This is a genomic window from Rhizobium sp. CF142 (assembly GCF_000281145.1).
Lineage (GTDB): Bacteria > Pseudomonadota > Alphaproteobacteria > Rhizobiales > Rhizobiaceae > Rhizobium.
In genome coordinates this window covers 1-41973 of record NZ_AJWE01000133.1, presented here as the reverse complement: position 1 = coordinate 41973, position 41973 = coordinate 1, and the positions used below count along the sequence as shown (strand labels likewise).

Genomic DNA, 41973 nt, shown 5'->3' with positions numbered 1-41973 from the left:
GACGCAATCGTTGCTGCCGAGCCGGAACCGGTTGAATACGTTCGCGTCTGCGACGCCTACGGCACCGGCTACTTCTATATCCCGGGCACGGAAACCTGCCTGAAGATCGAAGGTTACATCCGTTTCCAGGTTAACGTTGGCTCGAACGTCGGCGGTGACAACGACTCTGACTGGGATGCAGTTACCCGTGGTCAGGTTCAGTTCACCGCCAAGAGCGACACCGAGTACGGTCCGCTCACCGGCGTGATCGTTCTCCAGGCCAATGCCGACAACGCAACGAACCAGGACACGATCCTCGACTCCGCTTACCTTGACGTCGCTGGCTTCCGCGCTGGTCTCTTCTACTCCTGGTGGGACGATGGTCTCTCCGGCGAAACCGACGACATCGGTTCTGTCGTAACGCTGCATAACTCGATCCGTTATCAGTACGAAACCGGTACCTTCTACGCTGGTCTCAGCGTCGACGAACTGGAAGATGGCGTCTATCAGGGTGACGTGGATCCGGTCACCGGCCTCCTCGTTCCGAACGATGGCCCGAACAATGTCGGCGTTGCCTTCGGCATCGGCGGCACGGCTGGTGCCTTCAGCTACCAGGTTACCGGCGGCTGGGACTTCGACAACGAAGACGGCGCAATCCGCGCAATGGGTACGGTTGAAGTTGGTCCGGGCACGCTCGGCCTCGCTGCTGTCTACTCCAGCGGCCCGAACTCCTACTACTCGACGGCTGAATGGGCAGTTGCTGCCGAATACGCCATCAAGGCCACGGACAAGCTGAAGATCACTCCTGGTGTTCAGTACTACGGCAACTACATCGGCGGTGCCAGCGCGTTCGACACCGTTCCGGATGACTTCGACGGTACCGGCGACGCCTGGAAGGTCGGTCTGACGGTTGATTACCAGATCGTCGACAACTTCTACGCCAAGGCTTCTATCCAGTACCTGGATCCGGAAGATAGCGACGACTTCACGACGGGTTACTTCCGTCTGCAGCGTTCGTTCTAATCTGAACATTGAAGACCCCGGGATCGCATCCTGGGGTTTTTCATCACAGGCTTCTGCTTTGGTGACCTCCAATTCAGAAGAAGGAGGTCGGTTCGGTTCCCTGCCGGATCGGCCTCACCCATCGATACAGAATTCCACTCCTGTAGATGGTTCTCGCTCGCCCTCAGCCGAGGGCGAGCCTTTTCCTTGACGGGAACGTCCAACGGACGAGATCTTTGTCGGCGGCTGAAGACCTGAAGTCTCAGTCGCCGATTTCCTTTGAGAAAAAATTGCAGCCGGTAGGCGCAACAGTGTCTGGTCGCCGGTCAGAATCCCGGCCGCTTCCATACTCCGCGGCGAGATCGCCGCGCGCTCAGACTATATTCAGTGGTATCAACTGACGCAGTCTCGGATCCCGCAGATAAAGGCCGCCCCAGGTGGCAGCCCCGATAAGCAAGCTTACGATCTGGGGCGGCGTAAAAAATTCGCCCAGACGGAAGTGCGTGCAAATGGCGCCGCCGAGAAAACCGGTCACCAGTATCGCACCAAGGAAAGCTGTTTTCGGAACAGCATAAAGGATCGCGCAGATCGCGATAATCATGCCAAGCACCGGGGCGAGGTTGACGGGGAAACCGGTTGCTTCCATTTCCGCCTGTATGAAATCAGGTGCAAAAAGGTTGGTGGCCGCATCAGCAAGAAGCAAAACTACAACCAGTGCTGACAGAATTCGCCCAATCCAGATCGACATTATCGCTGCCTCTTCAATTGCCGGTCACAACCTGCCTTATGGAGTGGTCTGGATGTTGTCAATTCGGCAGCAACCTCGCAATCAGGGATTTGGTCCTCAGCGTTCGATCACGTCTACAGTTCCAAACGTTACGTTGATGATTGCCGCCTACGCAGTCGGTGCCATCCGTGGCAACTATTTCTCTCTCGCCGAAGCAAAGACGACGCTGGCATCGCTGACGATTTCCACATGCGAATAGGCTGCCTTTGCAGCGGCTGCACCATCTGCCCGCATGATCGCAGTCACAATCATGTCGTGCTCATCATAGGATTTGGCAAGCCGACCCGGCAGCCGGAACTGCGCGCGGCGGAAAGGCGCAAGCCGGGCCCGGCTCTGGGTTACCAGCTCATAGATGTGCTCATTATGCGCACCGCGATAGAGCCGCGTGTGGAACTCGGTATTGTGAACAGCATAATCCTCTTCCGCACCCTGATGCACGAGGCGAGCAGAAGCGCGATGGTCGATTTCCAGCATGCGCCGCTCGTCAACCGTCATCCGCTCGGCGGCTAGACGCGCGCAGACTCCTTCCAACTCCGCCATCGCCTCAAACATCGAGTGCAGATAGGTTTCGGTCACGTTGGTGACGACGGCGCTGCGGTTCGGCTCGCGATCGACGAGCCCCATGGCGCCGAGTTCGCGAAGCGCCTCGCGCACCGGCGTGCGCGACACTTCGAAACGGGCCGCCAGCGAGATTTCGTCAAGCTTGTCGCCAGGCAGCATCCGCCCGGTCACGATCATATCAGCAATTGCCCGCACCATCTGCTCGACGGTCGTTCCTGCTCGGATGATCTCTCTGCGCCTGACCTGCTTCAAGGAATGATTCTGTCCGTTAAATGCATGCATACACATGCATCGTTGGTGCCGCAAAGTCAAATATAGCAACAAACCATTGTTTTAACAAAGAAAAACAACAGATTGTGTGCGGATATACACGAGGTAAAAAAATCTGATGCTGAAATTAGCTGATTTTATAGACTCTGCATAGTTTTTGATCTTGTATGACTAAAAATTGCATACACTTTTTACGGTGCCTTGTGATCCTCCGAAGACATCCAATGAATTCAATAGAATAAAATCTGGCATGGTCATTGCATACACTTTCCCGTAACCAATTGAACCGGCGAAACCGCCGCAAGGGGAGCATTCCGATGACCAAACTCCTTTCCATGAACCGCCGCCATTTCCTTCAAGTATCTGCAGCCACCGCCCTGGTCGGCGCAGCCCCCGGTCTCCTTTCCTCGCGCGCTCTTGCGCAGACGGCCCTGACCGTCGGCTTCATCTATGTCGGCCCGAAGGACGACTATGGCTACAACCAGGCACATGCCGAAGGTGCCGCGGTCGTCAAGGCACTGCCGGGAATCACCGTCGTCGAAGAAGAGAATGTGCCCGAGACTGTTGACGTCCAGAAGACGATGGAATCGATGATCAATCTCGATGGCGCGACCCTGCTCTTCCCGACCTCCTTCGGCTATTTCGACCCGCATATGCTGGCGATGGCCGCTAAGTACCCGGATATCCAGTTCCGCCATTGCGGCGGCCTCTGGCAGGAAGGCAAGAACCCGGCCAATACCGGCTCCTATTTCGGCTACATCTTCCAGGGCCAGTATCTGAACGGCATCGCCGCCGGCCACGCGACGAAGAGCAAGAAGATCGGCTTTGTTGCCGCCAAGCCTATCCCGCAGGTTCTGCAGAACATCAACGCTTTCCTGCTCGGCGCCCGCACCGTCGATCCGACCATCACCTGCCAGGTGATCTTCACCGGGGAGTGGTCGCTCGCCGTCAAGGAAGCAGAAGCCACCAATGCACTGATCGATCAGGGCGCCGATGTTATCACCTGCCACGTCGACAGCCCGAAGGTCGTCGTCGAGACCGCTGCCGGCCGCAGTGCCTTCGTCTGCGGCTATCACGCCAACCAGAGCCCGCTTGCCCCCGAAAAGTACCTCACCGGTGCGGAATGGGCCTGGGGCAATGTCTATAGCGATTTCGTCAAGAAGGCTCAGGCCGGCGAAAAGCTCGGCAATTTCGTACGCGGCGGCCTGAAGGACGGTTTCGTCAAGATGAGCGCGCTCGGACCCGGCGTTTCCGAGGCAGGCCGTAAGGCCTTCGAAGCGACCCACGCCGAGATGATGAAGGGCGGTTTCTCGGTCTTCAAGGGTCCGCTGAAGGACAATAAGGGCAATTCCGTCGTGACCGCCGACAAGAGCTATGCCGAAGACGCGATCGAGCTCGAGAGCATGAACTATCTGGTCGAGGGTGTCGTCGGGTCCACGGCGTAAGCCGAAAAGGGAGAAGCGCCATGACTGTCCAGGCCAATGATCCCGCAATATCAGTCGCTTCCGAAAAACCGGCGTCGTTGCGTCCCATTCTCGAATGGATCGCACGACACGCCGAACCTGTCGTCATCGGCCTTGCGGCCATCCTGATCGGTCTTGCGCTCTTCTCCCTGTTCATCCTGGCGATTGGAAAATCGCCAGCGATGCTTTTCCAGCTCATGTATACCGGCGGCTTCGGCAGCTGGTTTTCGGTGCAAAACAGCTTAAGCCGTGCCGCACCCCTTCTCCTGACGGCACTCTGCGTCGCCCTGCCCGCCCGTCTCGGCCTCGTCATCATCGGCGGGGAAGGGGCGGTCGTGCTGGGCGGCGTTGCTGCCGCGGCCATGGCCATGCCGCTTGCCGGTTCAGCGCCTGTATTCCTGACCCTCATTCTCATGGGCATTGCCGCCATGGTGGTCGGCGGGATCTGGATCGGCCTAGCCGGTTTCCTGCGCCACTATCGCGGGGTCAACGAGACAATCTCCTCGCTGCTTCTTTCCTACATCGCTATCGCCCTGATGAACCAGTTCGTCGAAGGGACGCTACGTGATCCCGCCAGCCTCAACAAGCCTTCCACCAAGCCGCTGCCGGCAGAATACATGCTCGGCAACATTCCTGGCATGGACGTGCATTGGGGCCTCGTCATCGGCATCGTCGCCTGCATCCTCTCTTGGATCTTGATCGAAGTGACGAGCTACGGTTTTGCGGCCCGCATCGCCGGCGGCAATGTGCGCGCCGCGCAGATCCAGGGTCTTCCAGTCGGCAGGCTGATCGTCGGCTTCACGGCAATCGCCGGCAGTTTTGCGGGGCTTGCCGGCATGGTGGAAGTCGCCGCGGTGCAAGGCAGTGCTAATGCCTCACTTGCCGCGGGCTACGGCTATACCGGTATCCTCGTCGCCTTCCTCGCTCGTCACTATCCACTGGCAATCATCCCGGTCGCGATCCTGCTCGGCGGCATCGATGCTTCCGGCGGCCTCATCCAGCGCCGCATGGGCCTGCCTGATGCCACCGTTCTGGTGCTGCAGGGCACGCTCTTCATCGTCATCCTCTTCTGCGAGACCTTTTACGGCCGCTTCAAGATCTTCAATCCCGACCTCTGGAAAAGGAGCCTCTGATGGAAGAGACAGGCATCGGAATATGGGGCGTGCCTCTCGGCATCCTCGCAGGCGCAATCCGCGTTTCCACGCCCTTCATCTTCGTCAGCCTCGGCGAGACGATCACCGAGCGCTCCGGCCGCATCAATCTCGGGCTTGAAGGCACGCTGGTCTTCGGTGCGATGACAGCTTATGCCGTCGCGGTCATGACCAATTCACCGTGGCTCGGGGTACTCGCGGCAATGGCGACGGGCGCCGTCTTCGGTCTCGTCCATGGCTGGATCTGCAAATGGCCGAAGGTCAACGATATCGCCATCGGTATCGCCATGATGCAGTTCGGGCTCGGCCTTGCCTTCTTCCTCGGCAAACCTTTCATCCAGCCGGCAGCGCCGCATCTGCCGGCAATTCCACTGGGTTTCTGGTCCAGCATGCCTCAGATCCAGGCAGCGCTGAACATCAATGTGCTCTTCCTGCTCGGCGCGGCACTCGCCTTCATACTCTGGTGGGCCTTCAAGAATACCCGCGTCGGCCTGATCCTGCGCGTCGTCGGCGACAGCACCGATGCGGCGCGTGCCATGGGTATCAATCCGGATCGTGTGCGCCTGCTCGCAACGGCCGTCGGCGGTTCGCTGGCGGCAATCGGCGGCGCCTATCTGTCGCTCTATTATCCGGGCTCCTGGAACGAGGGCATTTCTTCCGGCCAGGGCCTGATGGCTGTGGCGCTCGTCATCTTCGCCCGCTGGAACCCGATCGGCTGCTTCCTCGCCGCCCTGCTGTTTGGCGGCGCCGGCGCGCTAGGCCCGGCACTGCAATCGGTCGGCGTCACACAGGGTTACTACCTTTTTTATGCCGCTCCTTATGTGCTGACCCTGGTCATCATGATCGCGACATCCTCACCGACACGTTCGCTCGCCGGCGCACCCGGCGCGCTTTCCCTGACGAAATGAGCCCGAGAGAAATAAGCACGAAAGGAGCCAAGCCATGAACGGTCTCGGCGGATTGAACAAATCGGAGCATGGTGTCGGTATCGGTCTCGTCCAGCTGCAGCTTCCGGTCACCGTGACAAGGGAAGACCTTGCGCGCCAGACGCAGGTCATCGTCGATCTCGTCGGCAAGGCGCGGCGCAATCAGCCGGGCATGGATCTGGTCGTCTTTCCGGAATATGCCCTGCATGGCCTGTCGATGGATATCAATCCGGAGATCATGTGCACGCTCGACGGGTCGGAGGTCGCAGCCTTCAAAAAGGCTTGCAAGGAGAATGCGATCTGGGGCTGCTTCTCGATCATGGAGCTGAACCCCGAGGGCATGCCCTATAATTCCGGCATCGTCATCGACGACAAGGGCGAGCTGAAGCTCTATTACCGCAAGATGCACCCCTGGGTGCCTGTCGAACCGTGGGAGCCCGGCAATTTCGGCATTCCCGTCATCGACGGGCCGAAGGGCGCAAAGCTCGCGCTCATTATCTGCCATGACGGCATGTTCCCGGAGATGGCGCGTGAATGCGCTTATAAGGGCGCGGAAATCATGATCCGCACGGCCGGCTACACGGCACCGATCCGCGAAAGCTGGAAATTCACCAACCAGTCGAACGCCTTCTGCAATCTCATGGTCACGGCGAGCGTCTGCATGTGCGGCTCTGACGGCACCTTCGACTCGATGGGCGAAGGCATGATCTGCAATTTCGACGGCTCGATCATCGCCCATGGCACCTCCGGGCGCGTCAACGAAATCATCACCGCCGAAGTCCGCCCCGATCTCGTGCGCGAAGCCCGCCTCGGCTGGGGCGTCGAAAACAACATCTACCAGTTCGGTCATCGCGGCTATGTGGCTGTGGCCGGCGGCGCTGATGATGCGCCCTATTCCTACATGCACGACCTCATCGCCGGCAAATACCGCCTTCCTTGGGAAGATCAGGTGAAGGTCACGGATGGCACATCCTGCGGCTTCGACAAGCCGGTACGCCGCTACGGCGAAACATTCAAACTCGCGGGTGAATAGGAGAAGAAGACGATGGACGCCATGGTCGAAACCAAAGGACATTATATCGACGCCGATCCCTATGCCTGGCCCTATAATGGCGCCCTGCGGCCGGACAATACCGCGCTCATCATCATCGACATGCAGACAGATTTCTGCGGCAAGGGCGGCTATGTCGATCACATGGGCTACGACCTCTCGCTGGTGCAGGCGCCGATCGAGCCGATCAAGAAGGTCCTGGCCGCCATGCGGGCCAAGGGCTACCACATCATCCACACCCGCGAAGGCCATCGCCCTGATCTTGCCGACCTGCCGGCCAACAAGCTCTGGCGCTCACAGCGCATCGGCGCCGGTATCGGCGATCCGGGCCCGTGCGGGCGCATCCTGACCCGCGGCGAACCCGGCTGGGACATCATTCCGGAACTCTACCCCATCGAAGGCGAGACGATCATCGACAAGCCCGGCAAGGGCTCCTTCTGTGCCACCGACCTGGAGCTAATCCTCAACCAGAAGCGCATCGAGAATATCATCCTGACCGGCATCACCACCGACGTCTGCGTTTCCACCACCATGCGCGAGGCAAACGACCGCGGCTATGAATGCCTGCTTCTGGAAGATTGCTGCGGCGCGACCGACTACGGCAATCATCTTGCCGCGATCAAGATGGTGAAGATGCAGGGCGGCGTCTTCGGCTCCGTCTCCAATTCTGAAACGCTTGTGAGCCAACTGCCATGAGTACGGTCCGCGACACCCCCCTCCCGCAAGCGGGTAAAGCCGTCGGCATCGACACGATCGACATGACGATGCGCTTCGGCAGTTTTACCGCGCTCGACCACGTATCGATCAAGGTACCTTCGGGCAGCTTTCACGCGCTGCTCGGCGAGAACGGCGCCGGCAAATCGACGCTCGTCAAATGCATCATGGGTTTCTACCACGCCACATCGGGCGCGCTTTCCGTCGATGGCCGCGAAGTGGCGATCGCCTCACCGAAGGACGCCGCGACCTATGGGCTCGGCATGGTCTACCAGCACTTCACGCTGGTCCCCTCGCTGACGGGTGCCGAAAACCTTGTCATCAACCGCGCCGAAGTGCCTGCCATCATTAACTGGGCGAAGGAGCGCAAGGATCTCGCTGCCTTCATGGAGCGCATGCCCTTCAAGATCCCGCTCGACCGGCCGGTGAGTGAACTTGCCGCCGGCGAAAAGCAGAAGCTTGAGATCGTCAAGCAGCTTTACCTCGGCCGCTCCTTCCTGGTTCTCGATGAGCCGACCTCGGTGCTGACGCCTGCCGAGGCAGACGAGATGCTCGGCCTCGTGCGCGCCATGACCGAGCGCGGCGAACTGACCGTGCTGATGATCTCCCACAAATTCCACGAGGTCACAAAATTTGCCGATGCCGTCTCCATCCTGCGGCGCGGTAAGCTGGTCGGCACCGGCAAGGTGGGCGAACTCTCCACCGCCGACATGGCGGCGATGATGATCGGCGACGTCAAACTGGCCGAACTCGACACCCGCGTTCCGATTTCCGAAAGCGCGAAACCCGTGCTGACGGTCGAGCAGGTCAAGGCGCCGGACCGTTCAGGTCTCAAGACCATCGAGATCGACAATCTCACTGTTCGCTCCGGCGAGATCGTCGGTATTGCCGGCATATCGGGCAATGGCCAAAAGGAACTGACGGAAATCCTCGCCGGCCAACGACCGACGGATACCGGCCGCGTCAGTGTCAAAGGCGAGACCTATGGCGCGACGCGCCCGGAAACCCGCAAGAACAATGTCCGCTTCATCCCCGAGGAGCCCCTGCAAAATGCCTGCGCCCCGCGCATGACGGTCAGCGAAAACCTCGCCTTCCGCACCTTCGATCTGAGGGCCGACGGCAAAGATGCAATCTGGCTGAACAAGGGCAAGATGAAGAAGCGCGCCACGGATCTGATTTCCGATTTCAAGGTGAAGACGGCCTCCTCCTCCTCACCGATCGCGGCGCTTTCGGGCGGCAATGTGCAGCGTGCCGTGCTCGCCCGCGAACTGACGGGCGAGGTCGATCTGCTGATCGTCTCCAACCCCTGTTTCGGCCTCGATTTCTCGGCCGTCGCCGAGATCCGTGCCCGCATCATGAAGGCCCGCAATTCCGGTACGGCCGTACTGCTGCTTTCCGAAGACCTTGATGAGCTGCTCGAAATGTCCGACCGCATCATGGTGATTTCCGAAGGCAAGCTGGTTTACGAGACACCGGCACGCTCAGCCGATATCGGCGTCATCGGCGCACATATGGCAGGACATCACTGATGGCGGAGATCAAGGCAGAACCCTTCGACTTCCCGGCGAAACATGACCAACTGGCCCTCATCGTCATCGACATGCAGCGTGATTTCGCCGAGCCTGGCGGCTTTGGCGCCAGCCTTGGCAATGATGTCAGCCGCATTACCAGGATCGTGCCCGACGTCAAACGCCTCATCCAGGGCTTCCGCAATGCCGGCCTGCCGGTGATCCACACGATGGAATGTCACAGGTCCGACCTCTCGGACCTGCCGCCGGCAAAACGCGACCGCGGCAACCCGACGCTCCGGATCGGTGATGAAGGCCCAATGGGCCGCATCCTCATCTCGGGAGAACCCGGCACGGCGATCCTGCCGGAACTTGCGCCGCTCAAGGGCGAAGTGGTCATCGAAAAGCCTGGCAAGGGTGCCTTCTACGCCACCGAGCTCGGCGATGTTCTGCAGCGGAGGGGCATCAAGCAGCTCGTCTTTGCCGGCGTCACAACCGAAGTCTGCGTCCAGACGACCATGCGCGAGGCGAACGACCGCGGCTACGAATGCCTGCTCGCCGAGGAGGCGACGGAAAGCTACTTTCCCGAATTCAAGGCGGCCGCCATCGCCATGATCCGCGCCCAGGGCGCGATCGTCGGCTGGACGGCGCATGTCGACGACATCCTGGAGAGCATCGCCCATGCCTGAGACCACCCGCGAACTCTTGACTTCAGACGGCTGGAAGACACTTGAATTCGGCCCTTTCCGCGATGAAGTGACGATCCATTGGATCCGTCCTTTCGACGGCGACCAGCCGGGCGTAGCGCTGTTGAAATATGAAGCCGGCGCCAGCGTTCCCCGTCATCGGCATGAAGGACTGGAAACCATCCTCGTCCTCGACGGTGTGCAATCGGACGAAGCGGGCGACTACGGCCGCGGCAGCTATATCGTCAATGCGCCGGGCACCGAACATTCTGTCTGGAGTGATACCGGCTGCGTGGTGCTGATCCAATGGGACAGGCCGGTGAAAATACTGGGAGAGGAAGCAGCGTAAATTCGACAGTACCTGCTTCGTCAACCCAACGACTGAGCGAGGCTGGCTGACCGGCTAGCCTCGTGTTCAGGACTTCCTCAGGCCGATTGGACGGCCTTGATACGGTCGAGGCCACCGACGACGGAGGCGAAATCGTCCCAGACGCCTTGAGCGCCCTTCTGCCATTCATCGAAGGCTTCCGGCTTCAACAGCTTGCCGCCGTTCTTCAACGAAACTTCGACTGATGCAGCCTCGTCATCGACGATGAGCTGATTGAAGTGGGCTGCGCCTTCCGTGGATGCCTGCTGGAAAACGGCCTTCTGCTCTTCGTTCAAACCGCCCCAGAAGGTCGAAGAATAATAGATGATGCCCGACGCCCAGATGTGGCCGGTCTCGGTCATGTAGGGCACGACCTCATAGAGCTTGAAGCCGGCATAGGCTGATTTGGTGAGGTCCATGGCGTCGGCGACGCCCGTTGCCAGTGCATTATAGGTCTCGGTGATCGGAATACCGATCGGCGTCGTGCCGAAGGCGCTCCAGAGCTTGGTGTGTAGCGGGCTGTGGATGACGCGGATACGCTTGCCCTTCAGCTGTTCCGGGCGCGTCACCGGTTCCTTGGTCAGCAGATGACGGGCGCCATAATTGATGAAATCGCCGACGACGAAATTCTGCGCCTGCAGCTTGCCTTTAAGCTCAGTGCCGATATCGCCGCTGACGGTGCGGCGTACATGCTCGGCATCGCGGAACAGGAAGGGAAGATCGAGGATCTGCAGTTCCGGCGCCCAGCCGGAGAGCGAAGAGACCGTCGACAGGCTGGCATGGATGGAGCCGAGGCGAACGCCTTCTGCCACTTCCTTTTCACCACCGAGTGCACCGTTTTTGACGATGTTGAACTTGAACTGGCCCGGCAGCTTGGCTTCGACCAGCTCGCTGATCTTTACCCAGATTTTCGTCTCCGGCTTATCGTCGCCGAGCAGCGAGGCGATCGTGATCGTCGTCGTGCGGGCCGCCGCCGTGCGAACGAAGGCCGGGGCGGCAAGGGCAGTGCCGGCGATCGCAGCGGTCTTCAGGAAATTGCGTCGGTTGAAGTTGTCCATGAATAAGGTCCTGTCGGTTAGAAGATGATCGCCCATGCGCAAAGGATTGCGAGGGAAACGAGAAGAGCAAGCAGATAGGGAACGACCGCCTTGAAGAGGGCGGAAGCTGGAATGCGGGTCACGCCGCTGACGACGAAGATCAGCATGCCGAGTGGCGGCGTCAGTCCGTGGATCATCAGGTTGACGACGATGATGACGCCGAAATGAATGGGATCGATGCCAGCGGCGACGGCGGCAGGCAGCAGGATCGGTCCAAAGAGCAGGATCGCAGCGCCGATATCGAGAACGAGGCCAACGACCAGCAGAATGATGTTGGACAGCAGGATGACAGCGAGCGCACTGCCGCCGAGCACCGTCGTCAGGTGTGAGATCAGACCTGAGACATCATCGACAGCAAGCAGGAAGGCAAAGGGGCCGGCTGTGCCGATCAGAAGGCCGATAGCGGCGGCCTCGACCGCCGCCTGGCGGAATGCGGCGTAAAGCGAGAGGACGCCAAGCCGCGCGCCGATGCCGAGCAGGAAGGTGTAGAAGGCGGCAAGGGCCGCGGCCTCCGTCGTCGTGACGATGCCGATGCGAATGCCGACCACGACGATGACGCCGAGACCGAAGGCGGGGATCGCCTGGACGGCCGACTGCCAGCGCTGCGCCGGTGTAGCTCGGGGCAGCGGCGCCTGATCGCGGACCGTCAGATGGATGGCGACCGCAAGACAGATGGCCATCAGGCCACCGGCAAAGAAGCCGCCGACCAGCAGGGAGCCAACCGAAAGATTGGTGGCGGTCGCCAGGATCAGGAAGGCGATCGACGGCGGAATGACATTGTCGAGCACCGAGGTCGCTGCAATGATCGCCGCGGCCTTCGCCGGCGGGTAACCGTGGCGGACGAGCTCCGGCTGAAAGGTGGATGCGCCGAAGGCCGCATTGGCAACCGAGGAGCCGGAGGCACCGGAAAAGAGCACGCTGGTGAGCAGCGTCGTTTGGGCGAGACCAGCACGGCGGTGGCCGACCATGGCGGCGGCGAAACGCACGAGCTGGTTGGCGACGCCAGATGCCGTCAGCAGCCCGCCGGCAAGCAGGAAAAAGGGAATGGCAAGCAGCAGAAATTTCGAAATGCCGGTGACGGTCGACGACACGATCGCCGGTTCCGGCAAGCTGCTGCCGAAGGCGATCACCACATAGGCGGCGGCCAGGAAGGCATGCGGCAAGGGTGCTGCAAGCACGAGGCCGATCGCGGCGATGAGACCAAGGAAGATGCTGGGCGGCCAGTCGAGTTCCACGGAGACGAAGGGAATGCCGGCATAGAGTGCGGCACCGATAGCGACGGAAAGGAAGACCGGCAAAGCCTTTCCTTCGGCAATACGTTGCAGCAGAAGGACGACGAGGATCAGCGCGCCGCCGGCGCCGAGAAAGCCGAAGCGGATCCATTCCGGCACGCCGAGCGTCGGGGATGTACCACCGAGCATGGTCATGATCTCGCTGCCTCCGAAACTCAGGATCAGGCCGGAAAGCACGGTGAATACATCGGCGGCCACCTGCGTTGCCGGGTAAAGGCGCTCCGGCATCATCTTGACGAAGACGTCGAGACGCATGGCAAGCGCGCTGTTGAGACTGAGTGGCGCGCCGAGCGCGATCAGCAACACATGCAGCCAGATGCCGAGATCTTCAGCGCCGATGAAGCCGGCGGCGAAGAAATAACGCATGCAAACCGTGACCAGCACCATGACGAGCAGCACGGCAAGCACCGACGCGGCGGCAACGCCAAGGACGCCTTCGATCGCCTTGAGGATGCGGGCTGCAAGCCCGTCGCCTGTCGTCTCTTGTTCGGCTGGATGGAATTCACTTGCTGCCACTGAACTTGCTTTCTTGCCGGAGGGTCAGGCGCTCTTGACGGTGGAAAGGTCGCGATCGAAGAGCGTCGACCAGGTGTAGTTGCGCGCCTTCGACACTTCCCTTCTGACATCAAGACGCGGCAGAACCTTTTCGCCGAAACGATAAGCTTCCTCAAGCAGCGGCATGCCGGAAAGAATAAAGGTTTCGACGCCAGCCTTCTGATAAGCTTCGAGCGTGCGCAGCACCGTATCGGGCGAGCCGACGATTGCCGTGCCGGGACCGGGCCGCACCAGGCCGATGCCGGCCCAGAGATTGGGAGCGACTTCAAGATCGCGCAGGTTGTCCGGCTTCAGGCCACCATGCAGCGCCGTCATGCGCTGCTGGCCGACAGAATCGCTGCGGGCAACGAAGCGTTGGTTGGCGGCAATTGCCGCCTCATCCATGCGGCCATAGAGATCAGCGGCGGCTTCCCACGCCTTCTCGTCCGTGTCACGCACGATCACGTAGAGGCGAATGCCATATTCGAGCTCGCGTTCGTAATGGGCAGCACGTGCCTTCACGGCCTCGACCTTACCCTTGATCTGCTCGGGCGTCTCACCCCAGGAGAGATAGGTATCGACGTGTTTTGCGGCGACATCGAGCGCCTTGTCGGAGGAGCCGCCGAACCAGAGTGGCGGAGGGGCAATGCTTTCGCCGACCGGAAGGGCGAGCTTGGCGCCGTCAGTAGAGAAATACTTGCCCTGATAGGTGACGCTCTCGCCGGCGAAGAGCCGATGCCAGAGCTGCAGATATTCGTCCGCCATGTCGTAACGTTCGTCATGCGGCAGCATCATGCCATAGGCGCAGAGCATTTTGGCATCGCCTGAGACGACGTTGATCAGCAGGCGGTCGCGAGCAAATTCCTGAAAGGTCGCGGCCATTTTGGCCAGCAGCGTCGGTGCGACGAGGCCCGGATGGATAGCGACGAGGAAACGCAGCCGCTCGGTATAGGAAAGCAGTGCACTTGCCAGCACCCAGACATCGTGAGCGCCGGTCGCAAAGAGTGCGCCTGTATAACCAAGATGGTCATAGGCCTGGGCGAGCTGCTTATAATAGCCGTAATCGACCTGACGCGAGCCTTCCGGCTGCCACGGATAGGCGCCGTCAGGCGCACACATATACCAGAAGACGTTCATCCCGGCTCCTCACTCCGTTGCTTCCAGCGGTCCGCCAATGGCGACCGTGCGATCAAAATGGCCATGGCGGAAGAGCGTGTCGGCTTCTTCCTGCTGCTCGGCCAGCACTGCCCCATCAATCGGCACCACCGACAGATCGCGTGAGCGCACTACCCTCTCCCAAGCCTCGGCGTCGGTACCGCTATGGTCGTTTTCCGCCAGAAGATGAGCTGCCCTTACAGGATCGGCGGCGATCTGGCCGCCGACACGGGCAAGCTCCGAGGCAATACCGGCGATTTCGCTTGGGGAAAGTCCAATGCGCGCAAGGCTCCAGAAGAGCGACCGGTTGGGAATGGTGGCGCCACAGCGAACGATGAGACGAAGATCCGGCCGGCCGATCGCCTTCTCCAGCCGCGGCGACATGGCAACCCAGGCATCGACCCTGCCCTCCAGCAGTTCCGTCAGGGAATCCCGCGTGCCGCTTTCGATACGCTCGACGTCACCAAGCGCAAGATCCTCGCCCTCCAGGCTGCGAGCGAGCAGATAGGTGTGAAACGAACCATCGATCAGGGAGATCTTTCGACCGGCAAGATCGGCTACCGAGCCGATATCACTGTCGGCGCGCACGAAGATCGCGCCATTGGCAGGCCGCGGCGCCGATGCGGCGACATATTCGATATGGAGGCCACGCGCATCCGCCTCGATCGGCGGCGTCGAGCCGGTTCCGCCGAAATGAATCGCGCCGCTTTCCAGCAGCGAGGCCGTGTCCCGGCCTTCACCATAGGGAACGAAGATCGGATCGAGTCCGGCAAAGGCACCCGGCCATACTCTTGCGAGCCGCAAGTGGAGATTGTTGGGATGAACACCGATTCTCATCTTCATTCCGGTCATGGATTATCATCGCAATCAATCTACTTTTTTATAAATTGAAAGCGAGGAAACCGGTCCCGGAGACCAACGGGAAACCAGATCAAAAACCTATTAAATCTACCAATAATAAAATCTTTTATCGCAAGCGCGCTTCCAGAGAGATCGAGCATTGAAATCTCCGAGCACTCACTTTACTTTTTTGTAGAACAAAAGAGGTGGCCATGACCAAGCCCGTATCATCGAGGGTCTGCCGCAGTGTCGGCGAGGCGAGCGAGCTTCTGAAGTTGGTCGCCAATGCGAACCGGCTAGCAATCGTCTGTTATCTAATGGAAACGGAAGCATCGGTGTCCGCGCTGGAAGACGAACTCGGCATCCGACAGCCGACGCTTTCACAACAACTTGCGGAATTGCGCGAGGCAAACGTCATCGAAGGGCGCCGCGACGGCAAGGCGATCGTCTATCGTGTCGTCGATCCGAGGATTGAGACCATCGTCCACGCGCTGCGGGACATGTTCTCCGGCCTCGACGACGTCACCGGCCGTTTCGGCATGGCAAAGCTGCCGGTCGAAGAAGTGATGTTCGACTGACCGCTCCTATGATCGACTTCTATACCTGGATCACGCCGAACGGCCTGAAGATATCGATCGCGCTTGAGGAATTCGGGCTTCTCTATAAAGCCCACACGATCGATATCACCAAAGGCGATCAGTTTTCCGCCGACTATGTGGCGATTAATCCGGGCAGCAAAATCCCAGCCATCGTCGATCACGAAACCGGTATTACACTCGCCGAATCCGGAGCCATTCTTCTCTATCTCGCCGAAAAGACAGGACGGTTTCTGCCGCGTGAGGGTGCGGCCCGCCATCACACAATCGAATGGCTGATGTGGCAAATGGGCGGCTTTGGGCCGACGCTCGGCCATGCCCATTATTTCCTGACCTACAATCAAGGTCGTGCGCCCTTCGCCGAGGAGCTTTTCCGTAAGGATACGATAAGGCTCTATGAAACACTTGATGCAAGACTTGAGGGCCGGGAGTACCTTGTCGGCGACTATTCCATCGCCGACATGGCCGTCTGGCCCTGGGTTTCGCGTTTTCTGCGTCACAAGATCGACCTCAGCGACTTCCCGAATGTCCGTCGCTGGTATCTGCAGCTTGCCGCCCGGCCGCAGGTGAAGCGCGGCTACGGAGTGCCACATTTCACCACCCCGGTTCCGCTGCCGCCAGGTGTCTAATCATTGGTTTCGGATAGGCAGTCGGCCTATCGCGTAAACATCAGCCGCATGCGCGCCAAAATGCCCTTCATGCCCGGAATGGAGGTCGCTCTCAGATGGCGGGCGACGACAGCCGCATCGACCCTTGCTCCGAAATGGCAGGAGCAGACGAGCCCGTGCAGTTGCCGATCGTTAAGATCGAAAAAGCTCTGGGCGTCCCCATAAGTATCGCCTTCGAGACCCGCAGCACGCAGAACCGGATCGTCATAGGCTACGGATATGGGTGACCCGGTGATCCTCATCAGTATCCGCTGGTCGCGGGGCAGATATTCGGTTTCCCGAAGGGTAACGAGCGAACGCGCAGGATCGACTTCCAGAAGCTGCGCCCACCGGTCCAACCGCTCGGCGCGAGACAGTTGTGGCGTGGTACGGCTGACCCTGGCTATAGCCTTAAGCTGATCGACTGCGTATTGTTCCATGACGGCCTCCTATTTGGAAAAATAGACTGCACGCCCCCTTGGAAAGGTTGATCCCAACTACGCTGCCTGTCCAATCACGTTTGAAGAATCGTGTCTCTTAAATGCAGGCGGAATCCCGCCACTCAGGCGAATTCGCTCTGTCGCGAAAATGTCCGCGGATGGGCGACGTGCTTCCGGACGACACTCTCCTTGCTGTCGAGCTCTTCCAGCAGAACGTCATAGCTCCAGAGATCGGCAAGGTGCTGCAGGACGAGCTTCAGATCCTCCTCTTCCAGGAACTCGTCATTGGTGGCTCGGTGCTGCAACAGCAATCTACGGTCACCTGCGAGATCGACGTCGACGATTTCAATAGCCGGGTCGGTATGGCCGATATCGTAGCCGCGGGAGAGTTGCCGCCGGATACGCCGATAACCGCGCTCGTCATGGATCGCGGAAACCAGGATACCCTCCTGAATCTCCGGGTCGTCATGGAGCTGGAACATGCGCCAGCGCCGCATGAGGCTCGGGCTCAGGAACTGGCTGACGAAACTCTCGTCGCGGTAGTTGGCCCAGATATCACGCAGGACCGCCATCGGATCGCCCCGTCCGGCGATGTCAGGAAACCAGTCGCGGTCTTCGCCAGTCGGCTCCGTCACGATGCGCTCGATATCCTGCATCATCGCAAAGCCCAACGCATAGGGATTGAAGCCGGAGAACCGCCGATCGTCGTACATCGGCTGGAACACGACATTGGTGTGCGATTTCAGAAACTCGAAATAGTTGCCGTCGCTGAGCTGCCCGCGCTCGTGCAGCCGCTGCATGATGTTGTAGTGGACGTAGGTGGCAGTCCCCTCGTTCATCACCTTGGTCTGGCGCTGGGGATGGAAATACTGGGCGACGTGGCGCACGATGCGCAAGATCTCTCGCTGCCAGGAATGCAGCCGGGGCGCGGATTTTTCGAGAAAGTAAAGGATATTGTCCTGCGGCAAACCGAGTGCAGCACGCCGGCGCTCGAGATCGCGATCGGACTTGTTGCGCTTGAGGCCGACAGGCACGGTGCGCCAGAGATCGTTGAAGATCTTCTCCTCGTGCGCACGGCGCTCCTGCAACCGCTTTTCTTCCTGCCGTAGGTCAACCTGGGTTTTGCCGGCGTAACGGTGCACACCGTGCGACATCAGCGCATGTGCAGCATCGAGCGTGCGTTCGACGGCCACTTCGCCATATCGTTCTTCGCAACGGGAGATGTAGCTCTTGGCGAAGTCGAGATAATCGAGGATGCCTTCGGCGTCAGTCCAGAGCTTGAACAGATAGTTGTTCTTGAAGAAGTGGTTGTGGCCGAAGGCAGCATGCGCAATGACCAGCGTCTGCATGGTCGCCGTGTTCTCCTCCATGAGATAGGAGATGCAGGGTGAGCTGTTGATGACGATCTCATAAGCGAGGTCACGCATCCCGCGACGGTAAAAGGCTTCGTGATGGGCAAAATGCTTGCCAAAGGACCAGTGGCGATAGAAGAGCGGCATGCCTGTCGAGGAATAGGCATCAAGCATCTGTTCCGATGTGATGACCTCGATCTGGTTCGGATAGACATCGAGCCCCAATTCCCCAAGCGCGATGTCTTCACAGGCATCATGAATGCGCTGCAGGGTCGGAAAATCCCAATCAGCCCCTTCAAACAGAAGCTTTTCCTTATGCCGCGTGCTGGTCTTCATGGCGTAGCCCCTGCCTTGGCAGCCTTCTTCTGAAACAGGTCATGGAAAACAGGAAATATCTCGTTCCTGCGGCAGACCTTGCGCATGGCAAGAGGCAGCGCTGCGGAGCGAATCTCCTGATAGAGCGTCCAGAGCGGTGACCTCGACATTGAGGAATCCCCGTCTTCCTCACCGACTTCGATATAAGCGAAGTATTGGCAGACCGGCAGGATTTCCTGCTGCAGCAGCTGGCCGGTCAGAGCGCCGTCCGAATAGGAATTGTCGCCATCGGAGGCCTGCGCCGCATAGATGTTCCACTCCGTCGGATCGAAGCGCGCGGCAACGATCGAGCGCATAACCGCCAGCGCGCTGGAGACCAGCGTGCCGCCTGTCGCCGGGCTATAGAAGAAAGTCTCCTCATCGACTTCCTCCGCCTTTTCAGTATGGCGGATGAAGACGATCTCCACTTTCTCATAACGCTGAGACAGGAAGAGATAGAGAAGCAGGTAAAAGCGCTTGGCGAGATCCTTCATATGCTCGCTCATGGAACCGGACACGTCCATGAGGCAGAACATCACTGCCTTGACGACAGGCTTCGGTGTGTTTTCAAAGCGCCGGTAGCGCACGTCGAGCGGATCGATATAGGGGATGCGCTTGCTCTTGAGCGTCAGGGCCCTCAGCCTGTCTTCAAGAACAAGGCGCTCTTCCGCATTGTCGCATTCGTCGATCTGCTTCTGGAGCGCCTCTATTTCCTCTACCTTCGGGCGATGAAGCGCCAAGCGCCGCATCATGGCAAGGCGTGTCGTGCGCCCGATGGCGATGTTGGAGGGGGAGCCGGAGACAGAAAAACCGGCCCTTTGCGGCGTAACCTCCTCGGTCTCGCTTAGTCGGCGTTTGGCGAGGTCAGGCAATTCCAGATCTTCGAGGAAGATGTTGAGGAATTCCTCCCGGGTCAGTACGAAGCGGAAGCCGTCTTCGCCGTCGCCCTCCCCCGCTTCGGACGAACGGCCGCCGCCCGATGCCGGCGGACGCTTGATAAAATCACCCTCGACGAATTTCTGATTGCCGGGAAGGATACGATCCTGAATTCCCCCTCCGCCCCGGTGAAGACCCGGTTCGGCCATGCCGCCGATCGGAAGAGTAACCTCACCGCCATCAAGCACATCGCGGATGGAGCGGTTTTGCAAAGATCGTTTAACCGCTTGTTCTACGGCGTCCTTGGCACGCCGTAAAAACCGTTGTCTATTTTCTAAACTTTTACCGCGCGGATTGAGCCGCCGGTCAATGATGTGCATGTTTGCTCCTAATGGGTACTCGCCGGACAGCCTACCTAACTCGCCTGCTTGACGCGCATGTACCATTCCACCAGCCGGCGAACCTGCCGTTCGGTATAATCCCGCGCGACCATGCGCGAGACGAACTCACTGTGTTTCTTTTCAGTCTCGCTATCCTTCTTCGATCCGAAGGAGATGACCGGCAGCAAATCTTCGACCTGCGAAAACATCCGCTTTTCGATCACTTCCCGGATTTTTTCATAACTGGTCCAGGACGGGTTCTTGCCGCCGTTGTGGGCGCGCGATCTGAGGCAGAACTTGACGATCTCGTTGCGGAAATCCTTGGGATTGGCGATGCCCGCGGGTTTTTCGATCTTCGTCAGCTCCTGGTTCAGAAGTTCGCGGTCGAGCAACTGTCCTGTATCTGGGTCCTTGAAATCGACGTCCTCGATCCAGGCATCCGCGTAATCGACGTAACGGTCGAACAAATTCTGACCGTAATCGGAGTAGGATTCCAGATAGGCCTTCTGGATCTCGTTGCCGATGAATTCCGCGTAACGCGGCGCCAATTCAGCCTTGATGAACTCCATATAGCGCTTTTCCGTCTCCTCGGAAAACTGCTCGCGGCGGATAGCCTGTTCCAGAACATACATCAAATGAACGGGGTCGGCGCCGATATCCGTCGTGTCGTGGTTGAAGGTCGACGCAAGGACTTTAAAGGCGAAACGTGTCGATATTCCGTCCATGCCCTCATCGACGCCTGCGGCATCGCGATATTCCTGTACGCTTCTGGCGCGCGGATCGGTTTCCTTCAGGCTTTCGCCGTCATAGGCACGCATCTTCGAAAAGAGATTGGAATTCTCGTGCTTGCGAAGCCGTGACAGGACGGAGAAGCGGGCCAGCATCTCCAGCGTCGCTGGCGCGCAGGCTGCATCTGCAAGCTCCGAGCCTTCGATCAGCTTCTCGTAGATTTTCTGCTCCTCCATGACCCGGAGGCAATAGGGAACCTTGATGACGCAGATGCGGTCGATGAAGGCTTCATTGTTCTTGTTGGCCTTGAAAGTCTGCCATTCCGCTTCGTTCGAATGGGCAAGGATGATACCCGAGAACGGGATCGCACCGATATTCTCGGTGCCCATGTAATTGCTTTCCTGCGTTGCCGTCAGCAACGGGTGCAGCATCTTGATCGGCGCCTTGAACATCTCGACGAATTCTAGAATGCCCTGATTGGCGCGATTGAGACCGCCGGAATAGCTGTAGGCGTCTGGATCGTTCTGCGAATAGTGCTCGAGCTTGCGGATATCGACCTTGCCGACCAGCGATGAGACGTCCTGGTTGTTCTCGTCACCCGGTTCGGTCTTGGCAATCCCGATCTGGCGAAGCCGGGACGGCTGGATTTTCACGACGCGGAAGCGAGAGATATCGCCATCGAACTCGTCGAGACGCTTGAGGCACCATGGGCTCATCAGGCCACTGAGGCGACGGGTAGGGATATCGTATTCTTCGAGCAGCAACGGCCCCATGGCCAGAGGATCGAAGAGATTGAGGGGGCTTTCGAAGACCGGGCTCAAGTCGTCGCCTGCCTTCAGTACATAGATGGGATTGACCTCCATGAGCTGCTTCAGGCGCTCCGCAAGCGAAGACTTGCCACCGCCGACGGGACCGAGCAGGTAGAGGATCTGCTTACGCTCTTCCAGGCCTTGGGCTGCATGCCGGAAGAAGGACACGATCCGCTCGATCGTCTCTTCCATACCGAAAAATCCCGCAAAGGCCGGATAGGTTCGGATCGTCCTGTTCATGAAGACCCGCCCGAGCCGCGAATCCTTGGCTGTATCGATGATCTCAGGTTCGCCGATTGCTGCCAACAGCCGCTCGGTGGCGTTGGCATAAGCCATCGGATCCTTCTTGCACAAGGACAGATAGTCCGCGATAGACATATCCGTCTCGCGGCGAGACTCGTAGTTACGGGTGAACGCATCAAATAGGGAGTTGTTCAGCATAGGCCCTCCTATAAAGGTCTGCCTCAGCGATTTTCGCCTTCGCTAAGTAAGATGGTGCGCCAATGTTTCGAAAGATCAAGGTCCTCCTAGACGGAAATAAGACATGGCTGGCATTCCAGCATCGCTACACAAAAAATTGCGCGTAACCCGTCGATTTGATCCTCGAAAGTTGACCGCCTCTATAGATTTGCGGCAGCACCGGGAGTATTATTCGCGCGCGGTATGAAAGAGAACGCCGCGCACCTTCACACCATGACGCGAATAAGTGTTGGTGCCCCTTAAAGGGCTGCCTGATTCGATGGAGCGAGGATCTCTCGCCGTCCGAATGTGGAATGTGCCTTCAAGAACCGTCCGTGAGAAAACAAGGCCTGATCGAAAACAGGCCAGCAGCGCAACCCATGCGGTCAAGGCTCGGGATCCTTCTCACATTGCTATTTGCGCAGCGACCTGTTCTGCCTGAGCCCTGATATCGGGAACGGCGGTAATCTCCCAGAATTGACCGGCTGTCAGCGCCCCCACCGCATAAAGGTTCGATTGCGCCACGCCTTCTGAATTCAGCACGTACGAATCCCGGTTTACCGAGATTCCAAGCCCAAGCGAATCCGCGACGACAAAGCCCTGCCGGCGCATTTCCTGCAGAAGCGGTGAATGCGCCAGCCCCGCCCTTTCCATCCCCGTACAATTGACGATCCAATCGACCGTGAGAGAGATCGTCTCACAGCGTCCTCTCTTGCGGTATTCGATGCCGATGCGGTCGCCGGCATCGTTGAGCGTTTTAAGATAGCCGGCGTGAAAATTGACGACGCCCTGCTTCCGCAGTTGCTCGAACCGGTCGCAGATGTCAGGCGCCACGCGATGGCGATGGATATTCCACCATGGCAAGGCATGCCGTAGGAAACGCGACCGCTCCGCCGGAGCTAGGTTCTGCCAGATCGCCTGGGTCCTGTGCCGCAGCCCGTCCATGACGCTTCGCCAGTCGGTTCCCGATCTCACCCGTCGCCTGATGTCGTGCAGGATCTGGCTGAGTGTCGTCCCCTTTGCATCGATCTCGATGGCGGCAGGTGATTTCGGATCGCGGGTATGTCCGTGCGGCGCGAGCCCACGACGGGAGAGAATATCGATGCGGCCGCGGTGCCCATGCGACCGAAGCCCGAGAACCTGATCGATCATGGTAAGGCCTGAGCCCAGGATGCAGACCCGATCCTGCGGGCCGACATGTGTCAGCCAGGAAAGGCGCCAGGGATTTTCGATCACATGCGAACGCGTGGTGCTCCCAAGAGCTCCGGTATCGACCGGCAATTTCGCATTTCCCAACCCAAGACAGAGGACGACGTCGCGGCCGGCGATTTCGCCGCCATGCTCCAACAGAAAGCCGAGAGCGCCCGGATAGCGCTCGACGCAGCCGGTGGCCTTGGCCTTGACGAAATCGACGCGGCATCGGTCATCGCGATGCCGCAGGAGATCTGCAAGCGTATCCCTGACATAGAGGCCATAATCGCTCCGTGACGCGAAATCGGCATCCGGCGAGGGACGGTTCTTGCGGCTCAGCCATTCCACGAAATCGGCCGGCCTGTCCGTGAAAAGGCTCATGCGCGCTGCTGGGACATTCAGCCGGTGGAGATGCATTTCAGTGCGATAGGCCGTGCCTCTGCCAAAACCCGGGTCATCGCCGATGACGGCGATGGACGCCGTCTGCGGAAGTTTCCGGACAAGATTGCAGACGACTGCGATAGCAGAAAAGCCGGAGCCGACGACGACAACATCATAAATCAAGCGTTCGTTCCATGATTGGCCGGTAAGGCATCGTTGCAACTAGCGCGGCTTGACGACTTGTCACGGTCTCGGACTCTCAACCAAGGTGTTTATACCCGGATCCGTTTCGGCACTGCCGGTAACCGATGTGTCAGCTCTCCGCCTTTGAAGAGCTGAACGCGGCCCGCTCGATGCCATGACGCTGCAGCTTGTCATAGAACGTCTTGCGCGGAATGCCGAGGGTTTCGATCGTCCGGCGAACGTCGCCGTTGTTCTGGATCAGCGTTTCGCGGATGATATCGGCCTCATAGCGGTCGATCCTCGCCGGCAGAGGCAGGAGAGCATCTTTGTTCTCCACCCCGTTTTGCCCCGCTCCCACCGGTGCCGCGTCAAGGCCGAGGACGAAGCGCTCGGCGAAGTGCGAGAGTTCGCGTACATTTCCTGGCCAGTCGTGGCCTTTCAGATGGCGATGCAGTTCGGACGAAACCGGCGGGGCCGGACGCTTGAAACGGTTGACCGCCCGTTCAGTGAAGTGGGCGAAGAGGAGCGGGATATCGTCGCGCCGGTCGCGCAGTGGCGGGATGCTGATCGTCACGACATTGAGGCGATAATAAAGGTCCTCGCGGAAATCGCCGCGCTCGCGCGGATCGCCGAGATCGATCTTGGCGGCGGCCACGACACGCAGGTCTACGGGCCGCACCTCGTTGGTGCCGAGCGGCATGACTTCCCGCATTTCCAGCACGCGCAGCATCTGCACCTGCGCGGAAGGCGGCATGCTTTCGATTTCGTCGAGGAAGAGTGTCCCACCGCTCGAATGTTCGATGCGGCCGATGCGCTTCTTCTGCGCGCCGGTGAAAGCGCCGGCCTCATGGCCAAAGAGTTCGCTCTCGATCACGGTTTCCGGCAAGGCACCGCAATTCAGTGCCACGAAGTTTCCCTTCGAGCGACGGCTCCAGCGATGCAGCAGGCTTGCCACCACTTCCTTGCCGCTGCCGGTCTCGCCGGTCACCAGCACATCGACATCCGTGTCGGCGATCTGCCGGAGCGTTCGCCGCAGGCGCTCCATGGCCGGCGTCTGGCCGATCAGCGGCAGGTCGCCCTGCGCCTGCTCGGCAGCCTCGCGCAGCGACCGGTTGTCGAGCACGAGCCGGCGCTTTTCGGCCGCACGATGCACGCTCTGCACCAGCCTGTCGGCCGCGAAGGGCTTGGTGATAAAGTCATAGGCCCCGTCCTGGATTGCCTTGACGGCCATCGGGATGTCACCGTGCCCTGTGATCAGGATCACGGGCAGGTCTTCATCGAGCCGGCGGATCCGATCAAAGAGCTGCAATCCGTCGACATGCGGCATGCGGATATCGGAAACGACGACACCTGAGAACTCCGCGTTCAGATCCTTCAGCGCTTCCGTAGCGGCGGAAAAGGTCGAAACAGAAAAGCCGGCAAGCTCCAGCGTCTGTTTCGTCGCCTTCAGGAGATCCTTGTCGTCATCGATAAGCAAGACCGGGATTACTTCACTCATGCCTGTGCCTTCTGCAGATAAACGGTAAAGCGGGTGCCGCTCTCGTTGCTTTCGACCTCGATACGACCGCCATAATCGGCAACGATATCCTTGGAGATGACGAGCCCAAGGCCCAGACCTTTTTCTTTCGAGGTGTTAAAAGGCGAAAAGAGCGAGCCGAGGATGTCCTCCGATATGCCGGGGCCGTTATCTGCCACAGTCACCGCCACCTCGCTGTCCGTCTCCTCGCAGAAGACCTCAACCTTCGCGCCCTCCCTGCCTTCCAGCGCTTCCAGCGCATTCTGGAAGAGGTTGATCAGCACCTGCTCCAGCCGGATGCGGTTGCCGCTTACCTTGAGATCGCCCGAAGGTAGCCTGATATCGAGCGCATCCAATCGGCCGGCAAAACGGCTTCGCAGCAGAATGACCGCGCCTTCGATGACGGCGCGCAGTTCTATCGGCTCCGCCGCAGTGCGGCCTTTGCGAGCAAAGGCCTTCAACTCCTCGGTGATGGTGCCGATGCGCTCCGTCAGGCTGGCAATCGCATCGAGATTGTCGTCGGCCGATTCCGGCTGTTGGCGTTTAAGGAAGGTGCGGGCATTGTCGGCATAGGCGCGGATGGTCGCGACCGGCTGGTTGATCTCATGCGCCACGCCAGCGGCAACCTGCCCGAGGATCGCCAGGCGGTTCGCCTGCACCAGTTCCTGCTGCACCACCTGCAGCCGCGCCTCGGTCGTGCGGTGGTCCGATATCTCCTCCTGCAGACGGTCACGGGCGCGGCTCAGGTCCTGCGTACGCTCCAGCACCCGGCGCTCCAGCTCCTCGCGGGCGGCGCGCTCGGTTGCGATACGCATGACGACGATCTGGCGGCGGCGCAGCAGGAAGGTCATGATCGCCAGCACCGGAATGAGAGCGGCCAATGTCAGCAGCCGCCATTCGCGCACCGAAGAGGCGATCGGCGCTTCGGTCGGCACGAGATATTCGAGTTGCCAGGATGTCGACGGCACCTCCGTGCGCAATCGCAGGAACTCGCCCTCCCCAGCGCCTGGCATGACGGCGTGGACGATTGCGGCTCCAGGCCTCAACACCTGCCGTTCTTCGATCGGCAAGGGCAGCAACGGCGCCTCGCCAAACTGCAAGCTGCTCCTGATCGCAGCAAGGCTTTCTTGAGGCAGAGGCTTGGCCGTCATAAAACGCCAGGACGGCAAGCTGGTGATAAGCACGACGCCGTGCTCATCGATGACATAGGCCGGCCGGGCTGCATCGCGCCAGTCGGATTCCAGCTGATCAAACTCCATCTTGACGACGACGACGCCAAGCGGAGCCGCAGCATCCCCGACCCGCCGGGAAATATAAAGACCCGGTCGGTTGCTGACATTGCCAAGCGCGAAATGCTCTGCCGTACCGGTTTCCATCGCGCGGCGAAAATAATCGCGGAAGGAATAGTCGTTGCCGACAAAACTCAGGGGCTCCTGCCAGTTACTGGAAGCGATCGCGATGCCGTTCTTGCCGGTTACATAGAGAACAGAAGCGCGGGTGCCGGCGACAAGGCTCTGGAGCTTGCGGTCAAGCCCCATGACGGCCTCTCCCTGTCCTGATGCCAGAGCGTCTCGCACCTGCTGGTCATCTGCAAGGAGCAGCGGCAGAGCCCTCGGTCCCTCCAGCACAGCACGCAGCAGCGCCACCTTGAGATTGGCGTCGGTCTGCCCCTGATCCTCCAGTGCGGCAATTGCCTGCAGTCGACCATAGACGCCGGCGCCGTAAAGGGCCGTGCCGATCAGGATGGCCGCGAGCGCCGCAAAGACCAGCCAGACAGACCGGGAGCGTCGGCCAAGCTGTTCAGGCGTCAGGAAACGTTCGTTTGCGGTCCTCTGGAGCATGGCCGGATTGTGCATGTTTTCGCACGACCGGCAAATCACTTTGTGCGAAAACTCGCACTATCGCACCTGCTTCAACCAGACACATTCAACAATATCAATCAATTAGGGAAATCCGAGAAACTGGCACGCGCGTTGCAAAACAAGTCCTCATCAGTCGGGAGGCTGTTTGACCATCATGACTTGGCCGTCGCCCTGTTGGCGTCCGGCATAGTGGAGGACACCATGGATATTGCAATGAACGCCGCTACAGAGCGCGGCAAAACTCCCTTTTACCGGCACCTCTACGTGCAGGTTCTCGCCGCCATCGCTGCCGGCATTCTGCTCGGCCATTTCTACCCTTCTCTCGGCGCTTCGCTGCAGCCGCTCGGAGATGCCTTCATCAAGCTCGTGCGCATGGTGATCGCGCCCGTCATCTTCCTGACCGTCACGACCGGCATTGCCGGCATGGCCGATCTGAAGAAGTTCGGCCGCGTGGTCGGCAAGGCGCTCGGCTACTTCCTCGTCTTCTCGACGCTGGCGCTCGTCGTTGGCCTCGTCGTTTCCAACGTGCTGCAACCAGGCGCCGGCATGCATATAGATCCGGCAACACTGGATACGAAGGCCGTCAACAACTATGCCGCCCAGGCCCATGATGCGACGATTGTCGGCTTCCTGATGAACATCATCCCGGACACGATCGTCGGCGCCTTCGCCAAGGGCGACATCCTGCAGGTGCTGTTCTTCTCTGTCGTCTTCGGCATTGCGCTCGGCTCCGTCGGCGAGCGTGGCAAGCCCGTGCTGGATTTCTTCCAGGTTCTGACCGCTCCGGTCTTCCGCCTCGTCGCAATCCTGATGAAATTCGCCCCGATCGGCGCCTTCGGCGCCATGGCCTTCACCATCGGCAAATATGGCATCGGCGCGATCGCCAACCTCGCCTTCCTGATCGGCACCTTCTATCTGACGTCGCTGCTCTTCGTGCTGATCGTGCTCGGCGCAGTTGCCCGCTACAACGGCTTCTCCATCCTGGCGCTGCTCCGCTACATCAAGGAAGAACTGTTGCTGGTGCTCGGCACTTCGTCGTCGGAAGCCGCCCTGCCCGGCCTGATGAACAAGATGGAACGCGCAGGCTGCAAGCGCTCGGTCGTCGGCCTCGTCATTCCGACCGGCTATTCGTTCAATCTCGACGGCACCAATATCTATATGACGCTGGCAGCACTCTTCATCGCCCAGGCGACGGATACGCATCTGAGCTTCGGCGATCAGATCCTGCTGCTTCTTGTGGCTATGCTGAGCTCCAAGGGTGCGGCCGGCATTACCGGCGCCGGCTTCATCACGCTTGCCGCCACGCTCTCGGTCGTTCCCTCGGTTCCGATCGCCGGCATGGCGCTCATCCTCGGCATCGACCGTTTCATGTCGGAATGCCGTGCGCTCACCAACCTCGTCGGCAATGCCGTTGCCACTATCGTCGTCGCCCGCTGGGAAAACGAACTCGATCAGACCCGTTTTGCCGCGGCAATGGCCGGCAATCTGCGCGATGACAGTGGCCTGCTTGCTCCAGTAGCGCAGCCCGCAGAATAAGCATGAGACAAACAAATCCGCCGCCAGTCATGTGATTGGCGGCGGATTTCATTTATGTCGGCGACACGGAAGGAACATGACGAGCCTGTCGGTGATCCCCGGATTTAAAGCGCGAGACCGGTGCCGCGATCGAAAATATGGACCTGCTCGCTGGCGATATTGGCTTCGAAGCGGGCGCCATAGCGGGCGGCATAATCTCCATCCACCACGGCCGTCACGGGCTGGCCGGCAAGATCGAAGACGATATGCGTCTGGGCGCCGGTCGGCTCGACGAGCAGGGTCTGCCCGGCAAGCGCATTTCCATCCTTGCCGCCCGGTGTCAAATGCTCGGGGCGCAGGCCGATAGTCACCGCCTGGCCCGGACGGACCCTGCGGTCCGCAGCGATGCGGATCGCGGTACCATCCGAAAGACGCGCGGCCGGCTCGCCGTTTTCGCCGTCCACCGTACCGTCGAGAATATTCATCGCCGGCGACCCTATGAACGCTGCAACGAAGAGATTGGCCGGTTTTCTGTAGAGTTCGAGCGGTGTGCCCTGCTGCTCCACCCTGCCCTGATTGAGCACAACGATGCGGTCGGCAAGCGTCATCGCCTCGATCTGGTCGTGCGTGACATAGATCGAGGTCGTCCTGACCTTCTGGTGCAACGTCTTGATTTCCGAGCGCATCTGCACACGCAGCTTGGCATCGAGGTTGGACAGCGGCTCGTCGAACAGGAAGACGGCGGGATTGCGCACGATAGCGCGGCCCATGGCGACACGCTGGCGCTGGCCGCCGGAAAGCTGAGCCGGCTTGCGGTCGAGAAGCTGGGCGAGATCGAGCATTCGGGCAGCCTCGGCGACGCGGGTCTCGATCTGCGGTTTCCCGACGCCGGCGAGCTTCAGATTGAAACCCATGTTTTCCGCGACCGTCATATGCGGATAGAGCGCGTAGGACTGGAAAACCATGGCGATGTTGCGTTCGCGCGGCGTCATGTTGTTGACGACATTACTGCCGATCGCGATCTCGCCGTCCGTGATCTCCTCTAGGCCAGCTATCATCCGCAGCAGGGTCGATTTTCCGCAGCCGGATGGCCCGACGAGGGCGACGAATTCCCCATCCTCGATGTCAAGCGAAATGCCGTGGATGACGTCGACGGCGCCATAGGCCTTGCGAATATCGTTCAGTTGAACGGATGCCATGATTGCACCTCCAATGGTTCGGCTCAGGACTTCACGGCGCCGGCAGTCAATCCGGCGATGATGTGTCTCTGGGCGACGAAGAAGACGATGATGGTTGGCAGGATGGTGAGCGTGATGAAGGCCAGCACCAGTTGCCATTCGGTGCCGTATTCGCCGCGATAGACCATGATGCCGAGCGGCCAGGGATATTTGGATTCCGAGTTCAACATGATCAGCGGCAGGATGTAGCTGTTCCAGCTGCCGACGAAGGAGATGATGCTTACAGTGGCGACGATCGGGCGGGAAAGCGGCAGCGAGATATGCCAGAAGAAGCGCAGATAACCACAACCGTCGACGAAAGCCGCTTGGAACAATTCTTCCGGAAGATTGCGGAAATAGTTTCGAAACAAGAGGATGCTCATGCCGAGACCGAAGGCCACCTGCGGCAGCACCACGCCCCAATAGGTGTTCAACAGGCCGAGATCGCGGATGCGGATGAAGAGCGGCAGGATCGCAGTCGCCGCCGGAAACATCAGCCCCAGCAGGAAATAATTGAGCAGGAAGGACGAGCCGAAGAAGCGGACATGGGCAAAGGCGAAAGCCGCCATGGACGAGACGATCAGCGTCAGGAGCACGGTGAGGGCTGCGATGACGAGCGAATTGCCGATCTGCAGCCAGTAGCGTTCACCGAAGAGAATATCCGTATAGTTCGCCCATTGCCATTCCGTCGGCAGGCCGAAAGGGTTGGTGCGCAGGTCGCCCAGCGTCTTGAAGCCGCCGAGCGCCGTCGTCAGTAGCGGCACGAGCACGATCGCGGCGATAAGGCTCAGCGATACGTAGAGATAGATGCGTGTGGACACGCTCATGCGGATGGAAGAGCTCATATCAGTCATGACGCATGAATATCCTTTTGTAACCGAAGGCGAGCGTGACGCAGATGATGAAGAGCACCACCCCGACGGCGCTGCCCAAGCCCACCTGCATGCGCATGACGCCATAAGTGTAGAGGAAGGTGACCATCGTCTGTGTGGAATTGGACGGCCCGCCACCGGTCAGCGGCATGATCATGTCGAAGAGCTGAAGCGAGCCGACGACGGCAAAGAAAATCGAAAGACGCAAGGTCGAGCCGAGCAGCGGCAGCGTGACGTAACGGAATTTCTGCCAACCGGTGGCGCCGTCGATTTCGGCCGCCTCCAGCACGTTCTTGTCGACCGATTGCAGACCGGCGATGAACAGCATCATGTGGAAGCCGAAATATTTCCAGACGATGACCCCAAGCACGGCGTAGATCGCCACATCCTTGTCGGCGAGTACGTAGGGATTGGCCAAGCCGAAGAAGCTGGAAATGGCGGCAAACAGGCCGTAGTCGCCGTCATAGACGAAACGCCAAATGAGGCCCGCGGCAACGTCGGCAAGCACATAGGGCAGGAAGAAGATCAGCCGGAAGCCCACGACGCCTGGAATGCGATGCGCAAGCATAGTCGCCAGCCAGATGGCGAGCGGCACCTGGATGCAGATCGAGATCACGATGATCAGGCCGTTGTTGACGAGCGCCTGGGTGAAAGCCGCATTGCGGAACAGAACCTGGAAATTGCGGAGTGCAATGAACTCCGTCGGCGTGCCGTAGCCGTTCCACTTATAGAGGCTGTACCAGGCAGCCTCCCCCATCGGCATGATGACGAAGAGCGTGAAGAGCAGCAGCGCCGGCGGTAGAAATAGCAACAGCACCGTCAGCCGGTCGTGCGCGACCGAGCTCTTGCTGTTTGCGGCTCTTCTTGCCGGCCTTGCGGCACTTGGTGTCGATAGGACTGAAATATTGGCCATGGTTCCCGCTTTCGTATCTCGTCGGCAGCGATGCTGGCGCTCCGTTCTTGGAGCGCCAGGAAGGTCCCCGGGCGGCGCTGGTTATTGTTCCAGTTCGAAAGCGTCCTGGATCATCTGAGCGCCGTCCTTGGAATTCATCTGTCCGGAGACGATTTCCACCGACACGTCGTTGACGACGCGGCCGACGGCTGCACCGAGGTCCTGGTCGAAGAAGTTCTGATGCCAGGTCGAGGCGGCAAGCTGTTTTGCCGATTCGGCGAGCAGCGGGTTGACGACGCCGTCATCGGCGCCGACGGCTACGGGCAGAAGCATGCCGGCCTTGGCCATCGCGCGCTCGTTCTCCGCGCTCGTCAGGAAAGCGAGGAAATCGATCGCTTCCTTGGAGGCCTTCTTGGTAACGGCCCAGCCGTTCAAACCGCCGAGCGTATCCGTCGGCTTGCCGGCGCCGCCATCAACCGCCGGAAAGGCGAAGCGGCCGATATTGTCGGCTGCGAGGCCCTTGCCGTCACCGGCATTCTTACGCTGATTGGCCTCGGTCGCTTCAAAGCCGAGGATGATCGCAGCCTTGCCGTCACCGAAAACGCCGAGCGCCTGCGGCCAGGTCGAACCGAGATAGCCGGGCTGGAAAGGTTCGAGCTTGCCGAGCTCGGCCAGGTCGTCACCGGCCTTGATGATTGCCGGATCAAGGAAACCTTCTCCTTCACCCTTCTTGGCCGCTTCGAAGACTTTCTGTCCGCCTTCCCGCATGACGAGATAGCTCCAGTAGAAGTGGATCGGCCATTTCTCGCCGCCGCCGCCGGCAATTGGCACGATGCCGGCCGCCTTGATCTTCTTCACCGTCTCGAGAAAATCGGCCCAACTCTTGATGTCCTCCGCTTTGACGCCGGCTTTGGCAAACAGCGCCTTGTTATAGAAAAAGCTGACCAGGCCGACCTTATAGGGGATGGCCCAGGTCTTGCCGTCGAAGGTCAGACCATCGACCGAAGCTGGCGTATAGGCGCTGCGCAATTTGCCGCCATCGGCATCGAGGGCCGCCGTCACATCCTGGAGCGCGCCGGTCTCGGACTGCTGCTTCAAGACGCCACCGCCCCAGCTGAAAAAGAAATCCGGCACGTCGTCGGACTGCAACAACGTCGGAAGCTTAGCCTTGAAGGCCTCGTTTTCGAGGAACTGCATCTGGATGTCGACGTCAGGATGCTGGGCTTCGTACTTCTTGACGATATCTTCCCAGGCTGCGACGTTTTTCGGATCGAGTTCGAGATGCAGCCACTTGACCGTCGTCGCCGAGGCAGCACCTGCTCCTGCCACCAACATGCCGGCTGCCGCGGCCATGGATACGATGCGCCTGCCGCCGAAAGCGGCGCTCTTCAACATAAAATTCATGATTTTCCTCCCAGGGGCCATGTCCTCACAATTTTTCCCCTATGCGGATTAATTCAACGGAGCTTTTGCCCAATGTCAACCCAATTGCTGTATTTTTCGTCATATTCGCTTGACAGCGCTCCGTAATTGCCTGTTATTTATTTCGTAACCCGTTAAAAATATTAGGCCCCTCGCCCCAACGAACCGATTGTCTGGCTACTTTTCATGAAGACTGCAGACCCCGAATTAATGCGTGCGATCAACCGCTTGAACGTGCTCGACACGATCCGGCGCCATGGTCCGATTTCTCGTATCCAGATCAGTGAGCGTACGGAGCTCTCGACTACGACGGTTTCCGCCATCACCGCCTCACTGCTCGACGACGGCCTAATCCTGCCACGTCATGAGGGCGATATCCGCAATGAGGCCGTGCGCGGAAGGCCCCGCGTGATGCTGGAGCTCAATCCGGATGCCGCCCGCGTGGTTGGTGCCAAGATCGCGGCCAGCCGTATGGTTTTCGCCGTCACCAATTTCCGTGGCGACGTGCTCTCCAAGCTGGCGCTGCCGATCCGCATCGATCGTCAACCGATCGCGGTCATTGCGGACCTGATCGAGGACGGTGTGCGGCGCTGCGTCGTCGATATCGGCTTGTCGCTCGATGATATCGACAGCATCTGCCTTGCACTTCCCGGCGTCATCGAGCACCGCACGGGCCACATCCGTTCCAGCCCGATATTTCGCGAAGTCAATATTGATTTTGCTGCGGAAATGTCTGCTCGCCTGTCGACGCCGACCATCATCGAAAGCGACGCGCATGCCATCACGCTTGGCCATCACTGGTTCGGCAAGGCCCGCGACCTCGAAGACATGGTGCTGATCTCGCTGGAGCAGACGCTCGGTCTCGGCGTTCTCCATGACAACCAGCTTTTCCGCGGCGCCGGCGGCCTCAGCCACAATCTGGGCGATCTCGTCCTCGGCATGGGCAAGCAAGGTGTGGTCCGTCTTTCCAGCCAAGCGGGAGAGAGCGCGATTCTCGGTGAGCGGCAGGCCGATGGGCGTTTTGCCGAAGCTGTGCGCCTCGGCCGCGGCATGACCCATGTACAGGCGATGATTGAGGCCGATGATGACCAGCTCATCGGAGCGGCAGTCCGAGCCGGCGAAGCCGTGGGGCTCACAATCGCCAATATCGTCACACTGTTTGCACCGCCGCGGGTCATTCTCGTCGGCTCCTCGCTTGCGCTTGGCGAGCCCTTTCTGAACAGCCTGCGCGACGCCTATGCGCTCGCCATCCCGCCTTCCCTGCAGGGCGTCAGCGAACTCGTCTTCGACGATTCGACCGACGATTTCTGGGCTCAGGGCGCGGCCGCTGTTGCCCTTTACGAACTCTATGAATCGCCCTGGAGCACCACAGGGCCGGCGCTCTGACGCGCAAAACCTGAATTTATCGGAGGATATGATGGAAAAAGTCGGTATCGGCATTATTGGTTGCGGCAATATCTCGGGCGCCTATCTGAAGGCGATGACATCGGCATTCCCGATCCTCGACATCCGCGGACTGGCCGACCTCAATCGCGACCTCGCTGAAGCAAAAGCCAGCGAATTCAACCTTCAGGCTAGGACAGTCGACGAGCTTTTCGCCGATCCGAAGGTCGAAATCATCGTCAACCTGACCATTCCGAAGGCCCACGTCGCCGTCGGCCTGCAGGCACTGGAGGCCGGCAAGCATACCTATTCGGAAAAGCCGTTGGGGATTAATTTCGCGGAAGGGAAAAAATTGGCGGATGCCGCCAAAGCCAAGGGTCTGCGCATTGGCGCTGCCCCTGACACCTTCCTCGGCGGCGGCCATCAGACCGCTCGCGCGCTGATCGACGAGGGCATCATCGGCATTCCAGTCGGCGGCACCGCGACCTTCATGTGCCCGGGCCATGAGCGCTGGCATCCCAATCCGGCCTTCTATTATGAAGTCGGCGGCGGCCCGATGCTCGACATGGGTCCCTATTACATCACCGACCTCGTCAATCTGCTGGGGCCGGTCGCCAAGGTTGCCGGTTTTGCGGTCACGCCGCGCAACGAGCGCATCATCACCAGTGAGCCGCGCAACGGTGAGCGTATTCCGGTTCATATCCCGACGCATGTGACCGGCGTTATGGCTTTCGCCAATGGCGCCGTCGTGCAGATCGGCATGAGCTTCGATGTGGCCGGTCACAAGCATGTGCCGCTCGAAGTCTACGGCACCGAAGGCACGCTGATCGTGCCGGATCCGAACCGGTTTGAAGGCCCGGTCGAATATCTGAAGAAGGGCGGCCAGTTCGAAGACCAGCCGGTGACCCTGCCTTATGCCGACGGCAACTATCGCTCGCTGGGTGTGGCTGATCTCGCCCATGCCATCCGATCGAACCGGCCGCACCGCGCAAACGGCGATCTGGCACTGCATGTGCTCGAAGTGATGGAAGCCTTCCAGAAGGCATCCGACACCGGCAGCACGGTAGCGCTCACCACGACAACGGAGCGCCCTGCTCCGCTTTCTCAATCCCTCGTCGACGGACTGCTCGGCAAGTAACATTCAGGAGGAATACACGATGCGTGAAGCACTGATCGTCTGGGGCGGCTGGGCAGGCCACGAACCCGAACAATGCGCCGCAATCATCAAGGACATGCTCGAAGAAGACGGCTTCAAGGTCTATGTGGAGCACAGCACGGAGGCTTTCGCCGACCCGTCGATCCATGATCTGAGCCTGATCGTTCCCGTCATCACCATGTCGAAGATCGAGAAGGAAGAGGTGAAGAACCTCGCCGCCGCGATCGAAAGCGGCGTCGGCATTGCCGGCTATCACGGTGGCGCCGGCGATAGCTTCCGCGATTCGACCGAATACCAGTTCATCATCGGCGGCCAATGGGTTGCTCATCCCGGCAACATCATCAACTACACGGTCAACATCACGCGGCCGGATGACCCATTGATGGAGGGGATCACCGATTTCCCTTATAATTCCGAGCAGTATTACATGCATGTCGACCCCTCAAACGAGGTGCTGGCGACGACCACGTTCAACGGCGAACATGCTTACTGGATCGATGGCGTGACGATGCCGGTCGTCTGGAAGCGGAAATACGGTAAGGGCCGCGTCTTCTATTCCTCGCTCGGCCATATCGCCAAGGAATTCGACGTGCCGCAGATGAAGACAATCTTCCGCCGCGGCGCCAACTGGGCGGCCCGCTGATCGCTCCGAATTAAAGGCTGCCGGTGTCTCGCCGGCAGCCTCATATGAAAAGTGCATATTTGGGCACGACACGGGTGCCAAACCCGTCGATATGCGTTACTGCTGTGGGAAGAACGAACCAGACAGTAAGACAATGAGCGATAACGTTATCAAGTTTCGCAAGCCGAAGCCCCCGCCGAAAGCCCCCAATCCCATGCTCCGCAAGCTCGTGATCATCGCTGCGGTGATCATCGTGTTTGCATTGGCCTGGGTCTATGTCCAGGTCACCGGCGTGCCGCCGCAATAATCCAGCGAGGGATCGTCCGATGAGCGTTCGCCCGCCACAATCCTTCAGGCAATCCTTTTCGTCCGAAGGCGGGGTGAATGTACTCGAATACGAGCTCATGTCGGAGCGCGCCAGTTCACTCGGACGCAACGGTCTCAAAGTCGAATCGGCCCTCTCTGCCTTGAAGGCCTGGAATCCCGATCGTCATAGCGCCGAGCAGCGCGAAACGTTGATCAACGAGGCGTCCGATGCAGTTTGGGCGCTCTTCGTCCAGCGCGAGATCTGCGGGCTGCGTAACAATAAGGATATCATCCAGCGCTACGCCATTCCCGGTGAAGTGCTGGCGCGGGTTGGCGTCATCAGGAAATAGCGGCAGTCTGGCTCTGTGTCGCTGGCGCCGGATACGAGAGGACGAATGCGCGTGCCTCTTTTTCCAGCCATTCGCAAAAGAGCGAGGATTTGCGGTTTCGCCTCGCGCGGCGCAAGGCCACGTATTCGTGGCCGCTTTCCAGAAATCCATGCGGCGCCGCCAGCCTGCCAAAGCGGACATCATCCGTCACATAGGGCCAGGGCACGACGCAGACGCCAAGCCCGGCATTGGCCGCCTCCAGCATGAAATAGAAATGCTCGTATTCGACACGGCTGCCGGCTTCGACGGCGATGCCCGAGCGAGCGAGCCAGTCACCCCAGGCGCGTAGACGGCTGCGGGTATGAAGCCGAGCGGCACCTGTGAAGCGCTCACCGACAATTTCCGCCAATGCCGGCGAAAGCACGGTACCAGTCTGCTCGGGAAAGAGCGGGATGACATCCGCGCCGGCTGGCCAGGGTGCTGTTCCAACGCGGATAGCGACATCGAAGCTGTCGCGGGCAAAATCCACCGGACGTGAAGAGGCGGTCAGACGCACATCGATATCAGGATATTCCGCCTGAAACCGATAGAGCCTTGGGATCAGCCAGCGCATGGTGAAGGTTCCGGGGCAGGATACATCAAGCGCACCATCCTCGGTATCGGCCACCGCGCGGACCGACGTGTCAATCTGGTCGAAGGCCGCATTCAGGCCTGAAAGAAGTGTAGAACCGGCTTCGGTCAGACGCAGCCGGTTCTTCGGGCCCTCAAAGAGGGGAACGCCGAGCACATTTTCGAGATGCTGGATCTGGCGGCTGACGGCGCTATGGGTGACGTTCAGCTCATCGGCGGCGAGCGTCATGCGCCCGAGACGGCCGGCGGCTTCGAAAGCGCGGAGCGCATTGAGCGATGGTATGCGGCGAGCCATGTGCGTTTTCCGAACAATATTTGTTCGATCATATCGGTTTTCACACTGCATTCCATGGTGTTTCTTGCGGCTCGCGAATTAGCGAATGCCTTTTCAGGAACAACAGATGCCGGACCGCAGCGCATTCCGGCAATGGCGAAACTTTGCCTTTTGAAGCAATTATGGAGAGTGATCGTGAACAGCAGACACAGTGACGGAAGTGCGGGCGATGCCAATTACGGCGTGATCGGAACGAACTACATCAAGTATCGCCAGCCCGACCCGCATATCGCGGAGTTTATTCGTACTGCGCTCGGCAATGCCGAAACCGTGCTGAATGTCGGCGCTGGCGCCGGCTCTTACGAGCCGGTCGACCGGAAGGTGACGCCGGTCGAACCTTCTGCCTCCATGCGGGCACAGCGCCCGGCGCATCTGCCCGAGGCGATCGACGCGACGGCAGAGAAACTGCCCTTCGCGGACCAATCCTTCGATGCGAGCATGGCGACCTTCACTGTGCATCAATGGTCGGATCTCAAGGCTGGCCTTGCAGAAATGCGGCGCGTTTCGCGCGGCCCGGTGCTGGTCCTGAGCTGCGATCCCAATGAGCTGGAACGCTCCTGGCTGTCCGATTATGCACCGGAAATGATCGCCGTCGAGGCAAGCCGCTATCCGGCCCTGCAGACCATCGCAGATCATCTCGGCGGCACAATCGAGATATTGCCCGTGCCGATCCCGCTTGCCTGCATCGACGGTTTCGGCGAGGCCTACTACGGTCGGCCGGAGCTTATGCTCGATCCAGGCGCCCGGCTTGCAAACTCAGCCTGGAGCTTCGTCGATCCGTCGATCGGCGAACGTTTCGTGGCCGAACTGGACCGCGATCTCAGGGACGGCACGTGGGATGCTCGTTACGGGCATCTGCGCACGCAACCCTTCTTTGAAGGCTCGCTGCGCCTGATCGTTGCCCGCTCCTAGCTAAAGAAGCGGTTCTCCGTTCGCGGCAGACCGAGATGTTCACGCAGCGTCGTGCCCTCGTATTCCCTGCGGAACAGGCCACGGCGCTGCAACTCCGGCACCAGGCGTGTGGTCACGTCGTCGAGCCCCTCCGGCAGGTAGGGGAAGACGACGTTGAAGCCGTCGGAGCCCTCTTCGTCCAGCCAGCGCTCCATTTCGTCGGCAATGCTCTCTGGCGTGCCGACGAAGGCAAGGCCGGAATAGCCGCCGTAACGCTGGGCGAGCTGCCGGACGGTGAGGTTTTCCTCCTGCGCCAGCTTGATGACCTGAGCGCGGCCTGTCTTGCTGGCATTGGTATCGGGAATATCCTTGGGCAACGGCGCATCCGCGTCGAAACCCGAGGCATCGTGGCCAAGCGCGATCGACAGCGAGGCAATGGCGCTATCGTAGTGAACGAGGCTGTCGAGGGCGAGACGTTTGGCACGCGCCTCCTCGATACTGTCGCCGATGACGACAAAGGCGGCCGGCAGCAACTTCAGGTGATCGCGGTTGCGGCCTATGGCCTGCATCCGACCCTTGATGTCAGCGTAAAGCGCCTTGCCGCCGTCGAGATCGCGCGGCGAACAGAAGACCACTTCGGCCGTTTCGGCGGCAAGCTGCCTGCCGGGGTCCGACTGGCCGGCTTGCACAATCACTGGCCAGCCCTGAACCGGTCGGGCGATGTTCAACGGCCCGCGCACGCTCAGTTCCTCACCCTTGTGGTTGAGCACATGCATTTTTTCGGGATCGAAATAAATTCCACTCTCGCGATCACGGATGAAAGCATCGTCAGCAAAACTGTCCCAGAGGCCGGTGACGACATCGTAGAATTCGCGCGCACGCTTGTAGCGCTCGCCATGTTCCACGTGCTCGTCGAGGCCGAAATTGAGGGCCGCATCGGGATTGGATGTGGTGACGATGTTCCAGGCGGCCCGGCCATTGCTGATGTGATCGAGCGAAGCGAAGCGGCGTGCCACATGGTAGGGCTCGTCGAAGGTGGTCGATGCCGTTGCGGCGAGCCCGATCCTCTCGGTGACAGCCGCGAGCGCCGACAGCAGCGTGAAGGGCTCGAAGGAAGTCACGGTGTGGCTGCGCTTCAGCGCCTCCACCGGCATATTGAGCACGGCCAGGTGATCGGCCATGAAGAAGGCGTCGAACTTCGCGGCTTCCAACTTCTGCGCGAAGGATTTGATATGGGCGAAATTGAAATTGGCATCCGGATAGGAGCCGGGATAGCGCCATGCGCCGGTATGCAGACTGACGGGACGCATGAAGGCGCCGAGGCGCAACTGCCGTGAACGGGTCATATTTTCCTCATGGATCGGGCGAAGCGGCCGCCTGCCCTTTGCTGGACGCTAATGCCGGAATGACGTGTCTGTTTGGACTACGTAGGCGTTGGCGCACAGCAATTCGAGATCAGCATTGGCATTTTCTGGCGGCGATTTCACCGGCAACCCGGTCAATTCCCGGTGAGATGGATATGGGCAGACGTTAGCCGTGCCGACGCGCCTCGCAGAAGCAAGCACTTTCCATTTTCTATCACATCTATAGAATTTATAATCTTACCTGTCGCTCCGATTTCTTTCACCCATATCACGGTCAGAACTGGAGAAATCGATGACGACCGTACTCAGGCAGCAAGACCAGATCCGGCCCGTGGCCGCCCGCATTGCCAGCGACGAGGAGGCGCTTGAGACGGCCCGCAGGCTTGCCGCTCAATTTGCCGCCACGGCCGCCGCGCGAGATGCGGAGCGCCGGTTGCCTTTCGCCGAACTCGACGCAGTGGCGCAATCCGGCCTGCTGGCGATTGCCGTTCCCGCGCAATATGGCGGGCTCGATGTCTCGAATGCCGTGCTGGCTGAAGTGACCGCGATCCTGGCGGAAGCGGATGGTTCGATCGGCCAGATCCCGCAGAACCATTTCTACATTCTGGAAGCTCTGCGCACCGATGGCAGCGACGAGCAGAAACGGTATTTCTTCGGCCGGGCGCTTGCCGGCGATCGTTTCGGCAATGCGCTTTCGGAGCGCGGCACGAAGACGGTCGGCCACTACAATACGCGCATCGTCAGGGACGGTCCCGGCTATCGTATCAACGGCCAGAAATATTACTCGACTGGCGTGCTGTTTGCCGACTGGATCACGGTCTTCGCGCTCGACGAGGAAGACCGGCTTGTCATGGCCTTCGTGCCCAAGGGCACCGAGGGTATCGAGATCGTCGACGACTGGGACGGCTTTGGCCAGCGCACGACCGGCAGCGGCACGACGATCCTAAACAATGTCTATGTCCATGCCGATTCCGTCGTTCTGCACCACAAGGGCTTCGAGCGGCCGACGACGATCGGCTCCGTCGGCCAGATCGTCCATGCCGGCATCGATCTCGGCATCGCGCGGGCCGCTTTTGCGGAAACGCTCGAATTCGTACGCACCAAGTCACGCCCCTGGATGGATAGCGGTGTGGAGCGGGCCGCCGAGGACCCGCTGACGATCTCGAAGGTCGGGCAGATCGCCATCCGGCTGGAGGCTGCAGCAGCACTCCTCGAACGCGCCGGCCGCAAGGTCGATGCGGCGCAGATAGAGACGACAGAAAAGACCGTCGTCGACGCCACGCTTGCGGTCGCTGCCGCCAAGGTGCTGACGACCGAGATCGCCATCGAGGCGACCAACACGCTCTTCGAGCTTGCCGGAACCTCTGCGGTCAAGAGCGACCTCAATCTCGACCGGCACTGGCGCAACGCACGCACCCATACGCTGCACGATCCCGTGCGCTGGAAGTACCATGTCGTCGGCAATTACCACCTGAATGGCACGATCCCGCCGAAGAACGGCGCGCTCTGAACCCTCTCCTCAACTAAAAACCCCATCTCCGTCACCGGAAATGGGGTTCTTTTTTGCCTATTTTCCTGAGCTCAGCTGTAGAGGCTGACTTCGGGGATTTTGTCGTTCAACACGAACTCCCCGACTTCCTTGGCCTTGTAGAACACCGGATCGTGCAGCGTGTGGGTGCGCACATTGCGCCAGAAACGGTCGAAGCGATATTTCTCCGCCGTGGAGCGCGCACCGGTCAGTTCGAAGACACGCGAGGTGATATCGAGCGAGACATGGGTGGCATGCACCTTGGCGGTATAGGCTTCCGCCGCCGCCTCGCCGCGCTCGCGGGCGGTGACAGCATGGCCCTTTGCGAGACCTGCCTGAACGGCGGCGGCGGCC

At 59.9% G+C, this 41973-nt stretch carries 39 protein-coding genes; 19 read left to right on the top strand and 20 right to left on the bottom strand.

Translation table 11 applies throughout. The features are described from left to right. Positions 1-1002, top strand: a 1002-nt coding sequence (locus PMI11_RS33945) for a porin (protein WP_007826678.1), incomplete at its 5' end; no start/stop codon positions are given. Between the two features lie 352 nt (positions 1003-1354). Here the strand turns inward: PMI11_RS33945 and PMI11_RS33940 are convergent. Both PMI11_RS33940 and PMI11_RS33935 read right to left on the bottom strand, forming a co-directional pair. After that, a complete protein-coding gene (locus PMI11_RS33940; RefSeq protein ID WP_007826676.1) occupies positions 1355-1729 on the bottom strand; it encodes a DoxX family protein in 375 nt (124 codons plus the stop codon). Between the two features lie 174 nt (positions 1730-1903). Beyond that, entirely contained in the window at positions 1904-2611 is a 708-nt protein-coding gene (locus PMI11_RS33935) for a GntR family transcriptional regulator (protein ID WP_037072647.1), read from the bottom strand. Positions 2612-2916: 305 nt separating this feature from the next. On the opposite strand from PMI11_RS33935, the gene PMI11_RS33930 reads away from it, so the two are divergent. Genes PMI11_RS33930 through PMI11_RS33895 form a run of 8 tightly spaced genes read left to right on the top strand, consistent with a single transcriptional unit; the run spans position 2917 to position 10447 of the window. Beyond that, positions 2917-4044, top strand: coding sequence for a BMP family ABC transporter substrate-binding protein (locus PMI11_RS33930; RefSeq protein ID WP_007826671.1), 1128 nt, complete (start codon positions 2917-2919; stop codon positions 4042-4044). 20 nt (positions 4045-4064) lie between these two features. Next, positions 4065-5195 (top strand): ABC transporter permease, encoded by a 1131-nt coding sequence (locus PMI11_RS33925; RefSeq protein WP_007826669.1) that lies wholly within the window; start codon positions 4065-4067, stop codon positions 5193-5195. Then, the gene (locus PMI11_RS33920) at positions 5195-6121 is read left to right on the top strand and encodes an ABC transporter permease (protein ID WP_007826667.1); all 927 of its coding nucleotides are present in this window, start codon (positions 5195-5197) and stop codon (positions 6119-6121) included. The genes PMI11_RS33925 and PMI11_RS33920 overlap by 1 nt, the downstream gene beginning before the upstream one ends. 34 nt (positions 6122-6155) lie before the next feature. Further along, a complete protein-coding gene (locus PMI11_RS33915; protein ID WP_007826665.1) occupies positions 6156-7172 on the top strand; it encodes a formamidase in 1017 nt (338 codons plus the stop codon). A gap of 12 nt (positions 7173-7184) precedes the next feature. Next, positions 7185-7886 carry a biuret amidohydrolase gene (locus PMI11_RS33910; protein ID WP_007826663.1) on the top strand — a complete coding sequence of 234 codons (702 nt, stop codon included), beginning with the start codon at positions 7185-7187 and terminating at the stop codon, positions 7884-7886. Next, positions 7883-9433, top strand: coding sequence for an ABC transporter ATP-binding protein (locus PMI11_RS33905; RefSeq protein ID WP_007826661.1), 1551 nt, complete (start codon positions 7883-7885; stop codon positions 9431-9433). The genes PMI11_RS33910 and PMI11_RS33905 overlap by 4 nt, the downstream gene beginning before the upstream one ends. Further along, complete coding sequence (locus PMI11_RS33900) at positions 9433-10101, top strand: cysteine hydrolase family protein (RefSeq protein ID WP_007826659.1); 669 nt, start codon at positions 9433-9435, stop codon at positions 10099-10101. The genes PMI11_RS33905 and PMI11_RS33900 overlap by 1 nt, the downstream gene beginning before the upstream one ends. Continuing rightward, positions 10094-10447 (top strand): cupin domain-containing protein, encoded by a 354-nt coding sequence (locus PMI11_RS33895; protein WP_007826658.1) that lies wholly within the window; start codon positions 10094-10096, stop codon positions 10445-10447. The genes PMI11_RS33900 and PMI11_RS33895 overlap by 8 nt, the downstream gene beginning before the upstream one ends. Before the next feature lie 77 nt (positions 10448-10524). Here PMI11_RS33895 and PMI11_RS33890 read toward each other — a convergent pair whose 3' ends face one another. From PMI11_RS33890 to PMI11_RS33875, 4 genes are read right to left on the bottom strand one after another with little or no spacing between them, the layout of a single operon-like run. After that, a complete protein-coding gene (locus tag PMI11_RS33890; RefSeq protein ID WP_007826657.1) occupies positions 10525-11523 on the bottom strand; it encodes a TRAP transporter substrate-binding protein in 999 nt (332 codons plus the stop codon). A gap of 17 nt (positions 11524-11540) precedes the next feature. After that, complete coding sequence (locus PMI11_RS33885; RefSeq protein WP_007826656.1) at positions 11541-13370, bottom strand: TRAP transporter large permease; 1830 nt, start codon at positions 13368-13370, stop codon at positions 11541-11543. A gap of 24 nt (positions 13371-13394) precedes the next feature. After that, on the bottom strand, positions 13395-14525 hold the full coding sequence (locus tag PMI11_RS33880; RefSeq protein ID WP_007826649.1) for an LLM class flavin-dependent oxidoreductase: 1131 nt from the start codon (positions 14523-14525) through the stop codon (positions 13395-13397). Positions 14526-14534: 9 nt separating this feature from the next. After that, on the bottom strand, positions 14535-15380 hold the full coding sequence (locus tag PMI11_RS33875) for an ABC transporter substrate-binding protein (protein WP_007826648.1): 846 nt from the start codon (positions 15378-15380) through the stop codon (positions 14535-14537). 215 nt (positions 15381-15595) lie between these two features. Here PMI11_RS33875 and PMI11_RS33870 point away from each other — a divergent pair, with 215 nt between their 5' ends. Then, a complete protein-coding gene (locus tag PMI11_RS33870) occupies positions 15596-15961 on the top strand; it encodes an ArsR/SmtB family transcription factor (protein WP_007826647.1) in 366 nt (121 codons plus the stop codon). Between the two features lie 8 nt (positions 15962-15969). Continuing rightward, positions 15970-16608: a glutathione binding-like protein gene (locus PMI11_RS33865; protein ID WP_007826645.1), complete on the top strand. Its 639-nt coding sequence runs from the start codon at positions 15970-15972 to the stop codon at positions 16606-16608. A gap of 26 nt (positions 16609-16634) precedes the next feature. Here PMI11_RS33865 and PMI11_RS33860 read toward each other — a convergent pair whose 3' ends face one another. The 7 genes from PMI11_RS33860 to PMI11_RS33830 all read right to left on the bottom strand — a co-directional run bounded on the left by PMI11_RS33860 (position 16635) and on the right by PMI11_RS33830 (position 27152). After that, a complete protein-coding gene (locus tag PMI11_RS33860) occupies positions 16635-17066 on the bottom strand; it encodes a hypothetical protein (RefSeq protein ID WP_007826643.1) in 432 nt (143 codons plus the stop codon). A 122-nt stretch (positions 17067-17188) separates the two neighbouring features. Continuing rightward, positions 17189-18754, bottom strand: coding sequence for a SpoVR family protein (locus PMI11_RS33855; protein ID WP_007826641.1), 1566 nt, complete (start codon positions 18752-18754; stop codon positions 17189-17191). Next, entirely contained in the window at positions 18751-20028 is a 1278-nt protein-coding gene (locus tag PMI11_RS33850) for a YeaH/YhbH family protein (protein ID WP_007826639.1), read from the bottom strand. Before PMI11_RS33850 ends, PMI11_RS33855 begins: the two co-directional genes overlap by 4 nt. A gap of 35 nt (positions 20029-20063) precedes the next feature. Continuing rightward, a complete protein-coding gene (locus PMI11_RS33845; RefSeq protein ID WP_007826637.1) occupies positions 20064-22007 on the bottom strand; it encodes a PrkA family serine protein kinase in 1944 nt (647 codons plus the stop codon). A 423-nt stretch (positions 22008-22430) separates the two neighbouring features. Further along, on the bottom strand, positions 22431-23780 hold the full coding sequence (locus PMI11_RS33840) for an FAD/NAD(P)-binding protein (protein ID WP_007826635.1): 1350 nt from the start codon (positions 23778-23780) through the stop codon (positions 22431-22433). 130 nt (positions 23781-23910) lie between these two features. Next, on the bottom strand, positions 23911-25278 hold the full coding sequence (locus PMI11_RS33835) for a sigma-54-dependent transcriptional regulator (RefSeq protein WP_007826633.1): 1368 nt from the start codon (positions 25276-25278) through the stop codon (positions 23911-23913). Then, a complete protein-coding gene (locus PMI11_RS33830; RefSeq protein ID WP_007826631.1) occupies positions 25275-27152 on the bottom strand; it encodes a sensor histidine kinase in 1878 nt (625 codons plus the stop codon). Before PMI11_RS33830 ends, PMI11_RS33835 begins: the two co-directional genes overlap by 4 nt. 207 nt (positions 27153-27359) lie before the next feature. Here PMI11_RS33830 and PMI11_RS33825 point away from each other — a divergent pair, with 207 nt between their 5' ends. Then, on the top strand, positions 27360-28694 hold the full coding sequence (locus PMI11_RS33825; protein ID WP_007826629.1) for a dicarboxylate/amino acid:cation symporter: 1335 nt from the start codon (positions 27360-27362) through the stop codon (positions 28692-28694). A 104-nt stretch (positions 28695-28798) separates the two neighbouring features. On the opposite strand, the gene ugpC is transcribed toward PMI11_RS33825, so the two are convergent. The 4 genes from ugpC to PMI11_RS33805 form a co-directional block, all read right to left on the bottom strand. Next, positions 28799-29872, bottom strand: a complete 1074-nt coding sequence (ugpC, locus tag PMI11_RS33820; RefSeq protein ID WP_007826627.1) for an ABC transporter ATP-binding protein — start codon at positions 29870-29872, stop codon at positions 28799-28801. A 23-nt stretch (positions 29873-29895) separates the two neighbouring features. Further along, the gene (locus PMI11_RS33815; RefSeq protein ID WP_007826625.1) at positions 29896-30744 is read right to left on the bottom strand and encodes a carbohydrate ABC transporter permease; all 849 of its coding nucleotides are present in this window, start codon (positions 30742-30744) and stop codon (positions 29896-29898) included. Continuing rightward, positions 30737-31675: a carbohydrate ABC transporter permease gene (locus PMI11_RS33810; RefSeq protein WP_007826623.1), complete on the bottom strand. Its 939-nt coding sequence runs from the start codon at positions 31673-31675 to the stop codon at positions 30737-30739. The genes PMI11_RS33815 and PMI11_RS33810 overlap by 8 nt, the downstream gene beginning before the upstream one ends. Positions 31676-31756: 81 nt before the next feature. After that, positions 31757-33058 carry an ABC transporter substrate-binding protein gene (locus PMI11_RS33805; RefSeq protein WP_007826620.1) on the bottom strand — a complete coding sequence of 434 codons (1302 nt, stop codon included), beginning with the start codon at positions 33056-33058 and terminating at the stop codon, positions 31757-31759. A 204-nt stretch (positions 33059-33262) separates the two neighbouring features. Here PMI11_RS33805 and PMI11_RS33800 point away from each other — a divergent pair, with 204 nt between their 5' ends. The 5 genes from PMI11_RS33800 (at position 33263) to PMI11_RS33785 (ending at position 36893) form a co-directional block, all read left to right on the top strand. Then, the gene (locus tag PMI11_RS33800) at positions 33263-34462 is read left to right on the top strand and encodes an ROK family transcriptional regulator (protein WP_007826618.1); all 1200 of its coding nucleotides are present in this window, start codon (positions 33263-33265) and stop codon (positions 34460-34462) included. Positions 34463-34493: 31 nt separating this feature from the next. Next, on the top strand, positions 34494-35597 hold the full coding sequence (locus tag PMI11_RS33795) for a Gfo/Idh/MocA family protein (RefSeq protein ID WP_007826615.1): 1104 nt from the start codon (positions 34494-34496) through the stop codon (positions 35595-35597). A gap of 19 nt (positions 35598-35616) precedes the next feature. Then, positions 35617-36258 (top strand): ThuA domain-containing protein, encoded by a 642-nt coding sequence (locus PMI11_RS33790; RefSeq protein WP_007826614.1) that lies wholly within the window; start codon positions 35617-35619, stop codon positions 36256-36258. A gap of 133 nt (positions 36259-36391) precedes the next feature. Beyond that, positions 36392-36544: a hypothetical protein gene (locus PMI11_RS37855; protein ID WP_007826612.1), complete on the top strand. Its 153-nt coding sequence runs from the start codon at positions 36392-36394 to the stop codon at positions 36542-36544. 19 nt (positions 36545-36563) lie between these two features. After that, positions 36564-36893, top strand: a complete 330-nt coding sequence (locus tag PMI11_RS33785) for a DUF6665 family protein (RefSeq protein ID WP_007826610.1) — start codon at positions 36564-36566, stop codon at positions 36891-36893. Here PMI11_RS33785 and PMI11_RS33780 read toward each other — a convergent pair. Beyond that, on the bottom strand, positions 36883-37797 hold the full coding sequence (locus PMI11_RS33780; RefSeq protein ID WP_007826608.1) for a LysR family transcriptional regulator: 915 nt from the start codon (positions 37795-37797) through the stop codon (positions 36883-36885). The two genes, PMI11_RS33785 and PMI11_RS33780, sit on opposite strands and share 11 nt — an antisense overlap. A gap of 174 nt (positions 37798-37971) precedes the next feature. On the opposite strand from PMI11_RS33780, the gene PMI11_RS33775 reads away from it, so the two are divergent. Next, positions 37972-38748: a class I SAM-dependent methyltransferase gene (locus tag PMI11_RS33775; protein WP_007826606.1), complete on the top strand. Its 777-nt coding sequence runs from the start codon at positions 37972-37974 to the stop codon at positions 38746-38748. Here the strand turns inward: PMI11_RS33775 and PMI11_RS33770 are convergent. Next, positions 38745-40073, bottom strand: a complete 1329-nt coding sequence (locus PMI11_RS33770; protein ID WP_007826604.1) for an LLM class flavin-dependent oxidoreductase — start codon at positions 40071-40073, stop codon at positions 38745-38747. The genes PMI11_RS33775 and PMI11_RS33770 overlap by 4 nt on opposite strands. A gap of 310 nt (positions 40074-40383) precedes the next feature. On the opposite strand from PMI11_RS33770, the gene PMI11_RS33765 reads away from it, so the two are divergent. Then, the gene (locus PMI11_RS33765) at positions 40384-41601 is read left to right on the top strand and encodes an SfnB family sulfur acquisition oxidoreductase (RefSeq protein WP_007826602.1); all 1218 of its coding nucleotides are present in this window, start codon (positions 40384-40386) and stop codon (positions 41599-41601) included. A 71-nt stretch (positions 41602-41672) separates the two neighbouring features. Here the strand turns inward: PMI11_RS33765 and PMI11_RS33760 are convergent. After that, the coding region (locus PMI11_RS33760) for an acyl-CoA dehydrogenase family protein (RefSeq protein WP_007826600.1) at positions 41673-41973 on the bottom strand (301 nt) is incomplete at its 5' end.

Coding starts and splice junctions, on each gene's coding strand:
- PMI11_RS33940 (WP_007826676.1), bottom strand. CDS start 1,729: ATGTCGATCTGGATTGGGCGAATTCTGTCAGCACTGGTTGTAGTTTTG.
- PMI11_RS33935 (WP_037072647.1), bottom strand. CDS start 2,611: ATGCATGCATTTAACGGACAGAATCATTCCTTGAAGCAGGTCAGGCGC.
- PMI11_RS33930 (WP_007826671.1), top strand. CDS start 2,917: ATGACCAAACTCCTTTCCATGAACCGCCGCCATTTCCTTCAAGTATCT.
- PMI11_RS33925 (WP_007826669.1), top strand. CDS start 4,065: ATGACTGTCCAGGCCAATGATCCCGCAATATCAGTCGCTTCCGAAAAA.
- PMI11_RS33920 (WP_007826667.1), top strand. CDS start 5,195: ATGGAAGAGACAGGCATCGGAATATGGGGCGTGCCTCTCGGCATCCTC.
- PMI11_RS33915 (WP_007826665.1), top strand. CDS start 6,156: ATGAACGGTCTCGGCGGATTGAACAAATCGGAGCATGGTGTCGGTATC.
- PMI11_RS33910 (WP_007826663.1), top strand. CDS start 7,185: ATGGACGCCATGGTCGAAACCAAAGGACATTATATCGACGCCGATCCC.
- PMI11_RS33905 (WP_007826661.1), top strand. CDS start 7,883: ATGAGTACGGTCCGCGACACCCCCCTCCCGCAAGCGGGTAAAGCCGTC.
- PMI11_RS33900 (WP_007826659.1), top strand. CDS start 9,433: ATGGCGGAGATCAAGGCAGAACCCTTCGACTTCCCGGCGAAACATGAC.
- PMI11_RS33895 (WP_007826658.1), top strand. CDS start 10,094: ATGCCTGAGACCACCCGCGAACTCTTGACTTCAGACGGCTGGAAGACA.
- PMI11_RS33890 (WP_007826657.1), bottom strand. CDS start 11,523: ATGGACAACTTCAACCGACGCAATTTCCTGAAGACCGCTGCGATCGCC.
- PMI11_RS33880 (WP_007826649.1), bottom strand. CDS start 14,525: ATGAACGTCTTCTGGTATATGTGTGCGCCTGACGGCGCCTATCCGTGG.
- PMI11_RS33875 (WP_007826648.1), bottom strand. CDS start 15,380: ATGAGAATCGGTGTTCATCCCAACAATCTCCACTTGCGGCTCGCAAGA.
- PMI11_RS33870 (WP_007826647.1), top strand. CDS start 15,596: ATGACCAAGCCCGTATCATCGAGGGTCTGCCGCAGTGTCGGCGAGGCG.
- PMI11_RS33865 (WP_007826645.1), top strand. CDS start 15,970: ATGATCGACTTCTATACCTGGATCACGCCGAACGGCCTGAAGATATCG.
- PMI11_RS33860 (WP_007826643.1), bottom strand. CDS start 17,066: ATGGAACAATACGCAGTCGATCAGCTTAAGGCTATAGCCAGGGTCAGC.
- PMI11_RS33855 (WP_007826641.1), bottom strand. CDS start 18,754: ATGAAGACCAGCACGCGGCATAAGGAAAAGCTTCTGTTTGAAGGGGCT.
- PMI11_RS33850 (WP_007826639.1), bottom strand. CDS start 20,028: ATGCACATCATTGACCGGCGGCTCAATCCGCGCGGTAAAAGTTTAGAA.
- PMI11_RS33845 (WP_007826637.1), bottom strand. CDS start 22,007: ATGCTGAACAACTCCCTATTTGATGCGTTCACCCGTAACTACGAGTCT.
- PMI11_RS33835 (WP_007826633.1), bottom strand. CDS start 25,278: ATGAGTGAAGTAATCCCGGTCTTGCTTATCGATGACGACAAGGATCTC.
- PMI11_RS33830 (WP_007826631.1), bottom strand. CDS start 27,152: ATGCACAATCCGGCCATGCTCCAGAGGACCGCAAACGAACGTTTCCTG.
- PMI11_RS33825 (WP_007826629.1), top strand. CDS start 27,360: ATGGATATTGCAATGAACGCCGCTACAGAGCGCGGCAAAACTCCCTTT.
- ugpC (WP_007826627.1), bottom strand. CDS start 29,872: ATGGCATCCGTTCAACTGAACGATATTCGCAAGGCCTATGGCGCCGTC.
- PMI11_RS33815 (WP_007826625.1), bottom strand. CDS start 30,744: ATGACTGATATGAGCTCTTCCATCCGCATGAGCGTGTCCACACGCATC.
- PMI11_RS33810 (WP_007826623.1), bottom strand. CDS start 31,675: ATGGCCAATATTTCAGTCCTATCGACACCAAGTGCCGCAAGGCCGGCA.
- PMI11_RS33805 (WP_007826620.1), bottom strand. CDS start 33,058: ATGAATTTTATGTTGAAGAGCGCCGCTTTCGGCGGCAGGCGCATCGTA.
- PMI11_RS33800 (WP_007826618.1), top strand. CDS start 33,263: ATGAAGACTGCAGACCCCGAATTAATGCGTGCGATCAACCGCTTGAAC.
- PMI11_RS33795 (WP_007826615.1), top strand. CDS start 34,494: ATGGAAAAAGTCGGTATCGGCATTATTGGTTGCGGCAATATCTCGGGC.
- PMI11_RS33790 (WP_007826614.1), top strand. CDS start 35,617: ATGCGTGAAGCACTGATCGTCTGGGGCGGCTGGGCAGGCCACGAACCC.
- PMI11_RS37855 (WP_007826612.1), top strand. CDS start 36,392: ATGAGCGATAACGTTATCAAGTTTCGCAAGCCGAAGCCCCCGCCGAAA.
- PMI11_RS33785 (WP_007826610.1), top strand. CDS start 36,564: ATGAGCGTTCGCCCGCCACAATCCTTCAGGCAATCCTTTTCGTCCGAA.
- PMI11_RS33780 (WP_007826608.1), bottom strand. CDS start 37,797: ATGGCTCGCCGCATACCATCGCTCAATGCGCTCCGCGCTTTCGAAGCC.
- PMI11_RS33770 (WP_007826604.1), bottom strand. CDS start 40,073: ATGACCCGTTCACGGCAGTTGCGCCTCGGCGCCTTCATGCGTCCCGTC.
- PMI11_RS33765 (WP_007826602.1), top strand. CDS start 40,384: ATGACGACCGTACTCAGGCAGCAAGACCAGATCCGGCCCGTGGCCGCC.